We start from the raw sequence: 52,337 nt of genomic DNA on the forward strand, positions 1-52,337 counted from the left end.
AAAAGGGCGCGTCGAAAAGGGCGCGTCGAAAAGGGCGCGTCGAAAAGGGCGCGTCGAAAAGGGCGCGTCGAAAAGGGCGCGTCGAAAAGACCGTTGACCGACCGAGCTGTCAGTCTCGAGCCGCCAGCTGTGAGCAGGAAGCTGAGCCCTCATGGCTAGAGGCTAGCAGCTCAGGCAGTTTGTCGCCCTCTTCGACGCGCTCCTCTCGACGCGCCCTTCTCGACGCGCCTCTCTACTCTACCCTACACGCTCTACTCCTACGCCAGGCCTAGCCTCTGCGCGCGTACAGTTCTATCCACGGCGCCCAGCGTGGCCGTCGCCCGGCGACGAAGCCTAACGCGCGCTTGACGAGCTTTTCTTCCAGACTCGCCCACGGTCGGGTCCACTCGTCAGCGATCGGCACGAGGACGTCGCCCTCGACGCGCTGGACGGTGAAACCGACGCGCTCGAGCAGTCGCGTCAGGGATCGAATCGTGAAACCATAACGATAGGGGAAGGTCAGCAGGTTGTTGTGAGCGAGCGCGAGTCGCGCCAGGGTACCCGCGAAGCGGCGTGTCATCGTGCCGCGGAGCGACGCATAGAATTCGCCGTTAGGCACGCGCAGCGCGAAGACGCCACCCCGATGCAGGAGGCGCCACGCGGCATGCGCCGTCGCACGCGGATCCGGGAGCTGATCGAAAGTGTTCCAGATCGCGACGGCGTCCAGCTGGCGATCATCGTCGAACGACTCGAGGTCGCCGTCGTGCACCGTGAAACCGAGCGACCGGGCGAAGCAGTTCACCTCGGTGTTGACGTCGAGCCCCTCGAATTGCAGCCCGACATCTCGCGCGGCGCCGAGAAAGGCGCCGACGTAGCTCCCGAGCTCGAGCCCCGCGCCGCGCCGGCCGAGCGCGTTCAGCAACCGTCGCGCCTGAACTCGATAGGCAGCGCGCTGCGTGTCGTGCAGTCCTCGGAACAGCTCGATCGACGGCGTGGCGTCGGCGTAGATGGACTCGAGCTCGTACGCGCGCTCGATCGGATTGCGATAGACGAGACCGCAGCGCGCGCACTCGACGAGGCGGAAGGGCGGCCGCTCGGAGAAGGCGACGCGATCCATGAGGCGCTCGGGCGGCGTCGCGGGCCGAAGCCGCCGACCATGAAAGGCCCACAGCCACTCGACCTCGCGGCGCACGTCGTCCGAGCTTGCTATCTCGCAGCTCTCACCGCTCCCACAGGCGACGCATTGGGTGATTTCGTAGGCCGGCGACTTGGTCTGCATGCCTGTCAGGAATGCACGAGCTACGCCGAAAAGCCTCAGCACGGACAAACACGGACAAACACGGACATGATCGTTGTCCGTGTGCGTCCGTGTTAGTCCGTGTTAGTCAGCGTTCACGCTTTGGTAGAATGCTTACGGGAGTTTCCAGAACTCCACCTGATTATGATCGAACCTCGGGATCGCGAGGACGAGCCGCTTCGTGTCGACGCCGATGTCGGCCGGAGCGCTGACGCCTGTTACGAGTTTACTCAACGTCCCGTTCCGTACCACGTTGACCGTCGAATCGCCCCAGCTCGAGACGAGGATGCGACCGTCCTTGAGGATCTCGATGCCGTCGTACTGGCCGGGGCCGTCGACGATCTTCGTCGGCGACTGGCCCGGCGTCCACGCCTGAACATCCTTGCCGCCGAAGGGAGCGAGCAAAAAGCGATTGCCGCTCGCGTCCCAGGTAATTCCATTAGGGTTCTCTAACGAGTCGCCCGTGGCGGCTTCCGTCACCTTGTTGTCGGAGAGGGCAATGCGGAAGATGCGATTGACGCCGGGGTGCGTCATGTTGCCTTTCGCGTCGAAGACGATCCCCGTGTCGGTTACGTAGATCGCGCCGTCCGCGCCGACCGCGACGTCGTTGAGAAAGGTCGCTTTTTGTGCCTTGAGGCTGATCGTCTTCAGTGGCTTTCCCGTGCGCTTGTCGAAAACCCGTACCACGTCGATGTCCGCGACCCAGAGCTGATCGGCCGTCGTCGCGATCCCCTTCGGCGCGTCGAGCTTGACGCCATTCTTCCCGCCTTCGGCGAACATGGTGAGCGTCGTCGTGCTCTCGGCCGGGACCCTAACGATGTAGCCATTGCCGTCGTGCTGCGACGGATTGCCGTTGATGTTGGAGACGAACCACACGTCGAGATCGGCGTCGTAATGCGCGGACTCGGGCGTCTTCATCTGACCGAGGACGCCGAGCTTCTTGGCGGACGCGGTGTCGGCAGCAGGCGTCGCGGTGGCGCCTGGCGCGTTGGCAGGATGCGAGGTGTCCTGCGGCGTGCTCTTCTCCGTCTTGCAGGCGGCGCTGAGAAGAAGCGCGCAGGCGGCGACGACGAGTCGTGACATGGAGATGGTGGTGGTTGGTGATTGGTGAATGGTCGTTGGTGGTGATTGGTCGTTGGTGAGTCCGGTTCGGCAACAGCCGGCAACACCCACCAACAAGCAACCAACAATACCGACCACCAACAACCAGCCACCAACGACACCCTCTTGCCTTCGGCATTTCTTCGGTATAATCTTGGTGCCCGGTAGTTAGTGAGGCATCGATGTCGAGCGGAGCGAAGGCAGGGAAGCTGGGTCGAGACGAAGGCGATTTCGACCCGGCGTCCTATGCCCCCGTGGCCGAGCGAATCTCGCTCTTTTATGAAGCGTTCCCGCGCGGCCGGATCATCACGGAGCTGATGAGCCGCACGGAGCGGGACGTGGTGTTTCGGGCTGTGGTCTATCGTCAGGTAGGAGAAGAGCCGGCCGCGACGGGGTGGGCGGCCGAGCGTGAGGGCGACGGCGACATCAACACGGTCGCGTGTCTCGAGAACACGGAGACGTCGGCGATCGGGCGCGCGCTCGCGAACCTGGGCTTCACCGCGTCGCGCGAGCGGCCGAGCGCGGAGGAGATGGCGAAGGCGTCGCGAGCGCGGGTGCAGTTGGGACTGGTGCGCTTGCCTAACGAAGCGCGACCGAGCGCGCTCGTCTACGACCTCTCTGCACTGATAACGCGAGCCGAGACATTCGGACTCCGCGCAGCGCGCGCGGAGCGGTGGCGTCGACTCGTGTCGCGTGGTGACGTGCCTGAGGAGACGCTCCTCCGCTGCGAGCGTCGATTGCGCCTCTGGGTGCTCGCGCGCACCGCTCGTGCCTAGCTGTCCCCAGCCGGCACCTCATACGTGTGAAGGAGACGCGAGCGATGCGCGCGCTGACCGACGCGGCGCTGATCGATGCAATGCGCGACGGCTTTCCCGAAGCATGGGCTGAGTTCGACGCGCGCTTTCGGCCGCTGCTCGAGCGCTATGCGGCTCGCGTCGGAATTCCCCGGTGGGAGTGGAGCGTGTGCATCACTGAAGTACTGGACGACGAAGCGCTGCGTCTGATCGAACGCACCGGGCAGCTTCCGCTGCACCTGACGGCGTACCTCGTGCGCGCGGTGCGGAGCCGGTTCCTCGAGTTCAAACGTGCCTCGCTACGACGCGAACGCCGCTATGCGATGGATGGTGCGGCGGGTGCGGTGATGTCGGAGCACGCGCGTCGCGCGTCGCGACCGCCCCGTATCGCCGAGGAAAATGGTGATCGCCGGAGCGTCGCCGAGCGCTTCGGCCATGCGCTCAGCGCGAGCCTAACGACAGAGGAGCAGCACATGCTGGCCTGGGTTGCCGAAGGCGTTCCGCATCGGCTGATCGCCGAGTGGTTAGGCATCAATCGCGAGGCGGCCAAGAAGCGCATTGCGCGGTTGTGCGGGCGGCTGCGGCGCGCGGCGGCCGAAGCGAGCATGCAGCTGCCGGTGCAGGAGCGGCGCGAGATCGAGCGGCTGATGCGCCGCGCGAGCGCGCCGCAATTGAGTTCCCATTCGGGAGAGAGCGATGACGGATGAGCGCGATGATGCGACCGACGCGGAGTTGAGCGTCGCCGAGGCTTTGGGTCAGACGCTGCTGCGTGATCCAGCGCATGTGGCCTGGGACGATGCACGATTTCTGGAGTGGCTGGCGGAGGACGCGCGCGAGGAGAAGCGCCGTGCCTGGCGTCTGACGCGCGAGGAGCAGCGCGCGCGAGGCGAGGCAATGATGGCGCGCGCCCACGCGCGACGGCTGCGCGTGGTCCAGGGCGGCACGGCGCCGATGACCAAGCGCGATGGCGCGGAGGGTGGCCGCGTCGTCCCCGTGGTCGAGTTGGGCATCGCCGCCGGCGTCGGACGTGAGCTGTGGGACGAGCCCACCGACGCCTGGGTGGAGGTGCCTGACGATGTACCGCCGGGCGAGTATGTCGCGCTCCGCGTCGTCGGTGACAGCATGGCGCCGCTCATGCACACGGGCGACACGGTGCTCGTGCGGCGCGGCGCCGACGTGCGTCGCGATACGGTGATCGTCGCCCGTCATCCGGACGACGGCTACGTGTGCAAGCGTGTGAGCCGCGTGGGGCGTGAATCGATCGAGCTCGCGTCGCTGGCCCCTGAGCGTCCGCCCATCGTCATTCCGCGCGACGCACGGCTCGTGGTCGGGACGGTGATGCTCGTCTGGTGCTCGCACCGGCACTGATGGCCGTGTCCCCGCCCGGCACCTGATGAGTGAGCGGAGCGAGTGCGGTCCGCTCGTCACTCGATCAGGAGGTGCATGTGGGGATGCCGCGGGTTATGCGTTCGCTAAATCGTCATTGCTCAGTGCATCGCAGATGGATCGTCACGACGCTCGTCGGCCTTGGAGCGATCGCTGGCGCCGTTCGAGGCGCACTCTCGACGACCAGCGACTGTCCGCCCATCATGATGCGCTACGAGGCGGCAGACGGTGGCGCGCTGCTCGTGCGTGTCTGCGGTGTTTTGCCGTTGGCGTCGACCAGTATTGCCGTTCGTTACTCGTTGGAGCTTCGTCTAACCCTAGCTCCTCTCTCTCGGTAGCCAGAAACGAAACCGGCTCCCTTTCCCGATGTCGCTCACGACGCTGAGATGACCGCCTAACGCGCGCGCCAAGCGTCGGGACACGCTCAACCCCAACCCCGCGCCGCCCGCCCGCCGCGCGGCCGGTTCGATAGTGATCACCTGAACGCGGCGCACGTCGATCTGCGCTCGTACTACGATGGCGCCGATCGGCTCGGGGCCGCGGACTCGCGACATGCCGTCGCGGCGAACAACTACACCATCGCGTTCGAGGAATATCGCTACGACGCGTTCGGCCGGCGCGTGGCTGTCCGCGCGCGGCGGAAATGCGTTGGCGGTGCCACCGGTTCGGAGCTCTCGCGCGACTGCGGCGTGAGCACGATGCGCCGCATCATCTGGGACGGCGATGCGCTGCTCGGCGAGATCCAGGTGCCTGGCGCCGACGGTGACAACCTCGAGGCTGACGCGAACACCACCGCGCAGCAATCGCACGACGGCAACACGCTCGACGCGACGCAGTTCTTTGGCGTCGTGGCGTACACCCACGGGTTGTCACTCGACGATCCGCTGAGCGTGACGCGGCTCAACTACGCCGACGCCCACGTCTTCAGCGGTGGCTACTTCGCGTACGATGCGACGACGTTCCATCAGTATCAGGCGTTCAGCATTCTGCCGATGTGGGACGATCGCGGCACGTGGGATTCGTACATTTTCAACAACACGACGATCACCAGTTTGTGCGAGACCTCGGCGCCGCATTGCGTGGCCGTCCAGGCACCGGCCGGCTGGTCGCCGTTTGCGGGCGTGGCGACGATCGCGCCGTACGTCTGGCATGGCAGTTTGCTGTTCGATCAGAACGATGCGTCGAAGTTGACCTTCCGGCGCAATCGGTACTATGACCCGATGACGGGTCGGTTCACGCAAGAAGATCCGATCGGCCTCGCGGGCGGGCTGAATCTGTACGGCTTTGCGGGCGGGGATCCGGTCAACTTCTCGGATCCATTCGGACTGTGCCCGGTCATGCCGTGCCGCTCACCGGACGATGGCATGAACAACCGACCACTGCCGCCCGGCGTCGACGAGAAGGACGTAACGTGGAATCTCAAAGAAGGGTGGTACGATTTGCCGGACGGCGCACATGTTAGGCCTCATCCTGAAGATCCAAGCCATTGGGATCACTGGGAGATTTACGAGCCTGGCAAGAAGCAACCGCAAAACTATCCTGAAAAAAAGAACAAACCGTGGCCCGGCCAAAAGGTGAAGCCGTATGGCGATCAGTCTGGCGTTGACCCGTGGCCGCTGATCAGCCCTTACACTATCAAGTACAATCTGAAGGAGATGTGGAAGGAGCTCATTAAGAGCATTCCCTCGACGGCGCCGCAGTCTCTGCCAGGGCCAGCGGGCTTCCCATATCCGCCGCCTCTGCCTATACCGGGTGTGCCATGATCGCTGATTCTCGACAGAAGCCAAACGGTTGATGCTACGGCTCCGTGTTGCCGCAGCACTCCCGTGGGTGGATAGCAGAAATAGGATTCGCTCTCCGCTTGAGCAGTTTACGATGCTGGAGGATGAGGCTCGACGCGCATTGATCGCCGAGCCTCGTCCACCCCTCGTCTGGGAGTTTGGCGTGCTCACCGATTCTTGGGAGAGACCAGAGTCTTCGAAGCCGGTATTGGTTGGTGCCGAAGATGGAAGCGATTCGTCGAGTACCTGTTATGCAGTCGGTTATGAACTAGCAGGCGAATATCAGGAGGAGCTACGCCCCCTCTGGCTAGCATTCCTGAATTGGATGAGCGAGCGCCACGCCACCGACATCTATTTCTTTGCCGACCAATTTTGGACCGAAGATCAGGGGTGGTTAGAGTTTGGTGAAGCAGTCCGACGACGCTTGGTTTCTGGCGTAACGGTACCGAGCAAGACAAGCGCGGGTGTCTATGCGGCGCGAGCGCACCAGGTCTTGTTAGGCGATCTGCTGCACAGATGGTGGCCAACCGGTTTAGGCATGCTGGGGGGAGCATCGATGAAGAGGGGGAAGGGTAAACGTGAGCTCGAGTCCCTCATGTTGCGTGGTCGTATAACCAGTGTGGATCTAACGAGTCTTGACTGGTGCTTTCAGACAACCGCTACATTTGACAACCTCGGCTTCATTGTCCTCAGCAGGAATGAGGACTGGGCGGAATTGCGCGACGCCCTGCTGAGGAGGGGATGGGTTGATGGCCTCCCGGTCGACGTTGCGCTCGCGCGACTATGACCGAGCGGAGAGCGAGGACGGCCTACGGCTCAAAACCCCAAGCGCGATTTCAAGCCAGTCGACACGGGCCGTGAGATAGTGGAACGCAGAAATACCAGCCCGCTCGAGCACTCTGGCCAGGCTGCTACTCTTGCCGCTGCAGTGCGCTCTCAGCTCGCTTTACGCTTCGTGCGCGGCGGTGGGGTGGCGCGGCGGCGGGTATCAATCATCGCGTCCACGAGCTTGAGCACGGCGCGCTGATCGGCGGGCGGGAGCTCTTCGATGCGCCGGAGGCGTTTCAGGAGGCGCGCGGTCTTGGGGCTCAGCGTCTCGCGCATCGGTTTTACGCCGAGCAATTCGTCGGTCGAGACTTTGAGCGCGCGGGCGAGATCGACGAGGAGCGCGCCCGGGGGATATCTCCGTCCTCACGCGTGGAGCGTGTGCAAGCTAGTGGCGAGATATCTCCCTCCGCCGAACGGCCGCCTCCAGTAACCGTGCTCGCGCCCGCTTGAGGCCGGCGGCTAACTTGGAGAACGCCGTCGGCCGAATCACCCTGGAACCGCTGCCCATGACCGAGATCCTGTTTATCGTCGAGGAAGCCGCCGAAGGCGGGTACACCGCGCGGGCGGTCGGCGCGTCGATCTTCACCGAGGCAGACGACCTGGAGCAGCTGCGGGCGGCGGTCCGCGACGCGGTGCGCTGTCACTTCGATGAGGCCGATCGGCCGAAGGCGATCCGGCTCCATCTCGTCCACGACGAAGTCATCGCCGCCTAACCGTCTCCCTCGAGCTGTCACTCGCGCACATGGCGCGGCTCCCGCGCGATCTCTCTGGCCGCGACCTCGCGGGCGCCTTGCGGCGCTACGGCTACGAGGTCACGCGCGAAACGGGGAGTCACCTGCGGCTCACGACCCAGCAGGGCGGCGAGCATCACGTCACGATCCCGGACCACGCGAGTCTCCGCGTCGGCACGCTCGCCGGGATCCTCGCCGACGTCGCCGCGCATCTCAAGATCGAGCGGCGCGCACTCGTCATGGCCCTCTTCGAGCGCTGAATAGCGTTAGGCTGGCAGCGGCATACGCAAGAACACATGTGGAGGGCCAAAAGTGCACCTCGGGGCCTCCGACCGAAAACTACGGCGGCAAATCGCCGGCTCGGTGCGGCTAAGCACCGAAGCAAGAGCCAGTTAGCAAACGCGAATCATAGGGAGGCAGTGGAAGGGATCACTTCACGCAGGAAGACCCGATCGACTGGCGGGCGGGCTGAACGTCTACGGGTTTGCGAACGGTGATCCCGTCAACTACGACGAGGCCAGTTAGAGATGGAAGACGTGGTACGCGCCCTCGAGGTCGCACTCTTTCAGGGATTTGGGAATGCGGAAGTCCTAGGAGCGTTGCGGAAATTGATTCGTGACAACTGGGGCCGATACGTCGGTCAAACTTTGATCGTCTCTTTGCTGTTCGGCGAGTCGTGGTGGGTGACCGACGACCACCTTGGCGGAACGAGTAAGTGGGAGAGCGTCGCGAATTGCCCGGCCCAGCCGGCCGGGTTCGATCTCTGAGCCTAACGCGGCAGCCAGAATCGAAACCGGCTCCCCTTCCCGATGTCACTCTCGACGCTGAGATCACCGCCTAACGCGCGCGCCAAGCGTCGGGACACGCTCAACCCCAATCCCGCGCCGCCCGCCCGTCGCGTCGCCGTCTGGTCCACCTGCCAGAACGTCTCGAACACCCGCTCCTGGTGCTCGCGCGCAATCCCGATCCCGGTGTCACGCACCTCGAACACCACCTGCCCGTTCTCCACGCGCGACGCGAGCGCGATCTCGCCTTCGTCGGTGAACTTGATCGCGTTCGACAACAGATTCACCAGGATCTGACGCACCTTCGCGGCGTCCGACGTGAACGTCGCTCGCTCGTTAGGTGTCGACAGCGAGAAGCGCAGGCCCTTCGCCGCGACCACCGGCTCGACGAGCGCGCCCGCCTCACGCGTTACCTGCCCGACCTCGACCTCACTCTTTCGGATCGTGTCCTGGCCCGGCTGCATCCGGGTGAACGACAGAATCTCGTCAACCAAGTCGACCAGGTGCCGCGCAGAAAGTTGTACGCGGTCGAGCTGCTCGCGCTGAGTCTCGTTGACAGGACCCGCAATTCCATCGTGTAGCAGCTCGGCATAGCCCACGATCGCGTTGAGTGGCGTGCGGAGCTCATGAGACATCACCGCAAGGAAGTCGTCCTTCGCCCGGTTCGCGACTTCCGCGGCCTCGCGCGCTTCCTCCTCCTGCGTCGTCGTCTCGCGCAGCTGCTGCATCGCTTGCTCGAGCTCGACCTGCTGCTCCTCGAGTTGTTGCGTTTGCAGCTCGAGCTGCTCCTGCGTCCGCTGCTGTGCGACGACGTCGGTGCGGATCGAGCGGTTCGTGATGAACGCGAGCAGGAACGCACCTAAGGTCCCGATCACGATCACGCTGAGCGCGAGATCGCGGAATCGCAGACGGGTTGCGTCACGCTCGGCCAGACGTCGCCGCTCGATCGCCGAGATGCGAGAGGCCACGGCACGCGCGCTGTCCATCATCGTCTTGCCGACGCCCGTACGGACGCGATCGGCGGCTTCCGTCGCGCTGCGCGAGCGCATCGCAGCGGTTTGCTCGAGCTCGACGAGCTTTCTTTCGACGACCGCGTTCAGTGTGTCGACGCGCCGCTGCTGCTCCGTGTCGCCCGCGACCAGCTCGCGCAATGCGGCGACGTGGGCTTCGGTGGAGGTGCGGCCGTTGTGATATGGCCCGAGGTAAGCGCTGTCGCCGGTAATGATGTAGCCGTGCTGGCCAGTCTCGGCGTCGACCAGGGACGACAGCGCGCCGTCGAGCTGCCGAATGACCATGTTGGTGTGGTCGACGGCGGAAATCGCCGCGCGAAGCCGCAAAACGACGAGAAACGCCGCGACGCCCACGAGCAACGTGAGCACGGCCGATCCCAGTGCAACGGAAATCTTCTGGCGAACGGTCATTCGTTCAGCGTGGACATGGCGGACTCCGTCGTCCGGAGCCGCGTACGGCGCGAGGAAGCTACGCGCGTGGCGCTCCGTGCGCTACGCTCTGCGTCACGCCTCTTCCGTCCGCGGGGTCTCGTGAATTACTTCGACACTTCATCCCTCTTTCCGATTTGCTCGGAGGCGTGCCGTGACTCGCTCGGTTTCCGCGTTGCAGCCCATCGCTGTCGCGCTCGTTCTCGCCGCTCTCTCGATTGCCGCGCCGGTTGGCGCACAGCGTCCTCGGCCGCCGACGGGCACGCCGCGCCCGTTCAGCCCCGTCGGCGGCGCGTTGCTCCCTGTCGATTCCGCCGCGTTTGCGGGACTGCATTGGCGCGAGCTCGGTCCCTTCCGCGGCGGGCGCTCGGTCGCCGTGGCGGGCAATCCGCAGCGGCCTAACGAGTTCTGGATGGGGACGACGGGCGGCGGTGTCTACAAGTCGATCAACGCCGGCGAATCATGGGCGCCCGTGACGGACAAGTACTTCGGCGGCACGATCGGCGCGATCGCCGTTGCACCGTCCGCGCCCGACGTCGTGTACGTCGGTGGTGGCGAGTATCCGATCCGCGGCAACGTCGCGCACGGCGATGGCGTATGGAAGACGACCGACGGCGGCAAAACATGGACATACGTCGGGCTTCGCGAGACGCGGCAGATCGCCGACATCGTCGTGAATCCAACGAATCCCGATCTCGTATACGTCGGCGCACTGGGACACGTGTGGGCGCCTAACGCGGAGCGCGGCGTCTTTCGATCCAAAGATGGGGGCAAGACGTGGGACAAGATTCTGTTCCGCAACGACTCGACTGGCGTCGTCGATCTCGTGATGGATCCGAACAACGCCAACGTGCTCTACGCGGGATTCTGGCAAGCCGGACGTACGCCGTGGCTGCTCTCGTCGGGCGGGAAGGGAAGTGGCTTGTTCAAGACGACCGACGGCGGCGATCACTGGACGGAGATCACGCGCAACCCTGGGTTGCCGGAAGGCATCTGGGGCAACATCGGCATCACGGTCTCGGGAGCGAGCTCGAATCGCTTGTGGGCAAACATCGAGGCCGACTCGGGTGGTGTGTTCCGCTCGAGCGACGGCGGCGCGACGTGGACGCGCGTGAACAACGATCGGTCGCTGCGCCAGCGCGCGTGGTACTACACGAAGATTCACGCCGATTCCAAGGATACCAATGTCGTCTACGTGAACAACGTCTCCTTTCAGAAGTCGACCGACGGCGGAAAGACGTTCCGCCCTGTCAGTGGCATGAAGCACGGCGATTCGCACGATCTCTGGGTCGACCCGAAGGATCCCCGGCGCATGATCGAGTCGGACGATGGCGGCGGCGAGGTCACCGTCGACGGCGGGAAGACATGGACGGACGAGGATTACGCAACTGCTCAATTCTACCACGTCATCGCGACGAATCATTTCCCGTATCACCTCTGCGGCGCGCAGCAGGACAACTCGACGCTGTGTGGGCCGAGTCGGTCGCCGGACGGCGTCGTCGACATCAGCGATTGGAAGGAAGCGGGCGGCGGCGAGTCGGGCTGGATCGCGGCGCGCTCGGACGATCCGGACATCGTTTACGCGGGAAGCTACGGCAATCTGCTCACGCGGAAGGACATGCGGACGGAGCTCACGCGAAACGTGAATCCGTGGCCGGATAATCCAATGGGCCATCCCGCGAAGGACTTGAAGTATCGCTTCCAGTGGACATTCCCGATCATCTCGTCCGTGCACGACGCGAACGTCCTTTATGCAGGCTCCAACGTTGTTCACAAATCCGTGAACGGGGGGCAGAGCTGGACGGTGATCTCGCCCGATCTCACCTACGCCGATCCGATGACGTTAGGCAACTCGGGCGGCCCGATCACGAAGGACCAGACGTCGGTCGAGTACTACGCGGTCGTCTTCGTCATCGAGGAATCTCCCATCGATGCGAAGGTACTGTGGACTGGTTCAGATGATGGGAAACTGTACGTCACGCGTGACGGCGGCAGCACATGGACCAACGTCACGCCGCCGGACATGAAGAAGTTCACGCGCGTCTCGAGCATCGACGCGTCGAAGTTCGGGGCAGGGATAGCCTATGTGGCGGCCAATCGATATCAGTTGGACGACTATCACCCGCTGCTGTGGAAGACGATGGACTTCGGCAAGACCTGGTCGCGCATCGACACGGGCATCAACGACGAGGAATTCACGCGTGTCGTGAGGGAAGATCCGAACCGTCGCGGGTTGCTCATGGCGGGCACCGAGCGCGGAGTGTGGTATTCGGGTGACGACGGTCTGAACTGGCAGAAGCTTCAGCTCAATCTTCCGATCGTCCCCGTACACGATCTCACCTTCAAGGAAGGGGATCTCATTGTCGCGACGCACGGCCGCTCGTTCTGGGTGATGGACAATATCTCGTCGCTCGAGCAGTTGTCGAGCGAGGTGCTCGCGAGCGACGCGCATCTGTTCAAGCCGCGCGATCAGTATCGCGCGAGCTTCGGCGGCGGATTCGGTGGTGGCCGCCGTGGGGCGGGCGGCGCGCAAGCGATCACGCCAGAGAACGCGCCGATACATCCGGTCGGTCAGAACCCCGCGGGCGGTGAAGTAGTACAGTACTGGCTCAAGAGCCCGAGCCAGGAAGTGCAACTCTCCTTCCTCGACGCACAGGGGAAGCTCATTCGCACCTACACGAGCAAGCTCGATTCGCTCGCGTACGCCGACTCGGTTCGTCGGCAGCAGCGGACCAAGTCGCGCATGGACAGTCTGCGCGCGGCGGGGATCGCCGAGGACAGCATTCAGAAGCTCGTTAGGGTCGCGACCGATGCGGCCGGCGGGATCGAGCCGGCGAGTGACGACGACGGCTTCCGGGCTCCTCCGACGCCACGGGCACCGAACCGTCGCGGCGTGAACACCTTCGCGTGGACCATGCGCTATCCGGACGCGTCGAGCTTCCAGGGGATGATCCTGTGGGCGGCCGGTGTCCAGGGGCCGCTCGCGCCTCCGGGGACTTACGCCGTCCGCCTAACGGTGAACGGGAAGCCGATCGCAACGGAATCCTTCCGGTTGATCCCCGATCCGCGTTCGAAAGGCGTGACGACAGCTGATTACGCCGAGCAATTCGCGCTCCTCACGAAGATTCGCGATCGCTTCTCGGAGACGAACGATGCCGTGAAGACGATCCGCTACGTGAAGCGAGAGCTCGACGATCGCCGCAAGCGCATCGCTGCCGACCGCCAGGCGAGCTTCGGCACCACGGCGACGGCGTTCGAGCAGGCGCTGTCGCAGGTGGAGGATTCATTGTATCAGACGAAGAACCGCAGCGGTCAGGATCCGCTCAACTATCCGATCCGCCTGAACAACAAGATCGGGGCATTGATGGGCGTGGTGGGGAGCGCCGACGGTCGCCCGACGCAGCAGTCGTACGCGGTGTTCACGGAGCTCTCACAGCAGCTCGATCGTCAGCTGGCGATCCTCAAGCAGACGCTGAATTCGGGTCTGCCGCGAGTGAACTCGATGCTCCGCGATGCGGGCCTGCCGCCGGTGGAGGCGAAGCCGGTGGATGCGCCGCCGGCGAGACAGATCGCGGCGCAATAGCGCTGGTGGCTAGTCGTTGGTCGTTGGTCGTTCGGAGATAAGGAATGTCCCGCGAGCGTAGCTCGCGGGACTCCGAATTCACCAACCACCAGTCACCAACGACCACCAACCACGACCATCAATTCCCGAACGGCTCATACCCCATCCCCATCGAGTGATAACCCTTGTCGACGTATACCGTCGTGCCCGTGATCCCGCCCGCGAGCGGCGAACATAAAAAGGCCGCCGTGTTCCCGACGTCCCTGGGCTCGAGCTGACTCGTTAGGGGTGCCGTTTTCGATACGTACTCGACCATCCGCTCGATGATCCCGATGGCGCTCGCCGCGCGCGACGCCCACGGTCCAGCCGAGATCGTGTTCACGCGCATCCCGAACTTGCGACCGGCCTCGAACGCGAGCGTGCGCGTATCGCTCTCGAGCGCTGCCTTCGCCGACGACATGCCGCCGCCGTAGCCCGGGATGACACGTTCGCTCGCCATGTACGTGAGCGACACGGCCGACGAATGGTCGCGCATGATCGGGCCGAAGCGGGCGATCATAGAAACGAGCGAGTAAGCGCTCACACTCAGCGCCGTGAGATAGCCCGCCCGGCTCGTCTCGATCAGCGGTTTCTTCACTTCGGGGCCGTTCGCGAGCGAATGCACGAGAATGTCGACCGGCTTGTCACCAAAGTCGTCGGTGAGGCGCTTCACCACGCCATCGATCGAACAGTCGCCAATGTCTTTGTAACGTTTGTTGTTGCGGACGTCCTCGGGCATGTCATCGTAGCGATCGTACGCCGCATCGAGCGGATAGATCTTCTCGAACTGCAGCATCGCGCCAGAGGAGAGCGTGCGCGCTCCGTCCATCTTCCCGCGCTCGATGAGGTTCATGAAAATGTTGAGCGCCGGTGGCCACGTCCCGACGCAGACGGTCGCCCCGGCCTCGGCCAGAGCTTTAGCAATCGCGAAACCAAAGCCCTGATCGTCCGCCACGCCGGCGACGAAGGCTCGGCGTCCCCCCAGATCGATTGGTAGCATGCGCCGGAAGCTAGCCCGATCAGGGCGCGGAATCACGCTTTCATTAGCGCGCTCTCATGTACGTGTCGGGTCGTCTTCGGATGCCACGACAGTGGTCGCTTCGCTAGAATGGCCGAGGTGTTAGGTGCACGTGGTGTCAATCGAGATGCGAGAGCAGTGCTGGCCGGCTCAATAGGTGTCGATGATGGCGATGGTCCTCTACGTCGATGACGAAGACGCAATTCGGCGCGCGGTGTCCGCATGGCTCACGCGACGCGGACACACCGTGCATACCGCCGCGACGCTCACCGACGCGCGCGATCTCCTCGCGTCCCAGGCAATCGATGGGGCGTTCGTCGACGTCTGGCTGGGCGACGAGAGCGGTCTCGAGCTGCAAGACTGGGTCGACGAGAACCGACCCGACCTCTCACGGAAGATCGTGTTCGTGACGGGCGACCCTGTCGCGAGCGACACCGCGCAACGCGCGTTGGGAAAGATCGGGCGACCGGTGCTCGCTAAGCCCTTCGAGTTGCAACAGCTTGATACGTTTGTCGAGCGCTGGATGGCGCCCCCACCCCGGCCACAAGACTGACCGGCGGTACGCCCTGTGCCCCTTTCCGACACCGGAAACGGAGCCCAGCAATAAATTGCCTGACGCAATGCACTCGCATCGTGCCGTACCCGCACGCCGCGGCGCGGAGGGTCGCCTGGAGGAGGCGCCAGTCGTGGCGCCGATCGGGCCATCCTTCTCGCGCGGCCTCTGGCGCATCGCGGCGGCCGACGTCTCGAGCGACAACCGGGTTCGTCTGCTCAGAGATGGCCCGGCGACCTTCGACGCGATGATCGAGCTCATCGATCGGGCACGAACGTCGGTTGCCCTCGAGAGTTACATCTTCCGCTCCGACGAGGTTGGCCATCGGTTCGGTAACGCCCTCGCGCAGGCCGCAAAACGGGGTGTCGCGGTCCGCCTGCTTCTCGACTACGTCGGCGTTCGCGGGACGTCGCGCGCGTTCCTCCGCCAACTCGCCCGCGCCGGTGTCGACGTCAAAACCTTCAATCGGTTTGGCTTCCGGCCCTGGTTCGGTCTGGTGCCGCGAGATCACCGCAAGCTGCTCGTCGTCGACGAGACCGTAGGCGTCACGGGCGGCGTTGGTGTCGGCCGCGAGTGGACCACCGGCGTGCTCAAACGCCATCGCTCGCGCTGGCGAGACACGGCCGTCGTGATCGAGGGTCCGGCAGCGCGGGACATGATTGGCGCCTTCGAGACCATGTGGCGACGCACCGTTGGCCGTGAACGACGCGGCTCCCATCGCTTCCTTCGCCGAGCCGCGCGCGGTTCGCATCTCGATCCGTCGACGCATACGCCTGCGCTCGTCGGCATCATCGAAGGAGAGCCGCTGCGGCTGCGGGTGTCGCGCGCGCTGCAGATCCAGGCGATCTCCGCCGAGCGGTCGATCTGGATTGCGACGGCGTACTTCGCGCCCTCGCCGTCGGAGGTCGAGGCGCTCAATGGCGCAGCACGCGACGGCGTGGACGTCCGCATTCTTTTGCCCAGTCGGAATGACCATCCGTGGGTGTCACTCCTCGCGCGACGTTATTACCGCCGTCTTCTCACCAACGGCGTTCGCCTCTGGGAATGGCAGGGCGAGATGATGCACGCGAAGACGAGCGTCATCGACGGCCGCTGGGTGCGAGTCGGGTCGACCGACTTCAATCCACTCGGCGTCGCGATCAACTATGAGCTCGATGCCGTGATCGAGGACCCCGCGCTCGGCGAGCAAGCGGAGTCGATGTTCCTCGCTGATCTGGAGAATTCGAAGGAAGTTGGGCTCAAGGGGGCCCGCGGGTAGTTCTCTTGCTCACTCTGTTTGGCGAGCGAAAAGGCATACCCCGTGCTTCTCGACGCGCTGATGACCTCACGGACCAGACTGACCTTCGCGCTCATTGGCGCGCTCGCACTCGCTGCGCCTACGGTGGGTGCCCAGGCTACTGCGGCGGCGGCCGAGTCGCACCCTCTCTTCACCTGGGAAGATGCCGCTCTCGCGGGAGGATTCATCGCAGGCACAGTGGCCTTGCGGCCCGTCGACGAATATTTCGCTCAGCACCTACAGACGAAATTCACCCAGCAGAATCGCTTTTTTCAAACGACCGCGACCACCGTTCGCACCATCGCCGAGCCGGGCGCATTCATCATTGGCGGAACGCTGTACGTCGTCGGCCGCGCATCGAAGCAACGGAACATCGCCGACCTCGGCTTGCACGGGACCGAAGCCGTGATCGTCGGGGGACTCTTCGCCGGTGTACTCAAGAATGTTTTCGGCCGCGCGCGGCCGTTTGTGAAGCCGGCAAAGGACAGCGTCCTTTTCGACGCGAACAACTGGCAGATCGGCCGCGGCCTGCAGGGGGACCAGTATCGGTCGTTTCCGTCCGGCCATGCCGTTGCGGCGTTCGCGGCGGCGGCGGCTGTCGTGAACGAAACGTCACGGTGGTGGCCTGGCTATCAGTGGCTGATCGGCCCCGCGATGTATGGAGGTGCAGGCCTGGTGGGTGTTTCACGGATGTACAACAATCGGCATTGGGCGAGCGACGTGATGATGGGTGCGGCCATCGGCACCTTCGCCGGGAACAAGGTCGTGCGCTACTTTCACCGGACCAATCCCGACAACAAGCTCGACCAGTGGCTACTCGGCACCTCCCTGCGCCCCGTCGATGGCGGTGGACACGCGTTCTCATGGTTCTTCGTCCCCGCCCCCAAAACTGCCCACGCTCGGCGGTGAGCCTTCGCGGACCGGCCGCGAGGTGAAGGCGGGCATCGTCGTCATTGCGGAGCTCTCGGGCGCCGTCGCCGACCGCATTCACGAAGTGCAGCAACGTTACGACCCGCGCATGGCGGGCGAGCTGCCGCCGCATCTCACCCTCATCGGGTCGTCAGGCACCGGACCGATTTCGGTGCGGACGTCGCCGGAGCTATTGCGCGAAGCGCTGCTCCCCGCGACGCAGGCCGCCTCGCCGATGACGCTCGCGTTCCTGCCGCCAATGCAGTTCATGCAGTCGAACGTCGTCGTCTTGCCGCTCGACCCAAACGGTCCGGTACGCGCGTTCTACGAATCGATGGCCGAGCGTCTCCGCGCCGCGCGCATCGTGACCGAGCGTGCGAGGTTCACGTTCACGCCGCACTGCACTCTGAGTCTTTATCCCGAGCTGTCGACGCAGGCCGTTCGCGAACTGCTCGCAATGCGATTCGAAGAGACGATCCTCGTCGACGCGGTTCAGGCATATCGAGCTAGTGGCCCGGTGGGGACGCAGAAGCTGTTCGAGCTGAAACTTGCGCCGTTCGCAGAATTTCGGAACGAGCCGTAAAGCGTGCGAGCTCGAGGCTCGAGAGGTCAGTGGTGAGATCCGGCCTACTCCATGAGGCGTTGCGGGCCTCTCACCCACGACGTCGAGCCCAGCTCCGAGCCAAGAGACGGCAGCGACGAGTTTCGAGATCGAGCTTCAGATGCGAGCTGGCTTGCTCGAGCTCAATCTCGCAGCCGCGGAGGCCGCTGAAACGGCTGACACGGCGCTGAAACCGCTGACGGGCCCGTGTGCGGAGATGGCTCCCCGGCCAGTGATGTTTTGAATGGGTGCGTTCTTCGTTGAGAAAAGTGGCTGTAGAGTCCCTATTGGATTCGCCCGCACTCGCGCCCCGACATCTCCCCATGCCTCCGACGCCCTGGAGAGCCCAGGGTTCTCGGGACGCGAATGACGCGAATGTAAGCGAAAGCTGCCCTACAAGGCTTTCTTGATTGCCTTTTCCAGATCCTGATCCCCACCCAATCCCGTGTACACGACCTTACCGGACTTGTCGAGGACCACGACAAACGACGTCGCCGGGACGTCGTAGGCACCCGTTGCGTTGCCGTTGCGATCGAAGAACTGGTCGCCCGGAATCTCGTGCTTCGCGACGTACGCCTTCACGCGATCGGACGACTGATTCACGGACACCGACACGCCGACGAATTTCAGCTGCGCGGCGTACTTGGCGTGCATCGCCTTGAGATGCGGCTCGAGCTCGCGGCAGTTGGGACACCACGTCGCCCAGAACTCGATCAGCACGGGCGATTTGCCGACGTACTGCGAGAGATTGGCCGGCTTGCCGTCGAGCGTCTCGACCGCTGCCGCCGGCCCCTTCGTGCCGAGCTCGATCCCCATATCCTGCGCACGCGCGGGCACGGCAAGCAGGCTCGTTAGGCCGATCAACCCGATCGCAAATCGAAAAATCATGAATAAGCTCCAAGTCCAAATGTCCTAGCCCCTAGCCCCTCTCAGATCCACAGCTGTCCGCCCTTCACCAGATAATATTCCGCCACCGCGAGCATGACGAGCGCGAACACGCGCTTGATCCACAGCATCCACACGCCCGCCCGCGGCAATCGCGAGAGCGTGCCCGACGAGAGCCCGACCGCGACGAGCAGCGTACACATCCCCAGCGAGAACACGAACAGATACACAAACCCTAACGTCGCGCTGTGCGTCGTCGACACCCAGGTCAGCACCGCCGCCATCACCGGCGCCGAGCACGGGGCCGCGACGAGCCCCGACAGTCCGCCCATCATCAGCGCGCCCGAGTATCTCCCTGCCGTTCCCGTCGTCGAAGCGCGAGCGAGCAGGGCAGACGGCACGCGTACCGGCAGCACATCCAGCATGGCGAGCGCCGCGAGAATGAGGACGTTCGCCATCAGGAAGTACAACCATGGATTGGTACTCACGGTGCCGAAGAGCGTTCCGGTGAGCCCGGCGAAGAGCCCCAGCGCCGAATACACGAGTGCGAGACCCACGACGTACGTGAGCGTGAGCCCGAGCGGTCGCCAGCGGTTGGTGCGCGGCGCGTCGGGCTGAGCCGTTGCCTCCGAACCGCCCACGATCGCCGCGGTGATCGGGATCATCGGATAGATGCACGGGGTCAAACTCGTGAGCACGCCACCGACGAATACCAGCGGGATCGCCAGTACCGGGTTGCCGGACAGAGTGTCGCGAAGTGAGGTAAAATCGACCATCGTGATGCGCGTGACCACCGTACGCGCGAGTCGTTAACGATCGGAACGGATTAACAGAGCACCAGCGGACACGTCATTCTCATGTCCGCGCTCCTTTGAGGGATAAGGTATGTCGCGCTTCTCATCGAGGACATGGCTGACGTCCTCCATCGCAATGCTCCTCGCAGGGCTTTGGTTCCCGTGCGTGGCCTGTGGTCAAACCCACGACCATAAAGCGCAAACGCAGTCGCAAGACGACCACATGGTCGGCATGGCCGATCACGCCATGGGTGACATGGGGATGGACTCGGTCATGAGCCTCCACATGCAGATGACGCCACTCCGTGTGGCGACGCACGAGGATTCGACGCGTGCGCTCGCCGTCGTCGCCGAGCTGCGGCACGCGATCGCGAAATACAAAGACGTCTCCGTCGCCGAGCGCGATGGTTTCCAGATGTTCCTGCCGAACGTGAAGAACCAGCGCGTCTACCACTTCACGAACTACCGAAACGCTTTCAAGGAAGCATTCCGCTTCGATCCCGATCAGCCGACGTCACTGCTCTACAAGCGTGGACCCGATGGTCAGATGATGCTCATCGGCGCGATGTACACGATGCCCAAGCGTGCCGGCCTCGATAAGCTGGACGAGCGCGTGCCACTCAGCATCGCGCAGTGGCACAAGCACGTGAACTGGTGCCTGCCGAAGCAGGGCGAAACCGCGCGCTGGATGGAGCGGAAGGATGGCCGTCCCGTGTTCGGGCCGGAGAGTCCCATCGCGACTCAGGCGGCGTGCGACGCCGTCGGCGGCGACTTCCACCCGTCACTCTTCGGTTGGATGATCCACGCGAACGTGTTCGGAGGTGAAGACCTCGGAAAGATCTTCGGCGAGGAGCACAATCACAGTTGAGTGGTTGTTGGTGGTTGGTGGTTGGTGGTTGGTTGTTGGTTGTTGGTTGTTGGTTGTTGGTTGTTGGTTGTTGGTTGTTGGTTGTTGGTTGTTGGTTGTTCGTGAGATCAGAAACCACTAACGACCAACTACTAATCACCACCAACCACCGACCACCAACCACCAACCACTAATCACCACCGACCACCAACCACCAACCACTAATCACCACCGACCACCAACCACCAACCACCAACCACCAACCACCAGTCAAACCAGACCGAGGATTCGGTTAGCGCTTCCTGTAATTGTTAGGCGTTGGCGTCGCTAGGGCAAAAGGTCCGATTGTGAGGCTGAGCACGATCCGGCAGTATTGTCGGTCGCATTTCGCTCACTCATTCCTGTCGGGTACCGATGTCGACGCCGATATCGTTTCGCCGAGCCTGCTCGATCGCTTTCGCACCGTTGGTGCTGGTCGCCTGCAGCGACACCGTGTCGCCTGCGCCGGCCCTCGACGTTGCGGTGCGCGTCAGTGAGCAGCTGGGGCCATTCCCGACGACGAATCCGAGCTCGGCACAGGGCCTCCTCTGCGACGTCACCTTCGAGGCCCAAGGCCTCGGCCGCCTCGCGCACGCGGACTGGCTCGACGCGTCCGTCCTGTTCTACTCGGCGCCAAACCGCAGCGTCCCGTTCGACAGTGTCATCGTTTCGGCCAGCGACGTGCGCGGGACCTTTTCGGCCGACACGATTGGCGCGGGCCAGGTCGAGCATACCAGGTGGCTGTTCGACGTTGCGGCGACCTTCGACATCGCGATGAACTTCCGCTACCAGGTCGTTCCCGGCGGCGACGTCAAGACGGCGACGGCATACTTCACCTGCGGCGACGAGACCACGCCCACGGTCTCGTCCCGGCGTCCCGCGATCAGCCCAGTGAACGCCTCGTTACGCCGGGTGGTCGTCAACGGCTCCTAGCTGCTGGCCGCTTTAAATTCCACGGTTCACTCTTCTCGCGAGTTCCCGTGGCCGTTCCGTTCATCTATGTCATGAAGGGTCTGCGCAAGGTCGTAGCGCCTTCGCGCATCATCCTCGACGATATCTGGCTTTCGTTCTATCCCGACGCGAAGATCGGCGTCCTCGGCGCGAATGGCGCCGGTAAGTCATCGCTGTTGCGCATCATGGCTGGCGTCGACCAGGAGTTTCAGGGCGAGGCCTGGGCCGCCAAGGGCACGCGCATCGGTTATCTCGCCCAGGAGCCGCAGCTCGATCCGGCAAAGGACGTCCGCGGCAACGTCGAGGAAGCGGTGCGGACACAACGCGCGCTCCTCGATGAGTTCAACAACATCGCAATGCAGTTCGCCGAACCGATGGACGACAATGCCATGACGAAGCTGCTCGATCGTCAGGCGAAGGTGCAGGAGCAGATCGACGCGCACGACCTGTGGAACCTCGACAACAAGATCGAGGTCGCGATGGACGCCTTGAGGCTGCCGCCCGGTGACGCGGACGTCACCAATCTTTCGGGCGGTGAGAAGCGTCGCGTCGCGCTGTGCCGCGTGCTCCTCGAGGAACCGGACATGCTCCTGCTCGACGAGCCCACGAACCATCTCGACGCCGAGAGCGTGGCATGGCTCGAGCGGCACCTCGCGGACTTCAAGGGATGCGTCGTCGCGGTGACGCACGATCGATACTTCCTCGACAATGTTGCGGGCTGGATCCTCGAGCTCGATCGTGGACGCGGCATCCCGTACGAGGGCAACTACACCGCTTGGTTGAGCCAGAAAAAAATGCGACTCGCGCAGGAAGAAAAATCAGAGTCTGCTCGGCAGCGCACGCTCGACCGTGAGTTGGAGTGGGTGCGCATGGCGCCACGCGCTCGTCAGGCAAAGTCCAAGGCGCGCGTGCAGAAGTTCGAGGAGATGGCGCAGCGCGAGACGGCGGAGAAGGTCATGCAGCACGAGATTGTGATTCCGCCGCCGCCGCGCCTCGGCAACGAGGTCGTGAACGCGAAGGATCTGCGAAAGGCGTACGGCGACAAGCTGCTGTTCGACGGAGTTTCGTTCTCCTTGCCACGCGGCGGTATCGTAGGAATTATCGGGCCCAACGGCGCTGGAAAAACGACGCTGTTCCGGATGATCGTAGGGCAAGAGCAGCCCGATGCGGGTGACCTCGACCTTGGCGAGACCGTGCGCGTTGCGTACGCTGGCCAGCAGCGTGAGCTGGATCCGAACAGGAACGCCTGGGAGGAAATCTCGGGCGGACTCGAGACGATCAAGGTGGGCAATCGCGAGATGAACTCGCGCGCGTACATCTCGGCGTTCAACTTCCGCGGGCCCGATCAACAGAAGAAGGTTGGGAATCTCTCCGGTGGCGAGCGCAATCGGCTGCATCTTGCGAAAACGCTCATGTCCGGCGGCAACGTGCTGCTGCTCGACGAGCCGACGAACGATCTCGACGTCGACACGCTGCGGGCACTCGAGGACGCGCTCGACGACTTCGCGGGCTGCGCGGTGGTGATCTCGCACGACCGGTGGTTCCTGGACCGCCTCGCGACGCACATGCTGGCGTTCGAGGGGAACTCAGAGGTCGTCTGGCACGAGGGGAACTATCAGTCGTACATCGAGGACCTGAAGCGGCGGAAGGGTCCCGACGCCGATCAACCGCATCGCGTGGCGTATCGGAAGCTCGTTAGGGCATGATGGGTAGAGGGTAGAGGGTTGTGGGCAGAGGGTTGCGGGGTAGAGGGTAGAGGGTGGAGGGCGGAGGGTAGAGCGCAGCGCGCGAAGTGCGCCCTACGCTCCCTCTGCATCCGCGACTCAGAAATAAACGAGGGCGCTCACGCGACCCCAGGGCTCGAGACTGGTCTGCGTAGCTCCGAACGGCTGCGTACTACCTGCGAACGGGCCGAGCAATTCGTGCAAGTGGTCGTACACGATTCCCGTCTCGCCGGACACCCCGAAGCGCTTATCGAGCGCGTAGCGAGCGCCGAAGATTCCGACGACGTTCCACTCCTTCGGCGCATCCGACTCCGAGTACCACGCATAACCGCCCCGCAGGCCGAGGTACGGTGTCAACGAGCCTGACGGTTGCACGGGAAAAAGCGCGCTTCCGCCGAAGCCAAGTCGGGTCTGATGGCCGATGTCTCCGCCGATATGCACGAATGTGAAATCGGGACGCAGGTCCAGCTTGCTGTTGACGTGCCAGAGGATGGCCAGTGCCGCGGGAATTCCCAGATCGACGGCGACGCGATGGTTCTCCTGAGCGCCGGCGGCCGATGCCGCGATCCCGAGCAATGCCGATACGTTCGCCAGTCTCCACATCAGATACATAGCGAGTCTCCGAGGGAAGGGGGAGCCGTAAATACATAAACGCTCAACGATCGCACAACGAGCGCTTCCTCGCAAACCGGAAGGGACAAATCGGCCAGCCGATGGGACAGAACTACGGCTGATCTTGCCTAGGCGCTGCCGGACGTTATCGTAGAAAGAAATCGAGCGGAGCGCGCACAAGCGCACGGCCTGCTCGTCACGCCGCTTTGCGCGTCTCGGTATCCGAGCTCCCGAACCCCTCGCGCTGCATCACGCCCCAGCCTCGATCGCCGCGCGCGAGGTGCCAGAATGCCTTGAGCCGGAAGAACAACGTCAGCTGGCGGTACCCGAACGCCTCGATCACCGCGGTGAACAGCAGTCGCAGGACGTCGCCAGGTCGCCGGTAGCGGTGGAAGCTCACCTCCTCGAGCAGAATCGCCCACACGCTCAACAACATTCCGTACAGCACCACGACCGAGAGAAAGAGCCACAGGAAGTTGAAATCGACGGCGCCGAACACCAGGCCCGCGGCGACGCCCAGATAGCCGAGGGCTTCGATCGCCGGCGACAATGCCTCCCCGAAGAGGAAGAACGGATACGCGAGGACACCGATCGCTCCATAGCGGAAATTGAAGAGCAGATCGCGATGCACCCACAGCGTTTCCAGCAAGCCACGGTGCCACCGTTCTCGCTGACGGCCGAGTACTCGCACTGAGGATGGCACCTCCGTCCACGCGACGGGGTCGGGGATGAACGACGTCGTATCCGAGAGGTGATGCTCGCGGAGATATCGCTGCAGCCGGACGACGAGGTCCATGTCCTCCGTCACGCTGCCGGTGCGATAGCCTCTGATCGCGAGCAGGTGCGCTCGCTTGAACAGCCCGAATGCACCGGAGATGATCAGATTGCCACCAAGTCTGTTCCAACCAAGACGGCCGAACAAAAAGGCGCGGAGATACTCCAGCACTTGTATGGAGGGCAGCAAGCGCTTGTCGACGCGTGCTTCGACGACACGTCCGTGCGCAATCGTGCACGCGTTGGCGACTCGGATCGTCCCGCCGACCGCCGCGACTGGCTTGCCTAACAAGAACGGCCGAGCCAGTCGCAACAATGCGTCTGGTTCGATCAGCGTGTCGGCATCGACGGCAAGCACGTAGGGGAATCGCGCCGCATTGAGTGCTGCATTCAACGCGTCGGCCTTGCCGCCATTCTCCTTGTCGATCACGAGCAGCTTCGAGTAGCGGCGCGAGCGGTAATACGCCCGGACCGTCGACGTGGGCACGCTGATCATGAACGCCGGCGGTACCTGGTAGAGATCGAACGCCTCGATGAGTCGCTTCATCATCGAATCCGTCGAGCCATCGTTGACGAGCACCACCTCATGATACGGATACTGCAATGTCAGGAACGAGGTCATGCTCTCGACAATTGTTCGCTCCTCGTTATGCGCCGGAACGAGAATGCTCAACGGTGGCAGCGCCTCCGTTCCGAGCACGAGCGTCAGATGCTCGTCCTCGGCGAGATGCCAGTGCGACCAGAGCTCGGGAATGGACAAGAGCAGCAGCAAGGCGTAGAACGAGTTCAACGCCAACATGTACGTGAGCGCGAAGCGATCCACCCACTGCAGCAGCGTCGCGATCATGCTTCGGCCAACTCGACGACGGCGCCATCGGAGAGGCCGCTCACCATCGCCGCCATATCGGCGGCGAAGCGATCCGGCCGTTCGCGCGCGAGCCGCAGCGCACGACGTCCGACCTCGCCGAGCTGTGCGAGCGAGAGGGCCGACCGGAAGCGCACCCACCACGACCGATCGGCGAGAGCAAAGCTCAGGTCAGCGATGGCATCGCTGGCGCCAACGGTGCCCAGGCCACGCGCCGCCTGCGCGCGCACGCGCCAATCGCTGTCGTGCATCATCTCACGCAGCACGGCTTCGGCGTCGGGGTGCACGTAGCGTCGCATTGCACGCGCTGCCGATATGCGCATCTCGACGACCGGATGATTGCTGAATGCGATCAGTGGGGCGAGACAGCGCAAATCGGCGATGTTTTCCGCGAGCGTGATCCAGACTTGCAGCTTCGCCATCGGCGCAACGGGAACGAGCCGTTCGAGCAGCGCCGGCACGGTGTGCTTCCAGTTCTCGCGCAGAACGCGGAGCTGGAATACGCGAACGATGGGTGGTCGCGTGTGAAGCGTATCGAGCACGTGCTCGATGAGCATGGCGTCGCCGACGCGCGTTAGGCAGGTGCTCGCCGCGGCCTGCACGGCGGCGTGCGCATCGCCGAGCAACTGCCGCAGTAGCGTCCGGTCGCGAACGCTGCCGACGACGGCGAGCAATCGCGCGGCGTCGAGCCGCCGCCACCACCAACGCGAGCCGGCTTGCGCGAGGATACGCCGCACCCAGCGATCCTCGCGCAGCGATCGCGCCAACTGAGCCACCTGTTCCGGTGCGGTCTTCGACGCGACGTGCATCGTGAGTTGGTCGAGCGCTTCGCGCTCCGGAAGCCTTCGCAGGACATTCGCGAGATCGGCTGCCGATCCGATGCCGAGAAGCCATCGCTGGAGCGGTTCGGCAACTCTGTTGGCGGCAGACGTCGCGCGCTGTGCGCGAATGCTCTGACGCGCCCGATTCACGAAGAGCAGCAGAAGCAACAGACCGAAGAAGATTCCCTGCACGATCGCGACGACGAGAATTACGGAACTTCTCATGCCGCCCCGGCCCCGCCGCTCCGCCGGCACCGCTCGAGCCAGGAAGGAATCTTTGCCATGAGAATCCGGAGATTCACGGGCTTGGGCACGTAATCGATGGCGCCTGCCCGGTACGCGCGGAGCTGCTCTGCCTCACCGCTGCGAGCCGTGAGAAAGACGGTCGCGAACACCCCCGGTCGCTCGACGCGGAGCCGCTCGTGCAGCGAAAACCCGTCGAGTCCGGGGAGATCGACGTCGAGCAGGATGATCGGGATTCGCGGACCCACCGGCAGCGATAACAACCCGGTCAGCGCGTCCGGTCCCGTCGCATAGTGCATGAATGTGAATCCGGCCGACTCGAGGGCGTACCGCAGCATCTCGACGAACGTGGCGTCGTCCTCGACGATGATGAGATCGGGGCACGCCTCCACTCGCTCGGTGCGCGCCGAGTCGTCTCGCGACGCGGCTGACGATGTCGGGGTCGAGATATCGAGGGGAGGCGCGTAGGCCGGACCGAGCACACAGGCCTCCAGTGCATTGGCGAATTCCGCCGTCATCGCCGCTCGGCGATCGACGTCGAGCCCGGGATCGGTTACCCAGCGGATCGCCGCTTCCTCGAGCTCACCAGCGAGGCGACTTGCCTCGGGAAAGCCGAAGGATCCCGCCGCGCCATGCACGCGATGCAGCTCGCGTCGCAGCGCTTCGACGACCTCCGGCGCGCTCGCAATCACCGCGAGTTGAGAGGATAGCCGACGCAGCGCCGCGACGGTGTTCGCAGTCGTGGCGCGATAACGCTCGCGCAGTATGCGGAGCGTTTCGGTCGTGTCGGAGCTCGACGGAGAACGACTGTCCAAGGGGCGTTGCCGCCGGTAATGGGTGTTCGTCGCATGAGACCCCGCCCCCACTCCACGCAAGGCTCCATCGCCCCGCGACTCACAGCGTCTCATCCCGTCGACAAGACTGATCGGACCACCCGAGCGTCACCGAAGTCATGCGCCTGCTTTGCGCCGATGACGAAGAGGACATACGCACCATTTTGCAGCTGGCGTTGAGCCTCGACCCCGAGCTGGAGGTCGAGCTCGTCGACTCCGGCGAGGCTGCCCTCGCGCGCGCTCGCGCGGGCCGCTTCGACGCGATCGTTCTCGATGGCATGATGCCCGGTCTGGACGGCTACGAAACCTGCCGCCGGCTCAAGTCGGACCCATCGACCGCCAGCGTTCCAGTGGTATTCCTCACCGCGAAAACCCAGCGGGGCGAAGTTGAGCAAGCGCTCAAGCTCGGCGCCGTGGCTTGCCTCATGAAGCCGTTCGACCCCATGACGTTGGCCGCCGAGCTCCGCGCGGCGCTGGCGAAGTAGGCGCGCATGGCAGATCGACGATCGAGCGACGAGACGCGCCGCGAGCGTGAAGCGCTCTTCCGGAGCCTCTCCAGCGCCGCAAGCGAGGGGATCACGATCGTCGTCGATGACCGGGTCGCCGAGGCGAACGACGCCTTCGGCAGGCTGTTCGGCTACCAGGCGAGTGAAGTGCTCGACCGACCACTCCTGGATTTCATCGCGCCGGAACTGCGCGATGCCGTTGTGCGCCAGATGATACTTGCGACCGAAAAACCGTACGATGCGCGCGGTCGTCGCAAAGATGGCTCGACGTTCGACATCGAGCTCACGATTCATCGCGTCACGTTCCGGGAAGGCGTTGCCTGGGGTTGTCGTGTGCGAGACATCACCGAGCGCAAGGAAATCGATCGAATCAAGACTGAATTCGTGTCGATCGTCTCACACGAGCTGCGCACGCCACTGACATCGATTCGCGGTTCGCTCGGTCTCATGGAGGCCGGAGCGGTTGGTGAACTGCCGCCCAAGGCGCGTGATCTCGCGCGCATCGCGCGCCAGAACGCCGACCGGCTGATTCGACTCATCAACGACATCCTCGACCTCGACAAAATCGAGGCGGGCAAAGTCCAGTTGCAGATCGCGGCGCTCGATCCCGCCGATATTGTCGAGTCGACGATCGCCGAGCTCCGCGGAATGGCGATGCTATACAAGGTGTCGATGACGACCCAGGTCGATTGCCGCGACCGCATTGCCGCGGACCGAGACCGCGTTGTCCAGGTGCTCACCAACCTGGTGTCGAACGCGCTCAAGTTCTCGCCTGAAGGCGGGGCTGTCGCCGTCTCGCTCGGAACGGGCGTGTCCGGCTTCGTACGCATCGCCGTGCGCGATCACGGACAGGGCATCGCACCCGAGCAGATCAAGAAACTCTTCACACCGTTCGAGCAGCTCGAGGAGGCCAACACGCGTCGTCGCGGTGGCACAGGACTCGGGCTCGCGATCTCGCGCTCGCTCGTCGAACAGCAGGGCGGACGCATCGGCGTGGAATCGACGGTTGGGCAGGGAAGTGAGTTCTGGTTCGAGCTGCCACTCGTGCCCGCGCCGGGCGTGGACGACGTACGCACAGCCGACGAAGGTGCACCGGGCGTGCTCGTCGTCGAGGACGATGACGCCGTGGCGCGGGTGCTCGGCATCATGATTCGGCGCGACGGTCACAGCGTCACGCGCGCGAGCACGCTCGCCGAGGCTCGTCAGGCACTCGCTGCATCACAAAAGCCCTCCGTCATTCTGCTCGACATGAAGCTGCCTGACGGAAGCGGGCTCGATCTGCTCGACGAGATCGCCGGAACGCCAGGCCTCGAGCAACTGCCCGTCGTCGTGCTCTCCGGCGTCGAGCCTTCATTCGATCATCGCACGCGCAACGATCGCGTGGTCGAGTGGCTCATCAAGCCCTTCGCCGAGCGGGAGCTGCTCCGTGCGCTGCGCGACGCAATCGGCGACGAGCAAAACGCGGCGCGGCGTCGCTCCGCATGAGCGCATGGCTGCGTGCCGTCGTTGGCGCCGCGGCTCTTGTCGCGCTGCGCCTAACGGCCGCGGCGCAATCGACGGATGCGGCCTGCTCGTCGCCGGCGAACGATGTAGCCCAGATGGCGGATCGCGGCTGGCTCGCGATGCGAAGCGCACAACTCGACGAGGCCGACGCACAATTTCGCGCAGCGCTCGCGCGCTGCCCGCGGTATCCGAGCGCAATCATCGGTGTCGCGTACGTCGCGATGCGCCGCGGCAACGACTCCAGTGCGGCCCACATGTTCGAGCGAGCACTCGCCGTGCAGCCGTCGAATTACGACGCGTTGGTCGGACTCGGCATGCTCGCCTATCGGCATGGCGACATGTCGGCAAGCTGGAAGCGCTTCGCCGGCGCTCTCGCCGTCGTTCCCGGCGACTCACTGAGTCTCTGGTATCTCGAGCGGATTCCTCAAGCGCTCGACAGCCTGCGGTTGCCGCCGCCGCCCCGCCCCGCGCACACCATTGTCGTGTCGCGAACCGGCACGCGGATATTCGAGGTGCCCAACGGCGCTGGCGGCTGGCAGCCAATGTGGGTCAAGGCGATCAACGTCGGCGCGGCGCTTCCGGGAAAACATCCGACCGAGTTCCCTCCCGACGACGGTACCTACGAAGAATGGATCGAGCTCGCCGCACGCATGAACGCGAACGCGCTGCGCGTATACACGATTCATCCGCCGCACTTCTATCGTGCACTCGCACGGTGGAACGTTGCCCATCCGGCGAATCCAATCTGGCTCATTCAGGGTGTGTGGACGGAGCTACCTCCCGGCAGGAAGCGGGAGCGATACGACGACGCAGCGTGGAATCAAGCATTCTTCGGCGAGATGAAGCGCGTGGTCGATCTCGTGCACGGCCGCGCTGTGATTCCACATCGATCGGGACACGCAGCGGGGATTTACGCCGTCGACGTCTCAAGATGGACATTGGCTTACATCATCGGGCGTGAATGGGAGCCGTACTCGGTTGTTGAATTCGCATCGCGACACCGTTCGCAATCCTCGTATCGCGGCAGATATCTCACGATCGAGGGAGGCAACGCCGTCGACGTCTGGCTTGCGCGCGTCGCCGATCGGATGATCGGCTACGAGATGGACGCCTATAACGAGCAGCGCCCGCTCGCGTACGCCAATTGGCCAACGCTCGACCCGCTCGTGCACCCAACGGAGAGCACGCTCGCCGAGGAAGATTCCATCCGGCGCGTGCGACACGAGATCGTCCCCGAGCAGCCGAAGGAATACGACAACGACGCCATCGGCCTCGACGCGGCGCTCGTTAGGCCGACGTCCGCCTATCCTGCCGGCATCTTCGCATCCTTTCACGCGTATCCATACTATCCGGACTTCATCTCCTACGACCGCGTCTATTCCGGCGCCCGCGACGCTGACGGGCCGAGCAACTACTACGGCTACCTCCGCGATCTCGTGCGTCACTTTGGCTCCATGCCCGTGATGATCTCGGAATACGGCGTGCCATCGTCACGGGGAATCGCCCACCTCCAGCCACAGGGCTGGCACCACGGCGGCCACTCGGAAACGGAACAAGCGGAAATAAACGCTCGCCTCACGCGCGACATCTACGCGTCCGGCGCTGCCGGCGCGGGCCTCTTCTCACTCATCGACGAATGGTTCAAGAAGAACTGGACCGTGATCGACTTCGAGTATCCCGCCGAACGCAATCGCCTGTGGCTCAACTCGCTCGACGCCGAGCAGAATTACGGCGTAATCGCCATGCGGCCCGGGCGAAAGGATTCGACCATTGTGATCGACGGACGCGCCGATGACTGGGTGGGACGACCACCGTTGTACAGAGGCGGCGACGATCCGCAGCTGCTCGCGGCCTTGCGTCTTCGCTCGTTCACCGTCGCGAGCGACGAAGCGTATCTCTATCTACGCGTGGATGCGGGTGCCATCGATTGGCAGCACGCTCACTACATCATCGGTATCGATACCCATGGTGCATCGTTAGGTGACAGGGTGCTGCCCATCACCGGCGCACGCTCTCCCGTGGGTCTCGAGTTCGTGATCGAGCTGAGTGGGGCAGGCCGGAGCCGGCTGCTTGTCGATCACCCGTACAACCTCTATCGCGACGCGACAATCACGGGCAGCAAGCCCCGGGCGGTTCAGCAGATCTATAACTGGCCGTTCCGCTCAGTCGCGAACAGCGCCGGACGCTACGACACGATCCACGTCGTCACCAACCGGCGACGATTGGGCCGCGACGGCACCGTGTACCCCTCACTCGCAGTCGATCGGAGTCGTCTCCTCTTTGCGCGACAGCCAGACAACAGTCTCGCCGACTGGTATGCCGACAGCCTAACGGGCGTGATCGAGATACGTATTCCCTGGGGGATGCTCAACGTGCTCGATCCGTCGTCGCGGCTCGTCCTTCGTGGAACTAAAAAGGGAGACGTCGCCGGCGTCGTGACTGACGGCTTCCGCTTCGTGATTCAGAGCTACGACCCCGCGCAGCCCTCGGAGAGCGGCGACCGCTTGCCCCGAGGGAGCTCGCGCGAGTTTTTCGGCAGACCCTCGACATGGACATGGCCAACGTGGGAGGAACCACGATGGTACGCCGAGGTAAAGCCGCAATTCGAAACGATGCGTCGCGCATTTGGCGAGATTCCCAACACGCCGGCGAACCTCGCCGCTTCGCCTAACGCGATCGCCGCTCCGGCTAGAGCCGCACGCGCCCCTTGAGCGACAGCGTATACGCTCGGTAGTCTGCCGAGCTGATCGTCGTCGGCGACGCGACGTTCGCGAAGCCACCGCTCAGCGACCACTCGAGTCCAGGCGCCGGACGATAAGCAATCGCCACACTCACACGCTGCGCGAATCGACCCACGTGTGAGTCGTCGAAGGCGACGATCGTCTGATCGCCGAGGCCGAGCTCCGAATCCAAGCCCCAACCGAGCTCGCCGCCCAGGTGTAAGCGTCCGCTCATTTCCGCCAGCAGATATCGCTTGGGTGCGAAGTATCCGTCGAACGCGGCGTGATCGTACTCAAAGCCGCGCACGGTCGCGGCGATCGACGCGAACTTCGTCGCCGACCAGCGCAGCGATCCCGATCCCGCAAGCCGACTATTCGGCCCACTTCCGCCGCTCAGATGCGTCCAACTTGCACCGCCTCCGATCCCCAGTCGCGGCCGGAGCGTCACGTCGGCATCGGCGTCCATGCTCGTCGTCGCGATGCCCGCGAGCATCAGCGACGCGGTCTCGTCGAACGCGGCACGCGTGACGCTGCCGCCTAGCGAGATGGCAGGCGACAGGTGTCCGCTGAGGCGTGCGCTGAGGAGCGGCAGGAGACGCGTTTCGTCCGGAGCACCTGGCGCACTCGACGCGTCGAGTCGTACCGCACCCGCCTCACCGCGCAGCGTCCATCGGCCATTCATCGGCGACAGGCTGGATGAGGCACGCAGCGCCGCCGACGTCCCGTGCTCCGCGCCGAAGTCGGCGACGCGATAGCTCGCATTGGCGAGCAGCCGCGCACTCCACGGCGATGCCAGGCCGCCTCCCATGACATACGTCGTCGCGCGATTGTCGTCGCTGTCGTCCGTCGTCGTGATCGTCGGTTCGAAGGAGGCCGACAGGGCGACATCGGCCCACTCGAGCTGAACGCGCGCGTCGGCGTTATTCGGCGCTTCCGCGACGGCGTGCCGCAATGCCTGACGAGTCTCCTCCGGCCGCCCCGCCCATCGCCACACCTGAGCGAGCGCGACCCACGCATCGGCGTCTTGCGCATGCGTCGAGAGCCAGCCCTCGTAGCGCGCGATCGCTTGTTGCAGCTTGCCGCTCCACGCAACGGCCTGCGCCCCGAGCAAGGCCGCATCTCGCTCCCGCGGATTACTGGCGAGGACACCGTCGCATATCGCGATTGCCTCGTCATAGTTGCCGCGCCACGCAAGCGTGCGCGCGAGGCCAATGCGCCCGTCCTCGTCCGCGGGCATCAGTCGTAAGTAAAGTCGAAACAACGATACCGAATGATCGAGATCGTTGCGCCACCCGAGAAGCGTTGCCATGCGGAAGACCGCGCGGCCGGCGGTCGAGTCCCGGCGCAACACTGCTTGATAGGCCGAGAACGCGTCATCGTATTTCCGTGCGGCCCACGCCTGATCGGCAGAGGCGAGCAGGTCTGCGACGCGCGGTTCACTCTGGCCGCGAGCCGCACCGGGCACGGCCGCGGCGAGCGCGACGGCGCCACAAAGCGCGGTAATCCGAAGGAATCGGCGCATATCCAGAGAGAGGACGCGCCAGCCCAAGCTCGCTTCACGCTCTTGTATTTCGGTTTTTGTTCGGTAAACTTGGGAGAGGCGCCGAGGGAGGAGGAGTGATGGGAACGGACCTGGATATCGACTCGAAGATCGCGCTGTTGATGACGCTCGCGGCGACGGACGTCGAAGGAATGCCTGGCCGCGATCCGAGCATGCCCCTGCCGCCTCGGCTCCGCCACGCGATGGAAGTCGGCGCCCTTCGTCCGCTCAATCTCCGCACCGTGCAATCGAGCGGGCCATTTGGGCGAAAGACGACGCTGCTCCGCATCCTGATGACCAATGCGTGCAGCTTCAACTGCCACTATTGCCCGATGCGGCGCGATCGCGAGATGCCGCGCACGCTGCTCAAGCCGGAGGAGCTGGTGCGCATCTTCCTCGCCGCGCGGGCGAAGGGCTGGTGCGAGGGTTTGTTCATCACGACGGGTATTCCGGGGCGTCCGGTGAAGGTGATGGACGATCTCATCACCGTGCTCGAGCTCCTCCGCGACAAGCACCGCTTCACGGGATACATCCACGTCAAGATCCTGCCCGGCGTCGAATCGGCGCAGGTCGAGCGCATAACGAGTCTCGCGTCGCGTGTCTCGATCAACCTCGAGGCCGCTTGCGGCGAGAGTCTCACGCGGATCGCTCCGGAGAAAAGCCTAACGACCACGCTGCAGACGCTCGAGCAGGCGCGTAGCCTCGTTGTCCAGGGCCGCGAGGAGCAATTTGCGGGACGCCCGCGCGACGCCCTCCGGCCGGGTGGCACGGCCGGGATGACGATGCAGCTCGTCGTCGGCGCCACGCCGGACAGCGACCGCACGATCATCGGCAAGGTCGCCGAGCTCTATGCGGGCGGCGGCATCCACCATTCGCAGTTCAGCGCGTTCCGGCCGATACGCAATACACCGATGGAAGAGGTGAAAGCGACGCCCGCCCTGCGCGAGCATCGGTTGTATCAGGCCGACCACCTAATGCGCGAGTACAAGTTCGGCGTCGAGGAGCTCGCGTTCAACGACAGCGGGAACCTCCCGCTCTCGCTCGATCCGAAGATTGCCTGGGCGCTCTCGCACCCCGAGCGCTTTCCCGTCGAGATTCGCACCGCCTCTCGTGCGCAGCTGCTTCGCGTGCCTGGGATTGGTCCGACGTCAGCACGGCGTATCGTCGTCGAGCGCGGCCGAACTGTGATTCGTGACCTGCACGATCTTCGCAAGCTGGGCGTCGTCACCGGACGCGCCGCGGGCTTCCTGAGCCTCGCCGGCCGTCGCCTGCAGAACACGCTCTGGTCCGAGCAACTGGGCTTCTGGCGCCCCGAAGACGAAGTCGGAGTGCCGCACGTGCTGTACGATGTGAGTCCGGGGACGTTCAGGTGAGGTGGTTAGTGGTTGGTAGTTGGTAGTTGGTAGTTGGTAGTTGGTAGTTGGTAGTTGGTAGTTGGTAGTTGGTAGTTGCTGCTACTTAATGCGCTTTCCATCACCAACCACCAACCACGAGCCACCAACCACCAGCTACGAGCCACCAGCCACGCTACCAACCGTAAGCAAGCTTAGCGTAGACAAACCGCCCGTTGATGCCGAAGGGCGATATGCCACTATACGGAAGAATCCCCGAATTCGTGTTCGGAGTGATCGTGGCGTCCGGATACGCATTGAAAATATTGTCCGAGCCTAACGTGATCGTCGCGTGGGTCACCGGGCCGTAGCTGACGGAAGCGTCGGTTACCCACTTCGGCGACCACGTTTGATCGCCGGCGGGGGTCGTGCCGAACGACGTGACCTCTCCGAAGCGCTGGTTGCGCAGATCGATGCCGAAGCGGCCGACGCCGAGGTTTGCCGACAGGACGACGTTGTTGCGCGGGTTGCCTTTCTCGAGACGCGCCTGGTCGACGCGGCTGAAGAGCGCATTCCCCTGGCCCGGAAGGATCGCCGAAGAATCGACGCGCGTGACACGCGTCCAGTTGCCATTGTACGCCGCCGTTAGGCGCAGGAGTGCCGTCCGCGTCAATGACCAACCGTAGCTGCCGATCACGTCGAGTCCATTCGTCCGTGAGTCGACGGCGTTGGTGAAGTACCGCGCGCCCTGAACGTCGGTCACGCCGTGCGCTGAAAGCGTGTCGATGACCGCAGTGCTCGTGAAGTTGTTCGAGAGAGCGATGCGATCCTTCAGATCGATGCGATAGTAATCGACCGTCAACGAGAGACTGCGCAGCGGCTCGAGCGCGACGCCGGCGCTGTAGTTCATCGATTTTTCCGGCCGCAATGGCTTCGCGTGCAGGATCTGCGCTACGGGGCTCGAGACCGGGAACGTTCGAATCTCGACGGGAACGGCAGGATTGCCGACGAAGTTGATCGCGGTGTTCGAGAAGTATTCCTGACCTAACGACGGCGCGCGGAAGCCGGAGCTCACCGCACCGCGGAAGGCGACCCCATGAATCGGCTCGTAGCGCCCCGCGATCTTTCCCGTCGTCGTACTGCCAAAGTCGCTGTAATGCTCGGCGCGGCCGGCGAGGTCGATGAGGAGCTTTGACGTCAGGTCGCTCGAGAGATCGACATAGCCAGCGACGTTCGTGCGCGAGTGATTGCCGGCGTCTTGTGGCTGGTATCCAGGATACACCTGCGAGCCAGCAGCCGCCGGCGCGGTGGTCTGTGCGCCCGTCGAGTCAATGATGTGCACCGTGCCGATCTCGTACGACTCGAGCTGACCCGCACCAACCTTGTACTGATCGTCGCGGAGCTCGAGGCCCCACGCGGCATGCAGTGGTGCGAATCCGGGCTTGAAATCGCGGAAGACGTCGAGATTCGTCGTCGACTGGCCGAACGCCAGCTGCCCCGCGTAGAAGCTCGTCGGCGACGCGCTGCCAAGGGAAACGTTGACGCTGTTGACAATATGCATATCGAATACGTCGCGCCCGTAACCGGTGCTGAGATCATAGTCCCAGCCTAACGCCTGGCCCTTCATGCCGACGAAACCGGAGCCGTCCCAGATGACGGGCTGCTCCTCGGGAAGGAAGCCATTCGGATAGATGGCGCGGAAGTTGTTCGCGTCGCGCGGGCGTCTCCAGAATCCGAACGCGTCGCCGAAATTGTGTGACAGCCCGCCAAAGGCGTAGAGCTGTATGCCGTTCGCGAGGGTCGTCCCGGCGTTCAGCCATCCAAGATCGTCGTGCTGATACGAATCGCCGATCTTGAAGTCGACCCCGCCTGGGACCGGGAGATCGGGATTATTCGGCTGTTGGTTTTGGAAATACTGAATACGCGTGTCGGGCGCGGCGCGATTGGTATAACCGCGATCACGAATTTCGCCGCCGAGAAAGACGTATCCGTTCTGGCCGAAGGTCCATCCGTGGTCGGCGTTCGCGTAGAAGAGCTTCCCGTCATGCTTGTAAGTCGGCGAGGTGAAGTTCGCGACCTGCGGCTCCTCGGTCGAATACTCGCCTACCTGCCCCGTGATGTCGCCCGGCGCGGTCGACTTGAGGACGATGTTGATCACACCGGCGATCGCGTCGGACCCGTACTGCGCCGCGGCGCCGTCGCGCAGAATCTCGATGTGATCGATCATCCCCGCGGGAATCGCATTGAGATCCACTGCCTCGGATCCACGTCCAACGAAACCATTGATGTTGACGACTGCGCTCACGTGGCGCCGCTTGCCATTGACGAGCACGAGCGCCTGATCGGGCGAGAGGCCGCGCAGCGTTGCTGGCCGAACGTTATCGGTCGCGTCACCGAGCGTCGTGCGGGGCACGTTGAAGGAGGGCGCGAGCGCCTGAATCATCTGCGACGTCTCGGTCCGCCCCGTCGATCGAACCTCGAGCGACGACAGCACGTCGATCGGAACGGGGGCGTCGATGACCGTGCGCTCCTCGCCGCGCGTGCCAATGACGGAGACCGCCTCGAGGCTCGTCGCGGCGCGATCGAGCGTGAACGACTTCGTAACTGCGCCTCCCGCACTCACCGTGACCGAATCCGAGTGTGGAGTGTAGCCGAGCAGGCGTGCGCGAATTTCGTAGCGGCCCACGGGTGCCGTGAGGCGGTACGAACCGTCGCTGCGGACGATGGCGCCGCGCGTCGTGCCAGCGAGCGAGATCGCCGCGCCTTGCAGCGGCGCGCCTTGCGTATCGAGGACGCGGCCGGAAATCGTGCCGGAAGATTGCGCCGCGAGTGAGAGTGGAGAGAGGAGGGAGAGCGCAAGAACCGTGAGTGCAGCGCTCGAGCGGACGGCGAACGACTCCGATGACATGAGGCAGCTCCAGCGTTCAACTGAGGCGAAACACCAACGCGCGTCGCGGAGCAGCAGCGCTCCGTGTCGGGCCGGTCGAACGAATTATGCGAAGGGAGACAAGTGGGGGCGTGAATCCCTACATCACTCAACAACTTCTAGAGCGTGAATGCCGTCACGCGCCGCCGTCGGTCACCATCGCTCGACCCGCACCCCGATGCGCAGCGTTCTGGGCAGGCCGAACGACGCAACTCCGTTCGTCGCCGCAGTGAGGTTCACCTCGTATTGCGCGTTGGTGATGTTCTCGACACTCAGGATACCCGTGATGCCAGGCAGCATCTCACGCTGCACATTGGCGTCGAGAACCGTAAAGGGATCGAGCCATACACCCTGCAGAGTCGTTGTCGGTCCCTCGTGGCGCCAGATGGCCGTCCAATCACCGAATTGTCGCGCGCTGTAGGTCGCGCGAATCGTTTGCTTCGGCGACGGCACGCGGTTGATGTGCGGCTTGGGCCCCACCGCCGGAACACCCGACTGCTGACGAGCGTCGTCGTAATTGACGCTCCCGGTCACGAGAAGCGGCGCGAGTGGCCTAACGGCAACGTACGCCTCGCCGCCCTGGCTTCGCGAACTACTGACGTTGAGACGCTGCCGGCACGTGCCGATCGCTGGGCACTGCGGATCCGAGACGTTGGCGATCGTCGTCGGAACGTTGAAATCGCGATAATCCGCGACGTACCACGTTCCCTTCATCTGTAGAAATTGCGCCGGCTGCCAATCGAGGCCTATCTCACGACCTAACGCTGTCTCGGGGGACAGATTCGGATTCGGGATCGTGGTCGACGTCGCGCTGATCTGCTTGCGATACAGCTCGGCGAGGTTCGGGGCACGGAATGCTTTGTAGACCGCGGCGTGAAATGAGAGGTTGCTCAGTAATTGATAATGCGCGCCGAGCCGCGGAGAGAACGCGGACTTGCTCCGGTCGGGGTAGGTCTGACCTCCTGCCGCTGCATCGAAGGAGTGGCCATCGTTGTTGCTCCACTGGTCGACACGCGCGGCAAGCTCCAGGCGCAGTGGCGTCAGCGGTGACGCGATTGCCTGCGCGAACACACCGCTCAACGCCTGATCGCCGCCGGACAACACGCGACGCGTCACCGTACCGCAGTTCGCTCCGGGACATGCGGTGCTGAAGTCCGTCTCGTCATAGTTGCCCTGCATGTGCCGATAGTCGCCGCCGAGGCTGAACGACTCGAGATGCAACCACGACGAGCGCGTCCACATCGCCGAGGCGCCCCAGTCGTGGCTCGGAATGCCCGCAACCACACTGCTGTCTTCCGCGATGCGACCGCCAGCGCGAATCGTCGTTGCGCGCTGATGTTCCGTCTGCTTTCCATCCCATGCGCGAACGCTCAACAATCCACCGCCATACGTGCCGTAGTCGGCGCCGAGATTGGCGTCGCCCTGATCGCGCGTCTGATAGCCCAGCGGAGTTCCAATGCTGCGGTTGTCGCCGAACATATGACCGCCGACGAATGCGTTGAACTTCGCCGACGGCGCGTAGTTCAGTTTTGCGTAGCCATTCCGCTGAATGACGCTCGACGGCACGTCGATCGCTCCGCGCTTCGCGGGATCGATCATGTTGTAACCGCCGCCCTCCTGATAGTCGCCGCTCACGCTCGCGGTGACGGCGCCGGCCACCGGCACGCCCGCCGAGAGGTAGCTGTGGCGCATGTCTCGGCTGCCGCCCTCGATCAGCATGCTCGCCGCGCCAGGCGCGAGCGGGCGGGAAAAGAACGAGATCACACCGCCCATGGCGCCATTTCCATACAGGCTCGACGTGCCGCCTTCGACGACTTCGACGCGGTCGAGCATGCCCTTCGGCACGCGCCCCCAGTCGATCCACTCGCCCCAAGCGTCATTTATCGGGAAGCCGTCGAAGAGCACGGCCGTACGACCCTCGTCCACGCCGCGAATCGAGACGATCTGCGCCGTTCCGCCGACGAGACTGCTCGTACGCGGAAGCTCGACGCCGGGAATCTCGCGCAACAGATCCTGCGACTCCCGCGCTGGGCTCGTCTCGATCTCCTGCGGCGTGAGCACGTTGACGGTCGTCGCGACCTGGCTCGCCAGAGTCGGCGTTCGCGTCGCGGTCGTGACGACGCTGGACAGCATCAACGAACCCTGCTCCAGCGTGAAGTTGACTGTCGTCTGCTGATTGGCGATGACGTTGACCGCCTGCCGCGCAGGCTTATAGCCGAGCGCCGTGACGACGATCTCGTAGCCGCCGGCCGGGATCCCGCGCAGCGTGTAAGCACCGCGATTGTCAGCGACTGCAACGCGCGGCGGCACCTCTATCGATACACGAGCGCCAATTACCGGGGACGTCGCGCTGCTGATCGTTCCGCTTACGCTGCCGCTCTGGCCCTGCGCGGCGCTCGAAGTCGTGACAAGTCCAAAGAGGAAAACTGACGCCGCTTTTGGAACGCGGCGGGAGGGACCGACGAGCATAAGCGCTGGGATGAGAGATTCGTTGGAGGATCCGCTCAAAACCTACGCGACGGCCATGCCTCTCGCTGCGCTGACCGCAGTTGGGACCCCGGCTCAGGCTCGGGCGATCGCCCTCGAGCTCGGCTCGTACCGCTGCGTCGCAAAGCCGACGATCAAGCCGACGATGCTGCCGGGTAACATGATCTGCCAGTAGTAGTTATGGTGGAGCGCGTTGCTGTTCATGATTGCGATCGGGAGCGCCAGTGCCGCACCGACCACCAATCCGAAAAGAATGCCCAACGGGAGTGAGCTCACCTTCTTCGCGAACCAGCCGATGAGGACGCCGGCTAAGAGTCCCTTGAACGTCGAGCCAATCACGATTCCGACGATCTGAGCCGACACTTCCGGCGACGACACGAGTGCCGATAGTCCGTCGAAGATTCCAAGGACGCCGCCGACGACGAGGCCAAATACGGGCTTGTTCATGATCGCTCCAGGTAGGGTTCATCGTCCTCTACAGCGATCCGACAGCACTTCTTTAAAATCGGGCGAAAACCAGGAGTGCGACGCGAACGACGAGATACGCAAGCACGAGCAGTATCGCCGTCCGATGACGCGCTCCGACGCGTCGGATTCGCTCGAGCAGTCCCTCGCGGTGCGCTGCCACTGGTAGGGCATCCAGATAATTCGCGATGTCCGCGGCCAGCGCCGACACCGATTGATAGCGCGCCGCTGGGTCGGTCGCCCGCGCTCGATCGCAAATCGCATGAAGGGCAGCCGGCACGTCCCGCCATGTAGGGCTCTGATCGCCGCCGGGATGATGGCGTGTGAGGACGAAGCAGAGAATTCCACCGAGTCCAAAGACGTCGACGCGCTCGTCCGACGCGCCGTGAAGCTGTTCGGGCGCCATGTAGCCCGGCGTCCCAGCGGCCGTGGCGTTCGCGCTGTCGGACGGATTCGGCGACAGCGCCGTCATATTGCGAGCTTTCGCCACTCCCCAGTCGAGCACGAGCACCTCGCCGAACGCGCCGAGCATCACGTTTTGCGGCTTGAGGTCGCGATGAATCACGCCGGCGGAATGTGCAAACGCCACCGCATCGCACACCTGAAGGAATGCGCGGAGGAGCTCCGAAAGCGGACGGTTCCCTCGTGCGTAGTCGTCGAAGCGCTCGCCACGAACGCGCTTCATTACATAGAACAGGCGGCCATCCAGCAGGGTCCCGACGTCGTGCACTGGCACGATCCCCGGATGCTCGAGCGAGGCGAGAATCCGTGCCTCACGAATGATCCGCGCGCACTCTTCCTCGCTTGGAACTGGCGTCCGTAGAACCTTGAGGGCAACGTCGCGGTCGAGCTCACGATCGTGGGCGAGATAGACAGCGCCCATCCCGCCCTCGCCAATGCGATCTCCGATCGCATAACGAGCAGGCGAGGCGGCCTCGGGCGCTTCGACGAGCGAGCGCAGGTGGCCGATCGCCGATTCAGAGAGCCGCGCCCGTCCGCTCGTCATAGCGGCGTCCCAAGCAACGCACTCGCTTCTTCGCGGAACTCGTCGTCACTGCCGGAGAGGTCGTGCAGTGTCTCGAGAACGGCCGCGCGAAAATCGCGACGCGTTGCCGCGAGCCAGTTCGTCACCTGCGTCGGTGGTATTCCGAACTCGCTCGCAAGCGCCGCGTACGTCGGTCGCTCGTCGGTCGACAGGTTCATGTCATAGCGCTCGAACAACGCGAGATGAACGTGTTTACCTTCGGCCTCGTAGCGGTCCCGCAATCCCGCAATCGCGGTGACGAGTACGCTCCTCACCCATTCGCGATGGAATACGGCGTCGGGATCGGCCGGGTCATTTCCCTCACCCGTTAGGCGCGTTTCGACGTCGGCGAGATCGATCGAGACAAATGACGCCGCACCGCCTCGCTTCAGGCGTCCGTCGGCCTGGAGGGCATTGATCACATACGAATCGACACATCGCCGAACGAAGGTGCGAAAGCGCGCGCGCTCCGGCTCGTAGCGGGCGAACAGATCTCGACGCAGCACTTCCACGAAGAATCCCTGCGTGAGATCCTCGGCGTCAGCAGGTTCCTGATGGTGCGTCAGCCGCACGTGCGCATAGATAGGAGCCCAGTACACCGCCGCGAGCGCGTCCTGTGCGCGAGCACGCGTATCCGCATCATGACTGCGGGCACGGCGAACGAGCGAGAGGTGCGTCGCGGGAAAGGAGGAAGACACACGACGAGAGTACGACTCCGCGGCAGGCGAAGTCAACGGAGAGTGCCTTGGCCCAGCCTGTGCCCTGCATCGCGTCCAATGGAGAATTCGATCAACCCCTCGTCGTCTCCGTCCGAGACCGCGGCTGAGGAGCTACGTGCCGGCGAGGCGACTCGCGGCGATCGGCGTGAAACGCCGCGACCGTATCGCCCGCGCAAGAAGACTCCACGCGAGCGGATGGTCTCGAGAGTGCGCGAGCTCGGTCCAGGATTGATCACCGGTGCCGCGGACGATGACCCGTCAGGCATCGCCACGTACTCGCAAGCGGGTGCGGCGTTCGGCTATGGCCTGCTGTGGACGGCCCTCATCAGTCTGCCATTGATGTCGGCGATCCAGCTGATGTGCGCGCGGATCGGCATCGTCGCGCGGAGCGGGCTGGCGGCGGTGCTGCGCGAACATTATCCGCGTTGGACGCTTTGGCTCGCATGCCTTTTACTCGTCGTTGGCAACACGATCAACATCGCCGCCGATCTCGGAGGTATGGCGGCGGCGGCGAAGCTCCTCACGGGCATCCCGGCCATCTGGTTCGTGCCCGCGTTCACGGCGTTGATTCTCGCACTGCTCGTTTTCGCGTCGTACGAGAAGATGACGCGAGTGCTGAAGTGGCTCACACTCGCGCTGTTCAGCTATGTGTTCGCCGCGCTGTTGTCGGGCGCCGACTGGTTGGCCGTGCTACGGGGCACGTTCCTGCCCCACATCGGTTTCTCGCGCAACTATCTCCTGACCTTCGTGGCGATCATGGGCACGACGATCTCGCCCTATCTCTTTTTCTGGCAGGCGGCGCAGAACGCGGAGCAGGACGCTCACATCATGCGCCGCATCGTTGGGCGTCCGCGGCGTGCCGTGCAGCGCGAGCTGCGCGCCGCCGCGCGGGACGTCAACGTCGGCATGCTGTTCTCGAATCTGATCATGTACTTCATCATTCTCACGGCTGGAGCCACTCTGCATCCCGCAGGCATTACGAACGTGCAGACCGCCGAGCAGGCCGCCACCGCGCTCCAGCCGCTGGCGGGGAGCGCCGCAACCCTGCTCTTCACACTCGGGCTAGTCGGGACGGGCATCCTCGGCGTTCCGGTGCTCGCCGGGTCTGCCGCGTACGCGATCGCCGAGGCGGCGGCGTGGCGCGCGGGAATGGATGAGAAAGTTCACAACGCGCGTCAGTTCTATGGAGTCATCGCGGTCGCGATGGGGGCGGGGATGCTACTCAACTTCTTCCACGCAAACGCGATCAAGCTTCTCATCGGATCGGCGGTGATCAACGGCCTCCTCGCGCCGCCGCTGATCGCGATCGTGCTGGTCGTGTGCAACAACGAGAAGGTGATGGGCACGCACAAGAACGGGCGGACGCTGAATATTCTTGGCGGCCTGGGCGTGCTGATGATGACGGCGGCTGCGGTGGGACTGCTTCTCTCCTGGTTCTAGCGATCGAGTCAAGGCATCACGCCCAACCTTTTCTCGAGCTCTTCACGGCGAGATCTCGAGACCGGCAGCCGCAAGCCGCTCTTCAACTGCACCTCGTAGTCCCCGCCCGCACCCCGCAGCAAGGTATCCACCAACTGCAGCCTAACGATAGCCGAGCGATGGATGCGCACGAAGTGCCGCGGATCGAGCCGATCTTCCAACGTGTGCATCGTTTCGCGGATGAGATGCGTTTTGTCGCCGGTGTGGAGCTCCGCGTATGGACCGTCGGCGGTGATGTAATCGATCTGTTCTACGGGAACGACGCGCACCTTGCCTCGCATCTCGACGGCGATGCGCTCGAGATAGCCCGCTGAATCCGGCGCCATGCGCGACGCCGCTGCGTCATGCGAGCCCTGTTGCAGCACCGCGAGCAGCTGTTCGCGAAGCTTTCCCATCTCGCGCAGCTCGATCAACTGCCGGGCACGACGGAACGCCTGCTCGAACCGCTCGTCGTCGAAAGGCTTTACCAGGTAATCGAGCGCGGCGAGCTCGAAGGCGCGAAGCGCGTACTGATCGAATGCGGTAACGAAGATCGTTGCGGGCATCTTCTCGGCGCCGATCTCGCGCACGACGTCGAGTCCGGTTTTGCCGGGCATCTGCACATCGAGAAAGACGAGGTCCGGTGTCTTGCTGCGAATTGCCTCCACCGCGGTCGAACCGTTGTCCGCGGTGCCGATGACGTCGACACCGGGCTCGTGCGCGAGCAGATCGGTAATGCGCTCGCGTGCCAGGAGCTCGTCGTCGACGACGAGTACGCGAATTGGCGCGTTAGGCACGGTGTGCGTTAGGCAATCGAAACCACGGCCGACGTCAGCAGATCGGCGCGCGTATGAAATGGCAAACGAATCTCGGCGATCGTCACTGGGCCCTCGGTTCGATCTTCTGCGCGCAGGTCGAAGCTCTGGTCGTCGCCATACAGATGTGACAGGCGCGCGCGCGTGTTGCGTACGCCGACGCCAGTGCCGGATAGACTAGCCGTTCCTACCTCCCCAAGTGGCGCGTTGTTCTCGACGCACAGCACGAGCTGGCTTCCGTCGATGCGACCGCGGAGCACGATACGCCCGATCCCTTCGATTCTGGCAACACCATGCTTGACCGCGTTTTCCACGACGGGCTGAAGAACGAGATTGGGAACGAGCGCGTCCATCGCGCGCTCCTGAACGTCGGTAGTGACCTGGAGACGCCCCTGGAATCGCACTTCCATGATTTCCAAATATCGGCGGAGAAGCTCGAGCTCCTGTCGAAGCGGTACTTCCTGGTCGCCAGGGCCCTCGATCGTGTGACGCAACAGCTCGCTCAAGCGCGAGATCATGCGCCGAACGCCCCGCGGGTCGCGCTCGACGAGCGACGAAATCGCGTGCAGCGTGTTGAAGAGGAAGTGCGGATCGAGCTGCATGCGGAGCGCGTCGAGGCGCGCCTCGGCGAGCTGAGCGCGCAGTTGTGCAGCCACGCGAAGCGACTCCTCGCGCTGCCGTCGGTAGCGCAGCGAATATGCCCGAGCGAGCCCGGCCGCGAGAACGCCAAGATAGATAATGAAGTCGTTGAGGTACCACGGGCGAAGCCACAGGTATCCTGGAGGACCGCCACCACGACCTCGGCGCGGCGGGAATGGCATCAATGCGCTCCGCACCTCATCCCCGATCATGCCTAACGCGACGGCGATCGCGAACCCGACTGCGATGAGGATGAGCGCTCCGACGACACGATGCCGATGGTCGGCGAGGAACCGTGCGCTCAGCCAGAACACGAGCGGCGTGAGGAGCGCCCACGAATACGCTGACAGAAACGCAAGCGCGATGGGTGCCGATGCATTCGTGAACTGAAAACCGAGTTGCCGCGGATCGAGCAGGCGGTTCGCAAAGGTCAGCGCCGCCATGAAGGTCCAGAACGCCACGATCAGCACCAGTTCCCGCCGGCTCAGCCGGAAGGGCGGACTGGACAGGTCAGCGGCCCCTGCCTTCGTACTCGTTTCGAGTTCGCTAATCGTGCTCACGGTCACCCGGCATCTCCGACGTGTGGAAGCATACGCGAGGCCGCCGTCTGACGCCAAACCATTCATGACGCCGGAATGCCATTCATGACATCGGCGTGCAAGTCGTTGCAAACCGGGCATTTACGTCATCGAAAAGCATTATAATCATCCTCGACGCGATAGGTCCTCGAGTGAGGGCCAGCGTGCATGACCGAGCGGCTGAGGCCGCAGAACCGAGAGGATGAGCTATATGAAGAAATCGAGAATCGCAGCGGCAGCAGCCGTCGTCGTGCTCGCTGCCAGTAGCGTGGCGATGTACCGCCGGGCCGATGCGGGTCAAGTCTCGCCCTACCGGTTCGCGGCGGTTACACGAGGCAACCTGCAGGCGACCGTCTCCGCGACCGGTGCGCTCAGCGCCGTGACGACGGTGCAGGTCGGTACGCAGGTCAGCGGCCAGATCTCGGCGCTCTACGCCGATTTCAATCAGAAGGTAAAGAAGGGTCAGTTGCTGGCCCGCATCGATCCGACGCTGCAGCAGCAAGCGGTGCAGGACGCGCAAGCCGGCGTTGAGAAAGCGCAGTCACAATACACGACGGCCGAGCAGGAATACGGGCGTGAGAAAACTCTCTACGACTCGAAGGTCATTACCGCGACCGAGTTCGGAACGGCGCAGTCCAACTACGACGTTGGAAAGGCCGATCTGAAATCGGCGCAAATCGCGCTCGATAAGGCGAAGCAGAACCTCGCGTACACGAACATCTACGCGCCGATCGACGGCGTGATCGTGGCGCGCACGGTCGACGTCGGTCAGACGGTGGCGGCGAGCCTCTCGGCTCCCGAGCTGTTCCTGATCGCCAACAACCTGTCGCAGATGCAGATCCTCGCGAACGTCGACGAGAGTGACATCGGTCAGATCGCAGTTGGTCAGCCGGTGACGTTCACGGTGCAGGCGTATCCGAACCGGAGTTTCACGGGCACGGTGCAGCAGGTGCGGTTGCAGTCGACGACGCAGGACAACGTCGTGAACTACACGACGGTGATCTCCTGCTCGAACAGCGACGGCAAGCTGCTGCCAGGCATGACGGCGACGGTGCAGTTCCTGACGGGCTCGGCGACGAACGCCTTGCTCGTGCCGAACGCGGCGCTGCGTTTCCGCGCGACGCCGGAGATGATGGCAGAGGCGGGCATCAAGACGAGAAGCGCGACCTCCGGTAAGGGCGCGACCGCCAGCGGCGCAACTGCCAGCGGCGCGACTGCAAGCAGCCCGGCTAGCACCAGCGCGACGACGAACGGTGCAGCAGCGGCGAACGGTGGTCAGAGGTTCGGCGCCAACGGTGCTCGGAGTGGCAGCGGCACGCGGCCGAGTGGCGGGATGCTGTGGTATCTCGACAAGACCGGCAAGCTCGCGGTTGCACGTGTGAAGACCGGTCTCACCGACGGTCAAACGACGGAGATCATTCCGCGCGACAGCACGGCGACGATTCAGCCAGGACTGCAAGTGATCACCGCTACGACCGCGGCGACGACGACCAGCTCGAGCACGAGCTCGGCGAATCCGCTCCAGCCGCAAGGCGGCGGCCGCCGCGGGCCAGGAGGGTTCTAACATGTCTAGCGAGATCAACACCGACACGCCGGTCATCGACATCCAAGGCGTGCAGAAGATCTACAAAACGGGATCGAACGAGGTCGCCGCGCTCAAGGGCATCGACCTCACCGTTAGGCAGGGCGAGCTCGTGGCGATCATGGGCTCGTCCGGCTCGGGAAAGTCGACGCTGATGAATATCCTCGGGTGCCTCGACGTCCCAACCCAGGGCGTGTATGCCCTCGACGGAATTCGAGTGGAGGGACTCAGCAAGAATCAGCTCGCCGATATCCGGAATCAAAAGCTCGGCTTTGTCTTTCAGGGCTTCAACCTGCTCGCGCGGACGACGGCGATCGACAACGTCGAGCTGCCGCTGCTCTACGATCGCACGGGCAAGAAAGTGAACACGAAAGAGATGGCGAAGCACGCGCTCGAGCGTGTCGGCCTTGGCGACCGCCTCGAGCACCAGCCGAGCGAGTTGTCCGGTGGTCAGCAGCAGCGCGTCGCAATCGCGCGAGCGCTCGTCACCGAGCCGCGGTTACTGCTCGCCGACGAGCCGACGGGAAATCTCGACAGCCGTACATCGGTTGAAGTGATGGCGTTGTTCCAGGAACTGAACGCGCAGGGGATCACGATTCTCATCGTGACGCACGAGCCCGACGTCGCGCAGTACGCGACACGGATCGTGGAAGTTCGTGACGGACGCATTCGTCGCGATCATCCCGTCGAGCTGCGGCGCAACGCCGCGGCTGACCTGCGCAACCTCGACGCCGACGTCGTCATCGACGTGCAGGCGGAGCGCGCGGAGGAGGAGGCAGCATGAAACAGCAAACGCTATTCAAGCTGGCATCGCAGAGCATCCTCAAGAACAAGATGCGGACGCTCCTGACGATGCTTGGCATCGTGATCGGTGTCGGAGCCGTGATCGTGATGGTCGCGATCGGGAACGGCGCCCAAGCCCGAATTCAGGATCAGATCAAGAGCTTAGGAACAAATGTGATCATGATCATGCCGGGCTCGACGCAGCAGGGCGGCGCGAGCCAGGGCGCGGGCACGTTCAACCGCCTAACGGTCGCCGACGCCGAAAAGGTCAAGAAGGACGCGACGCTGTTGTCGGCGGTCTCGCCGGTAATTCAGACGCGCACGCAGGCAATTGCCGGGGGCGCCAACTGGCGCACGCAGATCAATGGCGTGTCAACGGACTATCTGACGATCCGTGACTGGGGCGTCGGCAGCGGTACGCTCTTCAGCGACAACGACGTGAAGTCGATGCGCAAGGTAGCCGTGCTTGGCGCGACGGTCGCGCAGAATCTGTTCCCCGGGACTGATCCGGTCGGCGCGCAGATTCAGCTCGGCCACGTGCCGTTCCAGGTGATCGGCGTGCTCTCGACAAAGGGCCAGAACGCTGCCGGCAACGACCAGGACGACGTCGTCCTCATTCCGTATACGACGGCGCAGGCTCGGTTGAGCGGCTTCGTTAGGCTCGGCCAGATCCTGGGGAGCACGGCCTCGCCAAACGATATCTCGGCGGCTCAGGACGAAATTCGCGGCATCATGCGCGAGTCGCACAAGCTGGGCGATTACGCGGACGACGACTTCACGATTCGCAACCAGAATGAGCTCGCCGACGCCGCGTCGTCGACGACGAAAGTCATGACGTACCTGTTGGCGGCGATCGCATCCGTGTCGCTGGTGGTCGGTGGTATCGGCATCATGAACATCATGCTCGTTTCGGTGACGGAGCGTACGCGAGAGATCGGCATTCGTATGGCGATCGGCGCGCGGGGCTCGGACGTTCTCACCCAGTTCCTGGTCGAGAGCATCGTCATGAGCGTCGCCGGCGGCATCATCGGGCTGCTCGTTGGCTTCGGTGGCGCGGCGCTGCTCGGACACCTCACGGGTTGGAGCACGTCGACGCCGCCCGTTGCGGTCGCGATCGCGGTCGGCTTCTCGGCGGCGGTCGGCATGTTCTTCGGTTATTACCCGGCTCGTAAGGCAGCGGCATTGAATCCGATTCAGGCCTTACGCTACGAATAAAGGGAGATTTGCAATGCTATCATCTCATTCTCGCATTCGAACGGTGCTGGGTGCCGTCGTCGGTATCGTCGCGCTGGGCGCGACGACCCTCGGCGCGCAGCAGCCGGCACCCGGTGCGCCGCCGCCGACGGTCGTGACCTTCGATCAAGCGCTCAAGCTGGCGCTCACCCAGAACGTCGGCATCAAACAGGCACAGAACGCGGCCGCGCTGAACAGCACGAACGTCACCCAGCAGAAGCTCGCGTTCCTGCCGAGCCTCAGCGTCAGCGCGAATACGGGCCAGACGTACGGCAATGCCTTCAACACGACCGACGGAACGCTCGCGAGCACCACGACGAACACGCTCAACGCGGGAATTTCGTCGAGCGTGACGCTCTTCGACGGCATGAAGAACGTCGCGAATCTCAAGAGCGCACAGCTCGGAGAGAGCGCAGGCGAGCAGGACCTCACGCGCGCCAAGCAGACGGCGGTCTTCACCGTTGCGTCGAACTATCTCGCGCTCGTGACGCAGCAGCAGCAACTCGACGTCCAGCAGCAGAATCTCACGGCACAGGAGGCACTCGAGAATCAGATCAGTCAGTTCGTGAAAGCAGGCTCACGGCCGATCTCCGATCTGTATCAGCAGCAGGCGATCGTAGCGAGTGCGCGCGCAGCCGTTGTGTCCGCGCAGAATGCCGTGGAGTTGGCGAAGGTGGACGCGATCCAGACGCTGCAGCTCGACCCTCGCGGCAACTACGATTTCCAGGCGCCTTCGCTTCCGGATACCGCGGCAACGAATGTGAACTTCAATCTCGATTCGCTTCTCGATCGCGCGTTCGCGCAACGGCCGGATCTCGCGGCCGATGCCTCACGAGTCAATGCGGCGCAGCAGGAGATCAAGGCGGCAAACGCCAGCAAGTATCCCACGATCTCGCTCACGGGCGGCTACAACAGCGGCGTGACGAGCGCGAACGACGCCGCCTTTCTCGATCAGCTGAATCAGCGGCGAGGAGGTTCCATTGGCATTGGCATCTCGATCCCGCTCTTCGATCGTGGCGCCACACAAGCCGCCACCGAGCGGGCGCAGATCTCGGCCGACAACGCGAATCTTGCTCTCGCCACCCAGCGGCAGCAGGTCGCGCTCGAGGTGAGGCGAGCATATCTGGATTATGACGCGGCGCGTCAGCAACTGGCCGCGGCCGATGCCCAACAGAAGGCAGCGACCCTCGCTGTGGCAACCACGCAGCAGCGGTACCAGGTGGGCGCGGCGACCCTCGTCGAGGTGACGCAGGCGCGCGCAACCCAGGTGCAGGCGCAGAGTGCGCTCATCACCGCGCGCAACAACCTGGTGTTCCAGCAGTCGTTGATGTCGTACTACACGGGAGAATTGAATCCGGCGAATGCCGTCATCGGCGGCTGAACACGCACGCAGGAGACAAGTGACACGGTGGCGAGTGGCGAGTGCCAAAGGTGGCGCCCGTTACTCGCCACTCGCCATTCCCATGGCTCGATTCTTTCTTACTCGGCCCTGCGCGCCGTTTCGCCAGGCGCGGACATTCAGCGTGCCGTTCCGGTCTCGATGGGACCGGCGCGGTACCTTGCCGTGCAAACCAGGTGACGATGATGGGACACGCGCCCACAGTGCTGCTCGTGGAAGACAACGACGACAATCTTCGGATTTACTCCACCATTCTCGGGTACGCGGGCTACCACGTCCTCGAGGCAACTGATGGGGAGGCGGGTCTTGCCACTGCGCGCAGCGGGCAGCCGGATCTGATCCTGATGGATGTATCAATTCCCAAGATCGACGGCTGGGAAGTTACGCGGATACTCAAGGCCGATCCGGCTACGTCGTCGATTCCGATTGTCGCACTCACGGCGCACGCCCTGGCAAGCGATCGGGAGCGTGCCAACGAGATCGGCTTCGACGGATACATCTCGAAGCCGGCCGAGCCTCGCTTGGTTCTAGCCGAAGTGGAGCGCCGGCTGGGCAAAGCCTCGGCGCCCCAGGGACTGCGAGCGCCCTGATCGCTGACGGAGCGCCGCATTGCGTTATGCATCTCGTCATGCAGATCGCGCGGTATAATCGTCCGATGGGGTATCAGTCAATTTTCTTAAGTCATTAGGTATCATGGTGTTAAATCCATCGGTACCGTCAGGCCCATGCGTTGCTTTTGTGGGGTGCGTTACACGCTCGTCCCTTCTCGGAGTGAGCGTGCTCGAACGAAACTCCACTTCCCCCAGGGTAACTCCATGACCAACCTGCTTCGTGCTCGCAAGGGCTTTACGCTCATCGAGCTCCTGATCGTGGTCGTGATCATCGGCATCTTGGCCGCGATTGCGATTCCGAAGTTCGCGAACACCAAGAACAAGGCGTACGTCACGGCGATGAAGTCGGACCTGCGCAACCTCGTGACGGCTGAGGAAGCGTTCTTCTCCGATTCGACGTATTACACGACCGCGACGACGCTCGTTGCGCGTAACGGGTTCAAGAACTCGTCTGGTGTCGGCGTCCCAGGCGTGACCCCCGGGCCGGGCTACTGGTCGGCGACGGTTACGCACAGTCAGCTTTCTGGTTCGACCTGCGGTATCGGCGTGAA

Annotated in this window: 47 protein-coding genes; 27 read left to right on the forward strand and 20 right to left on the reverse strand. The window is 63.8% G+C overall.

The window, feature by feature from the left end:
* Nucleotides 1-268: 268 nt before the first annotated feature.
* A complete protein-coding gene (locus VGH98_23290) occupies nucleotides 269-1,258 on the reverse strand; it encodes a methyltransferase domain-containing protein (GenBank protein HEY2378923.1) in 990 nt (329 codons plus the stop codon).
* 132 nt (nucleotides 1,259-1,390) lie between these two features.
* Nucleotides 1,391-2,359: an SMP-30/gluconolactonase/LRE family protein gene (locus VGH98_23295; protein HEY2378924.1), complete on the reverse strand. Its 969-nt coding sequence runs from the start codon at nucleotides 2,357-2,359 to the stop codon at nucleotides 1,391-1,393.
* 200 nt (nucleotides 2,360-2,559) lie between these two features.
* Between VGH98_23295 and VGH98_23300 the strand changes: the two genes are divergently transcribed.
* The 3 genes from VGH98_23300 to VGH98_23310 are packed head-to-tail and all read left to right on the forward strand — an operon-like array spanning nucleotide 2,560 to nucleotide 4,539.
* Nucleotides 2,560-3,153, forward strand: coding sequence for a hypothetical protein (locus VGH98_23300; GenBank protein ID HEY2378925.1), 594 nt, complete (start codon nucleotides 2,560-2,562; stop codon nucleotides 3,151-3,153).
* Nucleotides 3,154-3,197: 44 nt separating this feature from the next.
* On the forward strand, nucleotides 3,198-3,878 hold the full coding sequence (locus tag VGH98_23305; protein ID HEY2378926.1) for a hypothetical protein: 681 nt from the start codon (nucleotides 3,198-3,200) through the stop codon (nucleotides 3,876-3,878).
* Complete coding sequence (locus VGH98_23310; protein HEY2378927.1) at nucleotides 3,868-4,539, forward strand: S24 family peptidase; 672 nt, start codon at nucleotides 3,868-3,870, stop codon at nucleotides 4,537-4,539. The genes VGH98_23305 and VGH98_23310 overlap by 11 nt, the downstream gene beginning before the upstream one ends.
* 335 nt (nucleotides 4,540-4,874) lie before the next feature.
* Here the strand turns inward: VGH98_23310 and VGH98_23315 are convergent, their stop codons facing one another.
* Entirely contained in the window at nucleotides 4,875-5,111 is a 237-nt protein-coding gene (locus VGH98_23315; GenBank protein ID HEY2378928.1) for an ATP-binding protein, read from the reverse strand.
* Between the two features lie 66 nt (nucleotides 5,112-5,177).
* On the opposite strand from VGH98_23315, the gene VGH98_23320 reads away from it, so the two are divergent.
* Both VGH98_23320 and VGH98_23325 read left to right on the forward strand, forming a co-directional pair.
* Nucleotides 5,178-6,320 (forward strand): RHS repeat-associated core domain-containing protein, encoded by a 1,143-nt coding sequence (locus tag VGH98_23320; protein ID HEY2378929.1) that lies wholly within the window; start codon nucleotides 5,178-5,180, stop codon nucleotides 6,318-6,320.
* 112 nt (nucleotides 6,321-6,432) lie between these two features.
* Complete coding sequence (locus tag VGH98_23325) at nucleotides 6,433-7,125, forward strand: hypothetical protein (GenBank protein ID HEY2378930.1); 693 nt, start codon at nucleotides 6,433-6,435, stop codon at nucleotides 7,123-7,125.
* 149 nt (nucleotides 7,126-7,274) lie between these two features.
* On the opposite strand, the gene VGH98_23330 is transcribed toward VGH98_23325, so the two are convergent.
* Nucleotides 7,275-7,442: a hypothetical protein gene (locus VGH98_23330; protein ID HEY2378931.1), complete on the reverse strand. Its 168-nt coding sequence runs from the start codon at nucleotides 7,440-7,442 to the stop codon at nucleotides 7,275-7,277.
* A 230-nt stretch (nucleotides 7,443-7,672) separates the two neighbouring features.
* Here VGH98_23330 and VGH98_23335 point away from each other — a divergent pair, with 230 nt between their 5' ends.
* The 3 genes from VGH98_23335 to VGH98_23345 all read left to right on the forward strand — a co-directional run bounded on the left by VGH98_23335 (nucleotide 7,673) and on the right by VGH98_23345 (nucleotide 8,664).
* Nucleotides 7,673-7,879 carry a hypothetical protein gene (locus VGH98_23335; protein ID HEY2378932.1) on the forward strand — a complete coding sequence of 69 codons (207 nt, stop codon included), beginning with the start codon at nucleotides 7,673-7,675 and terminating at the stop codon, nucleotides 7,877-7,879.
* Nucleotides 7,880-7,908: 29 nt separating this feature from the next.
* The gene (locus tag VGH98_23340) at nucleotides 7,909-8,157 is read left to right on the forward strand and encodes a type II toxin-antitoxin system HicA family toxin (GenBank protein HEY2378933.1); all 249 of its coding nucleotides are present in this window, start codon (nucleotides 7,909-7,911) and stop codon (nucleotides 8,155-8,157) included.
* A 267-nt stretch (nucleotides 8,158-8,424) separates the two neighbouring features.
* A complete protein-coding gene (locus VGH98_23345; GenBank protein HEY2378934.1) occupies nucleotides 8,425-8,664 on the forward strand; it encodes a hypothetical protein in 240 nt (79 codons plus the stop codon).
* A gap of 2 nt (nucleotides 8,665-8,666) precedes the next feature.
* On the opposite strand, the gene VGH98_23350 is transcribed toward VGH98_23345, so the two are convergent.
* On the reverse strand, nucleotides 8,667-10,103 hold the full coding sequence (locus VGH98_23350; GenBank protein HEY2378935.1) for a CHASE3 domain-containing protein: 1,437 nt from the start codon (nucleotides 10,101-10,103) through the stop codon (nucleotides 8,667-8,669).
* Nucleotides 10,104-10,275: 172 nt separating this feature from the next.
* On the opposite strand from VGH98_23350, the gene VGH98_23355 reads away from it, so the two are divergent.
* Nucleotides 10,276-13,704: a glycosyl hydrolase gene (locus VGH98_23355; GenBank protein HEY2378936.1), complete on the forward strand. Its 3,429-nt coding sequence runs from the start codon at nucleotides 10,276-10,278 to the stop codon at nucleotides 13,702-13,704.
* A 118-nt stretch (nucleotides 13,705-13,822) separates the two neighbouring features.
* Here VGH98_23355 and VGH98_23360 read toward each other — a convergent pair whose 3' ends face one another.
* Nucleotides 13,823-14,722: an enoyl-[acyl-carrier-protein] reductase gene (locus VGH98_23360; GenBank protein ID HEY2378937.1), complete on the reverse strand. Its 900-nt coding sequence runs from the start codon at nucleotides 14,720-14,722 to the stop codon at nucleotides 13,823-13,825.
* A 181-nt stretch (nucleotides 14,723-14,903) separates the two neighbouring features.
* Between VGH98_23360 and VGH98_23365 the strand changes: the two genes are divergently transcribed.
* The 4 genes from VGH98_23365 to VGH98_23380 all read left to right on the forward strand — a co-directional run bounded on the left by VGH98_23365 (nucleotide 14,904) and on the right by VGH98_23380 (nucleotide 18,061).
* Nucleotides 14,904-15,293, forward strand: coding sequence for a response regulator (locus VGH98_23365; protein ID HEY2378938.1), 390 nt, complete (start codon nucleotides 14,904-14,906; stop codon nucleotides 15,291-15,293).
* A 67-nt stretch (nucleotides 15,294-15,360) separates the two neighbouring features.
* The gene (locus VGH98_23370) at nucleotides 15,361-16,551 is read left to right on the forward strand and encodes a phosphatidylserine/phosphatidylglycerophosphate/cardiolipin synthase family protein (protein ID HEY2378939.1); all 1,191 of its coding nucleotides are present in this window, start codon (nucleotides 15,361-15,363) and stop codon (nucleotides 16,549-16,551) included.
* 60 nt (nucleotides 16,552-16,611) lie between these two features.
* Nucleotides 16,612-17,478: a phosphatase PAP2 family protein gene (locus tag VGH98_23375; protein HEY2378940.1), complete on the forward strand. Its 867-nt coding sequence runs from the start codon at nucleotides 16,612-16,614 to the stop codon at nucleotides 17,476-17,478.
* A 22-nt stretch (nucleotides 17,479-17,500) separates the two neighbouring features.
* Nucleotides 17,501-18,061 carry a 2'-5' RNA ligase family protein gene (locus VGH98_23380; protein ID HEY2378941.1) on the forward strand — a complete coding sequence of 187 codons (561 nt, stop codon included), beginning with the start codon at nucleotides 17,501-17,503 and terminating at the stop codon, nucleotides 18,059-18,061.
* A gap of 411 nt (nucleotides 18,062-18,472) precedes the next feature.
* On the opposite strand, the gene VGH98_23385 is transcribed toward VGH98_23380, so the two are convergent.
* Together VGH98_23385 and VGH98_23390 are read right to left on the reverse strand one after the other, a co-directional pair.
* Nucleotides 18,473-18,967 carry a TlpA disulfide reductase family protein gene (locus VGH98_23385; protein HEY2378942.1) on the reverse strand — a complete coding sequence of 165 codons (495 nt, stop codon included), beginning with the start codon at nucleotides 18,965-18,967 and terminating at the stop codon, nucleotides 18,473-18,475.
* 41 nt (nucleotides 18,968-19,008) lie between these two features.
* A complete protein-coding gene (locus VGH98_23390; GenBank protein ID HEY2378943.1) occupies nucleotides 19,009-19,758 on the reverse strand; it encodes a cytochrome c biogenesis protein CcdA in 750 nt (249 codons plus the stop codon).
* A gap of 232 nt (nucleotides 19,759-19,990) precedes the next feature.
* On the opposite strand from VGH98_23390, the gene VGH98_23395 reads away from it, so the two are divergent.
* From VGH98_23395 to ettA, 3 genes are all read left to right on the forward strand, one after another.
* The gene (locus VGH98_23395; protein ID HEY2378944.1) at nucleotides 19,991-20,626 is read left to right on the forward strand and encodes a hypothetical protein; all 636 of its coding nucleotides are present in this window, start codon (nucleotides 19,991-19,993) and stop codon (nucleotides 20,624-20,626) included.
* 393 nt (nucleotides 20,627-21,019) lie between these two features.
* The gene (locus VGH98_23400) at nucleotides 21,020-21,577 is read left to right on the forward strand and encodes a hypothetical protein (protein HEY2378945.1); all 558 of its coding nucleotides are present in this window, start codon (nucleotides 21,020-21,022) and stop codon (nucleotides 21,575-21,577) included.
* 47 nt (nucleotides 21,578-21,624) lie between these two features.
* Nucleotides 21,625-23,301 (forward strand): energy-dependent translational throttle protein EttA, encoded by a 1,677-nt coding sequence (ettA, locus tag VGH98_23405; protein HEY2378946.1) that lies wholly within the window; start codon nucleotides 21,625-21,627, stop codon nucleotides 23,299-23,301.
* Between the two features lie 117 nt (nucleotides 23,302-23,418).
* On the opposite strand, the gene VGH98_23410 is transcribed toward ettA, so the two are convergent.
* The 4 genes from VGH98_23410 to VGH98_23425 all read right to left on the reverse strand — a co-directional run bounded on the left by VGH98_23410 (nucleotide 23,419) and on the right by VGH98_23425 (nucleotide 27,449).
* Nucleotides 23,419-23,931, reverse strand: a complete 513-nt coding sequence (locus VGH98_23410; protein ID HEY2378947.1) for a hypothetical protein — start codon at nucleotides 23,929-23,931, stop codon at nucleotides 23,419-23,421.
* 196 nt (nucleotides 23,932-24,127) lie between these two features.
* Nucleotides 24,128-25,552 (reverse strand): glycosyltransferase family 2 protein, encoded by a 1,425-nt coding sequence (locus tag VGH98_23415; protein HEY2378948.1) that lies wholly within the window; start codon nucleotides 25,550-25,552, stop codon nucleotides 24,128-24,130.
* Nucleotides 25,549-26,616 carry a HEAT repeat domain-containing protein gene (locus VGH98_23420; GenBank protein ID HEY2378949.1) on the reverse strand — a complete coding sequence of 356 codons (1,068 nt, stop codon included), beginning with the start codon at nucleotides 26,614-26,616 and terminating at the stop codon, nucleotides 25,549-25,551. Before VGH98_23420 ends, VGH98_23415 begins: the two co-directional genes overlap by 4 nt.
* The gene (locus VGH98_23425) at nucleotides 26,613-27,449 is read right to left on the reverse strand and encodes a response regulator (GenBank protein ID HEY2378950.1); all 837 of its coding nucleotides are present in this window, start codon (nucleotides 27,447-27,449) and stop codon (nucleotides 26,613-26,615) included. The genes VGH98_23420 and VGH98_23425 overlap by 4 nt, the downstream gene beginning before the upstream one ends.
* A gap of 137 nt (nucleotides 27,450-27,586) precedes the next feature.
* Between VGH98_23425 and VGH98_23430 the strand changes: the two genes are divergently transcribed.
* The 3 genes from VGH98_23430 to VGH98_23440 are packed head-to-tail and all read left to right on the forward strand — an operon-like array spanning nucleotide 27,587 to nucleotide 32,187.
* Nucleotides 27,587-27,952, forward strand: coding sequence for a response regulator (locus VGH98_23430; protein ID HEY2378951.1), 366 nt, complete (start codon nucleotides 27,587-27,589; stop codon nucleotides 27,950-27,952).
* Between the two features lie 6 nt (nucleotides 27,953-27,958).
* The gene (locus VGH98_23435) at nucleotides 27,959-29,458 is read left to right on the forward strand and encodes an ATP-binding protein (protein ID HEY2378952.1); all 1,500 of its coding nucleotides are present in this window, start codon (nucleotides 27,959-27,961) and stop codon (nucleotides 29,456-29,458) included.
* Nucleotides 29,455-32,187, forward strand: coding sequence for a hypothetical protein (locus tag VGH98_23440; protein ID HEY2378953.1), 2,733 nt, complete (start codon nucleotides 29,455-29,457; stop codon nucleotides 32,185-32,187). The genes VGH98_23435 and VGH98_23440 overlap by 4 nt, the downstream gene beginning before the upstream one ends.
* Here VGH98_23440 and VGH98_23445 read toward each other — a convergent pair.
* Nucleotides 32,165-33,718, reverse strand: coding sequence for a tetratricopeptide repeat protein (locus VGH98_23445; protein HEY2378954.1), 1,554 nt, complete (start codon nucleotides 33,716-33,718; stop codon nucleotides 32,165-32,167). The genes VGH98_23440 and VGH98_23445 overlap by 23 nt on opposite strands.
* 98 nt (nucleotides 33,719-33,816) lie before the next feature.
* On the opposite strand from VGH98_23445, the gene VGH98_23450 reads away from it, so the two are divergent.
* Entirely contained in the window at nucleotides 33,817-35,109 is a 1,293-nt protein-coding gene (locus VGH98_23450; GenBank protein ID HEY2378955.1) for a radical SAM protein, read from the forward strand.
* A 154-nt stretch (nucleotides 35,110-35,263) separates the two neighbouring features.
* Here VGH98_23450 and VGH98_23455 read toward each other — a convergent pair whose 3' ends face one another.
* From VGH98_23455 to VGH98_23475, 5 genes are all read right to left on the reverse strand, one after another.
* Entirely contained in the window at nucleotides 35,264-37,975 is a 2,712-nt protein-coding gene (locus tag VGH98_23455; GenBank protein ID HEY2378956.1) for a TonB-dependent receptor, read from the reverse strand.
* 171 nt (nucleotides 37,976-38,146) lie between these two features.
* Nucleotides 38,147-40,462 (reverse strand): TonB-dependent receptor, encoded by a 2,316-nt coding sequence (locus tag VGH98_23460; GenBank protein ID HEY2378957.1) that lies wholly within the window; start codon nucleotides 40,460-40,462, stop codon nucleotides 38,147-38,149.
* A 93-nt stretch (nucleotides 40,463-40,555) separates the two neighbouring features.
* On the reverse strand, nucleotides 40,556-40,927 hold the full coding sequence (locus tag VGH98_23465; protein HEY2378958.1) for a hypothetical protein: 372 nt from the start codon (nucleotides 40,925-40,927) through the stop codon (nucleotides 40,556-40,558).
* Nucleotides 40,928-40,979: 52 nt separating this feature from the next.
* Complete coding sequence (locus VGH98_23470; GenBank protein ID HEY2378959.1) at nucleotides 40,980-41,951, reverse strand: serine/threonine-protein kinase; 972 nt, start codon at nucleotides 41,949-41,951, stop codon at nucleotides 40,980-40,982.
* On the reverse strand, nucleotides 41,948-42,667 hold the full coding sequence (locus VGH98_23475; protein HEY2378960.1) for a hypothetical protein: 720 nt from the start codon (nucleotides 42,665-42,667) through the stop codon (nucleotides 41,948-41,950). The genes VGH98_23470 and VGH98_23475 overlap by 4 nt, the downstream gene beginning before the upstream one ends.
* A 78-nt stretch (nucleotides 42,668-42,745) precedes the next feature.
* Between VGH98_23475 and VGH98_23480 the strand changes: the two genes are divergently transcribed.
* Complete coding sequence (locus VGH98_23480) at nucleotides 42,746-44,128, forward strand: Nramp family divalent metal transporter (GenBank protein ID HEY2378961.1); 1,383 nt, start codon at nucleotides 42,746-42,748, stop codon at nucleotides 44,126-44,128.
* An 8-nt stretch (nucleotides 44,129-44,136) separates the two neighbouring features.
* Here VGH98_23480 and VGH98_23485 read toward each other — a convergent pair whose 3' ends face one another.
* Together VGH98_23485 and VGH98_23490 are read right to left on the reverse strand one after the other, a co-directional pair.
* Nucleotides 44,137-44,943, reverse strand: coding sequence for a LytTR family DNA-binding domain-containing protein (locus VGH98_23485; protein ID HEY2378962.1), 807 nt, complete (start codon nucleotides 44,941-44,943; stop codon nucleotides 44,137-44,139).
* An 8-nt stretch (nucleotides 44,944-44,951) separates the two neighbouring features.
* Nucleotides 44,952-46,160, reverse strand: coding sequence for a histidine kinase (locus VGH98_23490; GenBank protein ID HEY2378963.1), 1,209 nt, complete (start codon nucleotides 46,158-46,160; stop codon nucleotides 44,952-44,954).
* Between the two features lie 229 nt (nucleotides 46,161-46,389).
* Here VGH98_23490 and VGH98_23495 point away from each other — a divergent pair, with 229 nt between their 5' ends.
* The 6 genes from VGH98_23495 to VGH98_23520 form a co-directional block, all read left to right on the forward strand.
* Complete coding sequence (locus VGH98_23495; protein ID HEY2378964.1) at nucleotides 46,390-47,742, forward strand: efflux RND transporter periplasmic adaptor subunit; 1,353 nt, start codon at nucleotides 46,390-46,392, stop codon at nucleotides 47,740-47,742.
* Between the two features lies 1 nt (nucleotide 47,743).
* Nucleotides 47,744-48,544, forward strand: a complete 801-nt coding sequence (locus VGH98_23500) for an ABC transporter ATP-binding protein (GenBank protein HEY2378965.1) — start codon at nucleotides 47,744-47,746, stop codon at nucleotides 48,542-48,544.
* On the forward strand, nucleotides 48,541-49,758 hold the full coding sequence (locus tag VGH98_23505) for an ABC transporter permease (protein ID HEY2378966.1): 1,218 nt from the start codon (nucleotides 48,541-48,543) through the stop codon (nucleotides 49,756-49,758). The genes VGH98_23500 and VGH98_23505 overlap by 4 nt, the downstream gene beginning before the upstream one ends.
* A gap of 13 nt (nucleotides 49,759-49,771) precedes the next feature.
* Entirely contained in the window at nucleotides 49,772-51,157 is a 1,386-nt protein-coding gene (locus tag VGH98_23510; protein HEY2378967.1) for a TolC family protein, read from the forward strand.
* A 200-nt stretch (nucleotides 51,158-51,357) separates the two neighbouring features.
* Nucleotides 51,358-51,765 (forward strand): response regulator, encoded by a 408-nt coding sequence (locus VGH98_23515; GenBank protein ID HEY2378968.1) that lies wholly within the window; start codon nucleotides 51,358-51,360, stop codon nucleotides 51,763-51,765.
* Between the two features lie 225 nt (nucleotides 51,766-51,990).
* Nucleotides 51,991-52,337 (forward strand): prepilin-type N-terminal cleavage/methylation domain-containing protein (locus tag VGH98_23520; protein HEY2378969.1); only part of this gene is annotated, 347 nt, incomplete at its 3' end.

The sequence above is a fragment of the Gemmatimonadaceae bacterium genome, assembly GCA_036496605.1.
Lineage (GTDB): Bacteria > Gemmatimonadota > Gemmatimonadetes > Gemmatimonadales > Gemmatimonadaceae > AG2.

Bases quoted from the DNA above. Each gene is read 5' to 3' on its own strand.
- VGH98_23395 (HEY2378944.1), top strand. From the start codon at position 19,991: ATGGCCGATCACGCCATGGGTGACATGGGGATGGACTCGGTCATGAGC.
- VGH98_23455 (HEY2378956.1), bottom strand. From the start codon at position 37,975: ATGTCATCGGAGTCGTTCGCCGTCCGCTCGAGCGCTGCACTCACGGTT.
- VGH98_23345 (HEY2378934.1), top strand. From the start codon at position 8,425: ATGGAAGACGTGGTACGCGCCCTCGAGGTCGCACTCTTTCAGGGATTT.
- VGH98_23420 (HEY2378949.1), bottom strand. From the start codon at position 26,616: ATGAGAAGTTCCGTAATTCTCGTCGTCGCGATCGTGCAGGGAATCTTC.
- VGH98_23500 (HEY2378965.1), top strand. From the start codon at position 47,744: ATGTCTAGCGAGATCAACACCGACACGCCGGTCATCGACATCCAAGGC.
- VGH98_23315 (HEY2378928.1), bottom strand. From the start codon at position 5,111: ATGTCGCGAGTCCGCGGCCCCGAGCCGATCGGCGCCATCGTAGTACGA.
- VGH98_23450 (HEY2378955.1), top strand. From the start codon at position 33,817: ATGGGAACGGACCTGGATATCGACTCGAAGATCGCGCTGTTGATGACG.
- VGH98_23295 (HEY2378924.1), bottom strand. From the start codon at position 2,359: ATGTCACGACTCGTCGTCGCCGCCTGCGCGCTTCTTCTCAGCGCCGCC.
- VGH98_23445 (HEY2378954.1), bottom strand. From the start codon at position 33,718: ATGCGCCGATTCCTTCGGATTACCGCGCTTTGTGGCGCCGTCGCGCTC.
- VGH98_23370 (HEY2378939.1), top strand. From the start codon at position 15,361: ATGCACTCGCATCGTGCCGTACCCGCACGCCGCGGCGCGGAGGGTCGC.
- VGH98_23510 (HEY2378967.1), top strand. From the start codon at position 49,772: ATGCTATCATCTCATTCTCGCATTCGAACGGTGCTGGGTGCCGTCGTC.
- VGH98_23480 (HEY2378961.1), top strand. From the start codon at position 42,746: ATGGAGAATTCGATCAACCCCTCGTCGTCTCCGTCCGAGACCGCGGCT.
- VGH98_23415 (HEY2378948.1), bottom strand. From the start codon at position 25,552: ATGATCGCGACGCTGCTGCAGTGGGTGGATCGCTTCGCGCTCACGTAC.
- VGH98_23435 (HEY2378952.1), top strand. From the start codon at position 27,959: ATGGCAGATCGACGATCGAGCGACGAGACGCGCCGCGAGCGTGAAGCG.
- VGH98_23505 (HEY2378966.1), top strand. From the start codon at position 48,541: ATGAAACAGCAAACGCTATTCAAGCTGGCATCGCAGAGCATCCTCAAG.
- VGH98_23410 (HEY2378947.1), bottom strand. From the start codon at position 23,931: ATGTATCTGATGTGGAGACTGGCGAACGTATCGGCATTGCTCGGGATC.
- VGH98_23310 (HEY2378927.1), top strand. From the start codon at position 3,868: ATGACGGATGAGCGCGATGATGCGACCGACGCGGAGTTGAGCGTCGCC.
- VGH98_23365 (HEY2378938.1), top strand. From the start codon at position 14,904: ATGATGGCGATGGTCCTCTACGTCGATGACGAAGACGCAATTCGGCGC.
- VGH98_23470 (HEY2378959.1), bottom strand. From the start codon at position 41,951: ATGACGAGCGGACGGGCGCGGCTCTCTGAATCGGCGATCGGCCACCTG.
- VGH98_23495 (HEY2378964.1), top strand. From the start codon at position 46,390: ATGAAGAAATCGAGAATCGCAGCGGCAGCAGCCGTCGTCGTGCTCGCT.
- VGH98_23400 (HEY2378945.1), top strand. From the start codon at position 21,020: ATGTCGACGCCGATATCGTTTCGCCGAGCCTGCTCGATCGCTTTCGCA.
- VGH98_23335 (HEY2378932.1), top strand. From the start codon at position 7,673: ATGACCGAGATCCTGTTTATCGTCGAGGAAGCCGCCGAAGGCGGGTAC.
- VGH98_23460 (HEY2378957.1), bottom strand. From the start codon at position 40,462: ATGCTCGTCGGTCCCTCCCGCCGCGTTCCAAAAGCGGCGTCAGTTTTC.
- VGH98_23430 (HEY2378951.1), top strand. From the start codon at position 27,587: ATGCGCCTGCTTTGCGCCGATGACGAAGAGGACATACGCACCATTTTG.
- VGH98_23330 (HEY2378931.1), bottom strand. From the start codon at position 7,442: ATGCGCGAGACGCTGAGCCCCAAGACCGCGCGCCTCCTGAAACGCCTC.
- VGH98_23290 (HEY2378923.1), bottom strand. From the start codon at position 1,258: ATGCAGACCAAGTCGCCGGCCTACGAAATCACCCAATGCGTCGCCTGT.
- VGH98_23325 (HEY2378930.1), top strand. From the start codon at position 6,433: ATGCTGGAGGATGAGGCTCGACGCGCATTGATCGCCGAGCCTCGTCCA.
- VGH98_23515 (HEY2378968.1), top strand. From the start codon at position 51,358: ATGATGGGACACGCGCCCACAGTGCTGCTCGTGGAAGACAACGACGAC.
- VGH98_23440 (HEY2378953.1), top strand. From the start codon at position 29,455: ATGAGCGCATGGCTGCGTGCCGTCGTTGGCGCCGCGGCTCTTGTCGCG.
- VGH98_23300 (HEY2378925.1), top strand. From the start codon at position 2,560: ATGTCGAGCGGAGCGAAGGCAGGGAAGCTGGGTCGAGACGAAGGCGAT.
- VGH98_23340 (HEY2378933.1), top strand. From the start codon at position 7,909: ATGGCGCGGCTCCCGCGCGATCTCTCTGGCCGCGACCTCGCGGGCGCC.
- VGH98_23375 (HEY2378940.1), top strand. From the start codon at position 16,612: ATGACCTCACGGACCAGACTGACCTTCGCGCTCATTGGCGCGCTCGCA.
- VGH98_23305 (HEY2378926.1), top strand. From the start codon at position 3,198: ATGCGCGCGCTGACCGACGCGGCGCTGATCGATGCAATGCGCGACGGC.
- VGH98_23360 (HEY2378937.1), bottom strand. From the start codon at position 14,722: ATGCTACCAATCGATCTGGGGGGACGCCGAGCCTTCGTCGCCGGCGTG.
- VGH98_23350 (HEY2378935.1), bottom strand. From the start codon at position 10,103: ATGACCGTTCGCCAGAAGATTTCCGTTGCACTGGGATCGGCCGTGCTC.
- VGH98_23385 (HEY2378942.1), bottom strand. From the start codon at position 18,967: ATGATTTTTCGATTTGCGATCGGGTTGATCGGCCTAACGAGCCTGCTT.
- VGH98_23465 (HEY2378958.1), bottom strand. From the start codon at position 40,927: ATGAACAAGCCCGTATTTGGCCTCGTCGTCGGCGGCGTCCTTGGAATC.